Genomic DNA, 52,967 nt, shown 5'->3' with positions numbered 1-52,967 from the left:
GCACTCGCCCGTATCGGTCGGGAGGACGTACGTGCCGTCCTCACGAACGCGGACGGAATACGGCTGCCCACACTCCTCACAGGTGACGAACTCCCAATCCATACGACTCTTGAGGTGTCACTCGATATATGAGTCTTCCCCGCCCGCCTCACGGCAAACACCGACACCGTCGAAAGCTACTTGCACACTCCTGCTATCGGTTCGCACATGAGTGTCAACGTTGGTATTCTGGGTGGAACCGGTGCGGTCGGACAGCGATTCATTCAACTGCTCGACGGGCATCCCGAGTTCGAACTGACGACGATAACCGCGAGCGACGCGAGCGCCGGTAAGGCCTACCGCGAAGCGGCGAAGTGGCGCATCGACTCTCCGATTCCGGAGTACGTCGGTGACATCGAAGTACGCGCGACCGACCCGAGTGACGTACCGGACGATGTAGACCTCCTCTTTTCCTCGCTTCCCTCCGGGGTCGCCGCGGACGTCGAACCGAAGTTCACCGAGGCGGGCTACGTCGTCTCCTCGAACTCCTCGAACAGCCGGATGGCCGACGACGTTCCGCTCGTCATCCCCGAGGTCAACGCGGACCACCTGAACCTCATCGAAGTCCAGCGCGACGAGCGCGGATGGGACGGCGCGCTCGTGAAGAACCCGAACTGCTCGACCATCACCATGGTCCCGACGCTCGCCGCCCTCGACAACTTCGGGTTGGAGCGCGTGCACGTCTCGACCCTGCAGGCCGTCTCCGGCGCGGGCTACGACGGCGTAACGTCGATGGAGATTATCGACAACGTGATACCCCACATCGGCGGCGAGGAAGACAAGATGGTGACCGAACCGAAGAAGCTCCTCGGCTCGTTCGACGGGAGCGAAATCGTCCAACACGACGTGGACGTGGCAGCCTCCTGCAACCGCGTCCCGACGCTCGACGGCCACCTCGAAAACGTGTGGGCCGAAACCGCCGAGGAAATCACGAAGGCGAGCGCCGAAGCGGCCTTCGCGGAGGCGACTACCCTCGACCTACCGAGCGCGCCCGACCCGCTCATCGAGGTGTTCGAGGACCCGGACCGCCCGCAACCCCGCCTCGACCGCACCATCGGCGACGGTATGCAAATTGCCGTCGGCGGCGTGCAGGAGACGCCCGCCGGAATCCAGTACAACTGCCTCGCACACAACACGATTCGCGGGGCCGCCGGTGCCAGCGTGCTGAACGGCGAACTCCTCGTCGAAGACGGCTGGGTATAGAAGGGTATAGAAGCGATCGCGGGTCGTTTTTTCGGCGGTTAGGAGACCAGATAGCGGAGCAAAACGCCGTCGTCCACGCGCTTGACCGAATCGAGGTCGAGGTCCGGGAACGATCTCCGTTCGACGAAGCCGTCGCCGTCTGCGAGGGTCGGCGCGTCGCGGCCGCCGATGACCAGCGACCCGACGTAGAGGCGGAGTTCGTCCACCAGTCCGCCGTCGAACAGCGAGAAGATGAGTTCGCCGCCGCCCTCGACCATCACCCGTTTGGTCCCCCGCGATTCGAGTTCCGAGAAGGCCTGCCCGAGCGCGACGCGGCCGTTTCCGGCGACCACGACGTCCGCCCCCGCCTCCCGGAGCGCCCGGACGTTCCGGTTCGGCGCGCTCTCGGCGACGAAGACGAGCGTGTCCGCCCTGTCGTCCAACACCCGCGCGTCGAGCGGCGTTCGGGCTTTCGAATCCGCGACGACGCGGACCGGATTGGCCCCGTCGTCGGCGGTCAGGGACGGGTCGTCCGCGAGGACGGTGCCGACGCCGACCACGATGGCGTCGCTTTCGACCCGCAGGTCGTCAACCCGGTCGAAGTCGTCCGCGCCACTGATGGCGACCTGCTCGCGCTGGCGAGAGGAGAGTTTTCCGTCGGCGCTCATCGCGGCGTTGACGACCACGTGCATGTTCCGGGGTACGCTTCGGCGGTGAAAACCCCTTTCGGTGTCACGGGAGCGAGGATGTTCGCTTTCTCTGGGAGAATTTGGTTCCTGAACGAAGTGAAGGAGTCGGTTGGGGAGGGTCGTGGCGCAGTGGCGGGGCGGTTGCGGTCTTCATCGTTGCTCGGTAGTTGCAATCACAGTAGCACCAACCACAATTCGCGGTGAACGAGAACATTCGAGCTGGTTATCGCTCGGTGGTGCATACGAAAACGTCGATTCAGTTCACGTCGCTGGTGTGAGTTCCGATCCAATTCCCCGACCCACTCCCGCTCTCACATCTAGCGACGACGAACACTTTTAATCCATCCCGTTCCAACTTCGAGTGATGAACGTAGACGACCATGCCGAGGCGCTCGCCTCCGACCTCGGTGTTGACAAAGAGGAGGTCAAAGCAGACCTGCAGAACCTCATCGAGTACAGCGTCCCGATAGACGAAGCCAAACAGAGCCTTCGCCGGAAGTACGGCGACGGCGATGGTAGCAGTTCTGCTCCCTCCACCGCCGACATCGCCGACGTGACGACCGACATGGGCAACGTCACCATCACCGCGAAGGTGCTCACGGTGGGCAAGCGCTCGATTCGCTATCAGGGCAACGAACAGACCATCTTCGAGGGCGAACTCGCCGACGAGACGGGGAAGATTTCCTACACCGCGTGGAACGACTTCAACCTCGATGCGGGGCAGGTCATCACCGCGGGCAACGCCGGGGTCCGCGAGTGGGAGGGCAAACCGGAACTCAACCTCGGGGACAGCACCAACGTCGCGCGCGAGGAGACCGACCTCGACGTGCCGTACGAGGTCGGCGGCGACGCGACGCTGGCCGAGGTGACGCCGGGGGACCGCGGCGTCGCGCTGGAAGTGACCGTCCTCGAAGTCGAGAACAAGGTCATCGACGGACGGGACGGCGAGACGGAGATAAAAAGCGGCGTGGTCGCCGACGAGTCCGCTCGCTTGCCGTTCACCGACTGGGAGGCGCGCGACGAAGTGACGGAAGGCGCGGCGCTTCGCGTGGACAACGTGTACGTCCGCGAGTTCCGCGGCGTGCCGTCCATCAACTTCTCGGAGTTCACGACGGTCGGACCCCTCGCGCGCGACGTGGACGTGAACGACAGCGCGACGCGCATGTCCGTCCGCGAGGCGGTCGAAACCGGCGGCGCGTTCGACGTGGAAGTCCTCGGTAACATCGTCGCGGTCCGCGACGGGTCGGGACTCATCCAGCGCTGTCCCGAGTGCGGCCGCGTCGTGCAGAAAGGCCAGTGCCGAAGCCACGGCCAAGTCGATGGACAAGACGACTTGCGCGTGAAGGCCATCGTGGACGACGGGACGGGCACCGTCACCGCGATTTTGGACGACGAACTTACCGCCGAGGTGTACGGCGGCGGCCTCGACAAGGCCCGTCAGCAGGCGCGCGACGCGATGGACCAGGAAGTCGTCGCGGACACCATCCGCGAGAAAATCGTCGGCCACGAGTACCGCGTCCGCGGTAACCTGTCGGTGGACGACTACGGTGCGAACCTCGAAGCGAGCGAGTTCGCCGAGACGGACGACGACCCGGTCGACCGTGCCAAGGCCCTCCTCACGGAGGTGGACGCATGAGTTCGCAGGGCGGCGTCGGTCGTCGGGAAGTCGCGTGGCGAATCTTCGCGGCCGAGTACGACGACGCCTCGCTCGAACACTCGGACAGCGACGAGGAGCGCGCCCCGAACTACGTCGTCACGCCGACGGGTGCACGCATCAACCGCCTGTTCGTCGTCGGCGTGCTGACCGAAATCGAGCAGGTCGGCGACGACGTGCTCCGCGCCCGCATCGTGGACCCGACGGGCGGCTTCGTCGTCTACGCCGGGCAGTACCAGCCGGACGCGCTCGCGTTCCTCGAACGCGCCGACCCGCCGATGTTCGTCGCGGTGACGGGCAAGGCGCGGACCTTCCAGCCCGAGGATTCGGACCTCGTGTACACCTCGATTCGCCCCGAGAGCATGAACGCGGTGGACGCCGAAACGCGCGACCGGTGGGTGGTCCAGACCGCGGAACAGACCCTTTCGCGCATCGAAACGGTCGCGGGTGCGCTCGACTCCGGCCAGTACGGCGAGGAGCTTCGACGGGCGCTCGAAGCCGCCGACGTGGACACGGGACTGGCGGCCGGTGTGCCGCTGGCGCTCGACCACTACCGAACGAACACGCCGTACCTCGCGGAACTGCAGGACGTCGCGCTCAACGCCACGCGAGTCGTCGCGGGCGAACGTGACGAAGTTGGGACGCTCGACGCGTCACCGGACGAACCCGGCGACGCGACGCTCAACGTGGACGTCTCGCTCGACACCGCGGCGGTCGAAACCGGGACGAGCGAAATGGAATCCCCGGCCACCGAACCCGAAACGTCGGCCGAGTTCGACGCGGAAGTCGGCTCGGACTCGGGAGCCGAACCGGAGACGGAACCGGCGGCGTTCGAATCGAGCGGCGCGGAACCGACCGACGCCGACCTGACCGACGCCGAACCGACGGAACCGGAATCGGAAGAATCCGAATCGACGTTCGAGACGGAATCCGAACCGGCGGACGAACCGGCCGCGGAAACGACGGTTCCCGACACCGACGCTGAACCGGAGACGCCTCCGGCAGAGGCCCGCGAACCCGCGGAGACCGACGAACCGGTCGAATCGGAACCCGTCGGCGAAACCGGTGTGGAGGAGTTCGACGCGAACTCGTCGGACGAGACCTCCGTGAGCGACTCCGACGAGTCCGCGGACGACCTCGGCGATTTCGACGCCGGACCGTCGGACGAGGAGGACGGTCCCGGCGACTTCGACCAACCGATGGGCGAGGACGTCAGCGGCGAGATGTACGAGTTCGACGAGGGCGAGCGCGAGCAGATAGAAGAGGAGTTCGGTACCGAGTTCACCACCGGCGCGGAGGTCGGCGAACCCGGCGAGGCCGACATCGAGACGCCGGAACCGGCCCAGGAGATGGCGACGGAATCGGAGGCGGACCTCGAATCCGACACCGCCGCCGAACCGGCCGAAGCGACCGGCCCGGACGCCGACGCGGCGCAACCGGAGCAGACGGAAGCCACCGAACCGGAACCGACGCCGAGCGAGGATAGCGCGACAGAATCGGCGGCGGAACCGCAACCCGAATCCGCGGGCGGGGACGACGGCGACAAGCCGGTACCCGAGAACCTCGAAAACACGGTGATGGAAGTTATGCGAGGGATGAACGACGGCGACGGCGTGGAGCGCGAGCGCCTGCTCGCCAGCGTGGTCGATTCCTACGACGTGACGCCCGCGGACGTCGATGACGCGCTCCAAGACGCGCTGATGGCCGGACGGTGTTACGAATCCGGCGAGGAGACCCTGAAGCCCATCTGATGGCGCTGGTCGAACCGGTCCCCGGCGAACCCGCCGCAACCGCGACGCTCGGCGACGAGCGGGCGCTCGTCGTGGCGGACTACCACGCCGGAATCGAGGACGGCCTCCGATACGAGCAGGGCATCAACCTCGACAGCCGAGCGGGAGAGCGTCGGAAGCGGATGGTATCGCTGGTCGAACGCACCGACCCGGACCGGGTGGTCGTTCTCGGCGACCTCATGCACTCCATCGCCGGACCGGGCGGTGCCGAGCGCGGCGAAATCGAGGTGCTCCTCGAATCCATCGACCGCCCGGTGACGCTGGTGAAGGGGAATCACGACGGCGACATCGAATCGTGGATCGACTGCTCGGTGACGCCGGGCGACGGAATCCGCCTCGGCGACGTGGGATTCGTGCACGGGCACACGTGGCCGAGCCAGGACGTGCTTTCCGCGGACGTGGTGTGCGTCGGTCACGAACACCCGTGCGTGCGGTTGGAGGATTCCGTCGGCGGCAGTCGAATCGAGCGCGTCTGGTTGCGCGGCGAGCTGAATCCGAGCGCGTTCGAGGAGCAGTACGGTGACGAAGAAGCGACGGAGGTGGCGAGCGGCGTCGAGCTGATAGTCTTCCCCGCGTTCAACGACCTGACGGGCGGGACGTGGGTCAACGTCGCGGAGCAGGGATTCCTCGCGCCGTTTCTGCCCGGTGGGCTTTCCGACGGGGAGGCGTACCTGCTGGACGGTGCGCGGTTGGGTCGGTACGACGCGATTTGAACGGCCGTGCGTGTTTTCATCCCGCACGGTGTTGGACGGTCCATGGACGTGAGCTTCGACTTCGACGGTGCGGTGGTCCTCGTCACGGGCGCGAGCGGCGCACTCGGAAGTGCGGTCTGTGCCGCGTTCGACGACGCGGGCGCGACCGTCTGTGCGACGGATGTAGTCGAACCGGACGAGGAAGACGCGCTGCTCGACGGCGAACGCGTCAACTTCTATCGGGCGGATTTCACGGACGAGTCCGCCGTCGAGTCTGTCGTGTCCGACGTCGTTGCCGACCACGGCGGCATCGACGCGCTCGCCAACATCGCCGGAACGTGGAAAGGCGGGTCGCATATCGAAGAGACGGACGTGGGAACGTTCGACCTGCTGTTCGACGTGAACCTGAAGACGATGTTTCTGGCGTCGAAACACGCGCTCCCGCACTTACAGGAGCGCGACGGTGCAATCGTGAGCGTCAGCGCGCGCTCCTCGCTCGAAGGCGGCGAGGGAGACGGGCCGTACCGCGCGTCGAAGGCGGGAGTTCGTCTCCTCACGGAGACGATAGCGGAGGAGAACTCCGGCACCGTCCGAGCGAACGCCGTGATGCCGAGTGTCATCGACACGCCCGCGAACCGCGAGATGATGCCGGACGCGGACCACGAAAAATGGGTCGCCCCCGAGGATATCGCGGAAATGATTTGTTTCCTCTGTAGCGACGCCGCGAGCGTGACGAGCGGGGCGGCGGTTCCGGTGTACGGCGAGGCGTAGGTCGCGGGCGCGACGACGGCTGTTTTTATCGCGCTCATCTTTATTGTTCCATTTTTAATGTGGGAAATATACATCGGGTCGTTTATAACACTGAGTTAAAAATGGCAAGCATACACATGGCACAACGTGAGACGTGGACGTCACGAATCGGATTCATCTTCGCCGCGGTCGGTAGCGCGGTCGGACTGGGGAACATCTGGTCGTTCCCGTTCCAGACCGCGACGAACGGCGGTGCGGCGTTCCTCGTGGTCTATCTCCTGGCGGTGGCGCTCATCGGCTTTCCGACGATGCTCATCGAGTTCGTCATCGGTCGGCGGGGGGAACAGAACCCGGTCGAGGCGTTCCGGAAAATCGGACACGGGCAGTGGTCGTTCGTCGGGGGACTCGGCCTGTTCTCCTCGCTCTTGACGCTCGCGTTCTACAGCGTCGTCGGCGGGTGGGTTCTCAGCTACATCGTCGGAAGCGCCACGGGAAGCTACTTCGGCGACCCCGGAACCTATTTCGGTGCGGTGTCCGCCGGACCGACCGCCGTCGCCGCTCACGCCGTTTTCATGGCGATCACCATCGGCATCGTCGCGCTCGGCGTCACGGGCGGCATCGAGCGAGCCACGACGTTCATGATTCCCGCCATTCTCGTCCTCCTCGTCGGACTGGGCGCTTGGGCGACCACGCTCGAGGGTGCCACGGCGGGGTACAACTACTACCTCTCCCCGGACTTCGGCGTCATCGCGAACAACTTCGGTACCATCGTTCCGCCCGCGATGGGACAGGCGTTCTTCACCCTCTCGCTCGGGTTCAGCGTCATGATCGCATACGCCTCCTACCTCGGCGAGGACGACAGTCTCCCAGCCGACGGGGGAGCCATCGTCGTCGTCAACACCCTCGTCGCGCTCCTCGCCGGGTTCGTCGTCTTCCCCATCCTCTTCGCCACGGGCGGGGCGGAAGGCGCGAGCGGCGGTGCCGGAACGGCGTTCGTCGCCCTCGCTGGCGCGTTCGGTAACCTTCCGGCGGGACAGATAATCGGCTTCGTCTTCTTCGTCGTCCTGCTGTTCGCGGCCCTCTCCAGTTCCATCAGTCTCCTCGAAGTGCCGGTGTCCTACATCACCGAGCACTACGGCTACCGACGTTCGACGACCGCGGTCGCGGCCGGCGTCTTCATCTTCCTCGTCGGCGTCCCCGCGACGTTCGGTACGACCTGGCTCGGCTTTTACAACGACTTCGTGTTTAAGTTCCTCCTTCCCATCGCGGTGCTCCTCCTCGCCGTCTTCATCGGGTGGTTCGCCGACACCGACGCGATGGACGAACTCGGGCGAGGGAGTTCGGTGGGCGGGTCGTTCAAGACGATTTGGCTGTGGTGGGTGCGGACCGTCGTCCCCATCGCAGTCGTCGTCACCCTCTACTTGGGTATCAAGGCACTTTACACGGGACTCTCCTCGGGGGCCTACTTCGGCTGACGACGAATCGTAACGTATCGGTTAAATTTCCTTCCGAATCGGAATTGTAAATAGCAAATCAGATGCCCGAAAACCATGATTATCGTACTTTGACGGTTTTCAATCTCGAAAGCCTCATAACCGCTGGGCAAGCGAGTGCATAGCAATGGTACGTGAATCGTGGGCGAGCCGAGTCGGCTTCATCCTCGCGGCGGTGGGGAGCGCGGTCGGCCTCGGCAACGTCTGGCGCTTTCCGTGGATGACGGCCAAGTACGGCGGAAGCGCGTTCCTCGTCGTCTATCTGTGTATCGTATTGCTCGTCGGCGTCCCGGGACTCCTCGCGGAGTTCGTCATCGGCCGCCGGTCGAAACGTAATCCGGCGGGCGCACTCGCTCGACTCGCGCCCGGCACCAAATCGTGGGGCTTCGTCGGTCTGTTCGGCGTCGTCACCGCGCTCGTCTTGCTGTCGTTCTACAGCGTCGTCGGCGGGTGGATCGTTCGATACTTTCTCGCCAGTTTCACCGGGTCGTACTTCGCCGCGCCGGGGGAGTACTTCGGAACTATCAGCTTCGGTTGGGAAGCTGCCGCGTTCCAAGTTGCGTTCCTCGCGCTGACTGCACTGGTCGTCCTCGGCGGGGTTCGCGGCGGCATCGAGAAGGCGACGAAGGTGATGATGCCCCTCATCATCCTCCTGCTCGCGGTGCTGGCGGGGTGGGCCATCACCCAACCCGACGCCGGTTCGGGACTCTCGTTCTTCCTCGATTTCAACCCGGAACCGATTCGAAACGACCCCATCGGACTGTTGCAGGCGGCGGCCGGACAGGCCCTCTTCACCCTCTCGCTCGGCGTCGGGACGATGATAACCTACGCCTCCTACCTCGGCGAGGACAACAGCCTCCCGTTCGACGGGAGCGTCATCGCCGTGTTGAACACGGCCGTCGGCGTCCTCGCCGGACTCGTCGTCTTCCCGCTCCTGTTCGCGTTTCAGGGCGGTCTCACCGACGCCTCCGCGGGCGGCGGCCCCGGCGCGCTGTTCGTCTCCGTCGCGGGCGCGTTCACGCAAGTCCCCTACGGCGAGGTCGTCGCCGTCGGGTTCTTCGCCGCCATCCTCTTCGCCGCCCTGTCGAGCTCCATCAGCATGCTCGAAATCCCCGTCGCGTACCTCGTAGACGAACACGGCGTCTCGCGGCGGACGGCGACGCTCAGCCTCGCGGGGGTCATCCTCGTCACCGGCACGGTCTGTGCGCTCACCCCCGACCTGTTCACCTTCGTAGCGGACACCCTCGTCAACCTGATGCTGACCGCCGGACTCGCGGGATTCCTCGTCTTCGCCGGATGGGTCCTCGGGTCTGACGCGCTCGCCGAGTTCGACTCCGGCGCGGGGGGATTCGCCAGTTCGCTCGGCGTCCCGTGGCTCTGGAGCGTCAGGACCGTTCTCCCGCTGTTTCTACTCGTCACCCTCGCGGTGAACCTCTACTCGCTGTTGTAGGCTGTCGAACTGTCCTCATCGTAGTACGGAAACCTTTTGCGCTCGCTCGTACTGCAAACGCGCAATGATAACGCGTCCGGGTGTTCAGCGATGACGATGGACGAGCGCATCGACGAACTACGCGAAAAGCGCCGCGAGGCGGAGAAAGGCGGCGGAGAGGAGCGAATCGAGAAACAACACGAGCGAGGGAAGATGACGGCGCGCGAGCGCATCGACTACTTCCTCGACGACGGCACCTTCAACGAGTTCGACCAACTTCGAACCCACCGGAGCCACAACTTCGGCATGGAGGAGAAACAGGTGCCCGGCGACGGCGTGGTGACGGGCTACGGCGAGGTCAACGGCCGCAAGGTGTTCGTCTTCGCCCACGACTTCACCGTCTTCGGCGGGTCGCTCGGTGAGGTGTTCGCCCAAAAGGTGACGAAGGTGATGGACCGCGCGATGGAAGTCGGCGCGCCCATCATCGGCCTGAACGATTCGGCGGGTGCACGGATTCAGGAGGGCGTCGAGTCGCTCGCAGGCTACGCCGACATCTTCCACCGCAACCAGCAAGCGTCCGGCGTCATCCCCCAGATTTCGGCCATCATGGGGCCGTGCGCCGGCGGTGCGGTCTACTCGCCCGCCATCACGGATTTCATCTTCATGGTGAAGGACACGAGCCACATGTTCATCACCGGCCCCGACGTCATCGAGACGGTCACGGGCGAAGAAGTCACGTTCGAGGAACTCGGCGGCGCGACGACCCACACCGGAAAGAGTGGCGTCGCCCACTTCGCCGAGAACAGCGAGGAGGAGGCGCTGGACGACATCCGCCGCCTGCTCTCGTACCTCCCCCAGAACAACGTCGAGGACCCGCCGCGCTTCGAACCGTGGGACGACCCCGAGCGCCGCGACGAGGAACTGAAATCCGTCGTCCCCGACGAACCGCGCAAACCGTACGACATCCAGCGCGTCATCGAGGGCGTCGTGGACGAGGATTCGTTCTTCGAAGTGCAGGAGGGCTACGCGAAGAACATCGTCGTCGGCTTCGGCCGCCTCGACGGCCGCTCGGTCGGCATCGTGGCGAACCAACCCCGCGTCAACGCAGGAACCCTCGACATCGAGTCCTCGGAGAAAGGCTCGCGGTTCGTGCGCTTCTGCGATTCGTTCAACATTCCCATCGTGACGTTCGTGGACGTCCCCGGCTTCATGCCCGGCACGGACCAGGAACACGGCGGCATCATCCGCCACGGCGCGAAACTGCTCTACGCCTACTCCGAAGCGACGGTGCCGCTCATGACCGTCATCACCCGCAAAGCGTACGGCGGTGCCTACGACGTGATGGCAAGCAAGCACATCGGCGCGGACGTGAACTACGCGTGGCCCACCTCCGAAATCGCCGTGATGGGACCGCAGGGCGCGGTCAACGTCCTGTACAGTTCGGAGCTCGCCGAGGCCGACGACCCCGATGCGCGCCGCGACGAACTCATCGACGAGTACCGCGAGCAGTTCGCCAACCCGTACACCGCCGCCGACCGCGGCTTCGTGGACGACGTTATCGAACCGCAGGACACCCGTCCGCGGCTCATCGACGACCTCGAAATGCTCTCGACCAAGCGCAAGTCGCAACCGGAAAAGAAACATGGCAACATCCCGCTCTGAGGACGTGAACCTCTCGATTCCGCCGGACGCCACCGAGGAGGAAGCCGCCGCCATCATCGCGGCAATCAACGTCCACCTCCGCGAGCAGGAGGCGGCCGCCGCGGAGGACGAAGAACGACCGGATTGGGAGGGCGACCGCTGGCGCTTCGCCGGGCGGATGGCCGGGTTGCAGAATCGCAACGTTCGCGTCCCGACGAACGCCCCGACGAACGAGTGGAGCGCGGCGGGGCGGACGACGCGGTACTGAGTTCACTTTCGGTTATGAGTTGGAGGCAGTAAACGTGGTCCACTTGTACGCGAAGAGTGAACTGGCCGGGGTCCATTTGTCTCACTCCTGCTTGTTGCACTAACGGTCAGTAGGCCAACCACTACACCCACAGTTAAACTGTATCCTTCGCTTTACTTTTGGCTCCTCCAAGGATCTCATTGTGAAGATCTCGATGATTCTTGGGTCCAATGAAGGCAGACAAAGCCGATGAAAAAGAGCACGATTGAACCAAGAAATCCCCACCGCATGACAAGGTGAGCATGTGGGATTGCCAGAGGGAGCAGAAGAGACAGAGACGCGACAAGAAATGCTATCGCTGCAAGATCCCACCATGTCCGCCATTCCGTGACGTACTGCAGTAACCGGTGCCTCATCGATGTATCACTAGTAAACTGTTGGGATATTTTTCAATTTTGGTGTCCGTACTCTATATCAAGATACTATTATGGCTCCCTGTCAACTTGATGCAGCAGGTACAGGCGAACAGAATTCACTCACGTATATTGGCAGAAATGTACCACATTCGGGACCCCGCTCGCTGGCTCGAAAGCGAGTATCGACAGAGCTCAGATAACAAACCAGTTGAAGATAGCAATTATAACGAGTATCGGTGCGAGTACACCGTATTTTACTAGCCGTCTCGTAAGATAGCGACGAAATTCCTCCGGTTCTTGATCTGTAATCGCTAGCGGTGACGCATCAGTTCCGTAGAGTACTGAAGTTCCGTTCTCGGTACGAACGTTACCGTACACCGTGAGTGTTGTTTCGCTCTCTATCGGTTTCGCCTGGACGTAGTACTGGTGGGAACCCCCGACATCTTTCGACCCGATCAAATCCAGAACTTCTTCAATCGTATGTTCGGTTTCGGTGCTTGTCAGGTGGATGTATGGCGACGACCACATACTGGGCGAGAAACTGATCGTTCTCGGTATTGTTGAGATGGTGGCCTCGGACAATGGAATCGTATTATGGGTACGAATAAGCCACGTCGGATCGATCTTTGCAGTTCCCTCCTTGGTAGTAATCGAGAAATCTCCATATTCGATTCCGGACTCGTACCCCACTTTAGCCCGAGATATTGTTCTATTTTTTAGATCGATAACATACAAGTTATCGCTATGTGATATCCGCCACAGATATGCCCCTACTGTTGGGTTATAAGCCGGAAATAGCTGGGCAGACCCCTCTGGAGGTGAGTCAACGGTTATGTCCCCTCGTAATACGACTGAATCTCCTGTGTCAGCAATCTGTTTCTCTGTGTATGCCTCCGAGCGAATCGGCCGAAATATCTTGAGCGTACTAATTGCGTTGCTAAAATATGGTACCGACAATACTCCCGAAACTAGTGAGATGAAAATATTCAGTTCCATATGTCTCCATCTATACGTAAACGACGTATATTATTTGTTGAATCTGAGTCAAAGGGACTTGACTTGCGGATTGACGGTCGTGAAGGGTTGATTCGGGTTCCAGAATCGAGATCACTGTCATTCGAACCAGGAGATAAGTACCGAGACTGTGAACAGCTGACAAATTGTAGTAAGGCTCCCGGTGAGTGTGTTTGTTTGTCCGTGAAAACACGCCAGACAACAGAGGGAACACGAAATCCAGGGATGGAGACAAATCGTAATCCAACGGATGGAGGAGAATTCGATGATCATCTCTCGATTCGTGCCTGGATAACGCAAAAAGGAACGATATTGGCTACTTCTTTGGTGGGGAGGATTCCTTTATTCCTTATCTGGAAGCGACAGACTGCTCCACTTCCTGTCTCTCGTTACCGACTCCGTTGACGCAAGAAAAGGCCGTCCAAACCTGCTTTTGTTTTGAATTGTGTCACCCGTCATTCGTCCAAGAAGCGGTTGGAGATTCACTCGCCTTTGATTTTGAACTCACACTGCGAGCAAAGACAAGTGACGCACAGTCGTCCGGCGGTGAATAGCGAACAGATTTGTGAAGTAATCCTTCGAGTGATCTATCTGAGAAATACTCGCAGAGATACTCACTGCGATGTGTTGGTGCTTGATTGAACAGAACCCGTCGAGGAGACCAGTTGTTTATCCATACAATAAACTTCGCATCGAGTAACCACAGCACCGAGGGAGGTTCCACTGCCGCTTCTACTGCCCACAGGAAGCCAATCGCCAAAGCCAGACGAATTCAAGAATTGACCTCGTTGCCGTCGCGCGTTCTACTTCGGTAATTGAACGAAGGTAGCCAAACACACCACGGGACGAGCAAACGCCCCAGATTTCACGCCCGACACACCGCCAGCATGTGCTCCGAGAAATCGACCACGGCACGGTCCTCTCGAAGCATCCGGACGACCTCGCGCACGCTCTCGACGGCCTCGTCGCTCGCCTCGGCTAACTCCGGTTTCATGCGATTTGCGACGCCCTCCAGACCGACCAGTTGCTCGACGTCGAAACCGGCGTCCTCCAGTTCCGCTTCGAACTCGTCGGCGCGGAAGAAGTGACACTCCGCCCAACCTTCGCCATCGGCGTGTTCGGCGACGCGTTCGGCGGTGTACTTGCCGTCCTCGGCGATGGGGGCCAGCAGACCGTGGCTGGATTCGAGGCTGAACTTCATGATGTCCCGAAGGGGGGCGAAGCGACTGATGACGGAGACGAAGACGGGCGCACCGGGTGCGGCGACCCGGCGGAGTTCGCGCATGCCGGTGGCGCGCTCGTCGTCGTCCACGACGTGGCTCAAGGGACCACCGAGACAGCACACCGCGTCGAACGCCTCGTTCTCGAATCGCAAGTCTCGGACGTCGCCCTGCTCCGCCGAAATAACGTCTTCGAGGCCGCTTTCGGCGGCGTTCTCGCGGGCGAGTTCGACCTGCGTCTCGCTCACGTCCACGAGCGTCACGTCGTAATTACACTCTGCGAGCCAGAGCGCGTAGCGGCCCGACGCGCCGCCGACGTCGAGGACGCGGCCCGAGTCGGGGAGGTACCGGTCGAGGTAATCGACCGTGTTTGCGAACTCCATGCGGGTAACGGGGTCGCGTTCCAGTCGCTCCCACTCGCGTTCGCCGTACTCATCGTAGTACCGCGCGGGGTCCATGTCGCTCATCGTCGGCCCTCGCTGAATCGTCGAATCGTTTCGCTGGCGATACGTCGTTCCGTCCGTTCGTCGATGTTCATCTGTTGTGTGGGGTGGGTTCGTTCGATGGTGAAAACACGACTCGCCCGGTTTCACCCCGACGCCGCGTCAGCGGCCGAATCGAGACTCCACCCGGCGAAAAGCAGGCGCTGGCCCGTGATTCGGGTGTCCAGCGTGGGGTGGAGTCGGTCGTCGCACGACCTAGATGTCAGCTGACGGGGAGAAAAAGGTTCCGCTCTCGACAGGTGAGCGCGTCACACGAGGACGGGGCGGACGTGAGCTTCCGTCACCCAGTGGGAAAACCACCCGTTGACGCCGTAATGGCCGACCCTGAACCGACAGAATGAGGTGGTCCTCCCGAATAGTTTCCCGCAGGAATGTTCGACAAGGTTCTCGTCGCAAATCGCGGGGAAATCGCGGTCCGCGTGATGCGCGCCTGTGAGGAACTCGGAATCGACACCGTTGCCATCTACAGCGACGCCGACCGAAACTCCGGACACGTGCGCTACGCCGACGAAGCGTACAACGTCGGTCCGGCGCGGGCAGCCGAATCGTACCTCGACCAAGAGGCCATCATCGACGCCGCAAAAAAGGCCGGTGCCGACGCGATACACCCCGGCTACGGGTTCCTCGCGGAGAACGCCGACTTCGCCGCGCTGGTCGAAGCCACCGACGGCGTGACGTGGATCGGCCCGGCCAGCGAATCAATGGAGCAACTCGGCGAGAAGACGAAAGCCCGGAAGACGATGCGGGAGGCTGGCGTGCCCATCGTCCCCGGTACGACCGACCCGGTGGAGGACCCGTCGGAGGTCACGGACTTCGGCGACGAACACGGCTACCCCGTCGCCATCAAGGCGGAGGGGGGCGGTGGCGGCCGCGGGATGAAAGTCGTCCGCGGCCCCGAAGAAGCGGAAGACCAACTCGAATCCGCCCAGCGCGAGGGTGAGGCGTACTTCGACAACGCCAACGTCTACCTCGAACGCTACCTCGAAAACCCGCGTCACATCGAGGTGCAGATCATCGCGGACCACCACGGCAACGTCCGTCACCTCGGCGAGCGCGACTGTTCGCTCCAGCGCCGCCACCAGAAGGTCATCGAGGAAGGCCCGTCGCCCGCGCTCTCGGACGAACTCCGCGAGAAGATAGCGGAATCCGCCCGTGACGGCGCGGACGCCGCCGGATACTACAACGCCGGTACCTTCGAGTTCCTCGTGGAAGAGGACGAGGCGCGCGGCGATGGCGAACTCCTCGGCGTGGACACGAACTTCTACTTCCTCGAAGTGAACACCCGAATTCAGGTCGAACACTGCGTCACGGAGTGGTTGACCGACGTCGATATCGTGAAGTGGCAGATTCGCGTCGCGGCCGACGAACCGCTCGACTTCGAACAGGACGACGTGGACCTCGAAGGGCACGCGATGGAGTTCCGCATCAACGCGGAGAACGCCGCGAACGACTTCGCTCCGGCGACCGGTGGGAAGTTGACGACCTACGACCCGCCGGGCGGAATCGGCGTCCGCTTGGACGACGCGCTCCGACAGGACGACGACCTCGTGACCGACTACGACTCGATGATAGCGAAACTCATCGTCCACGGTGCCGACCGCGAGGAGTGTATCGTACGCTCCCAGCGCGCACTCGCGGAGTACGACATCGAGGGAATCCCGACCATCATCCCGTTCCACCGCCTGATGCTCGAAGACGACGAGTTCGTCGCGGGAACCCACACCACGAAGTACCTCGACCACCACCTCGACCAAGACCGAATCGAGGAGGCACAGGAGAAGTGGGGTTCGGCCGAATCCGCGGGCGAGGACGAGGAAGTCGTCGAGCGCGAGTTCACGGTCGAGGTCAACGGCAAGCGCTTCGAGGTCAACCTCGAAGACCGCGGCGGCGTCGCAGCCGTCCCGTCGAGTTCCAACGGCGGCGGCCAAAAGCCGAAACCGGCAGGCGGCAGCAGCGACGGCGGCAGTCAGGCCGTCGTGGACGCCGAAGGGGAAACCGTGTCCGCCGAGATGCAGGGCACCATCCTCGACGTGAAGGTCGAAGAGGGCGACGAGATTCAGTCGGGCGACGTGGTCTGCGTCCTCGAAGCCATGAAGATGGAAAACGACGTCGTCGCCTCGCGCGGCGGTACCGTCACGCAGATTGCCGTCAGCGAAGGCGATAGCGTCGATATGGGCGACGTGCTCGTCGTCGTGGACTGATCAGCAACCGACGGCGACAGTCGAAACGCGATTTTCGGATTTTTGGGTCGGTCGAGTCACGCCCCTGCTACCGACTCGTGGCAAGGGGTATCGTCCAACGTGCCCGCACAACATACATTACGGTGTCCTGTCTCGTCACGAACGATGGCGTTTCCAAATCTTCCCGGAAAGCAGGCGGCCGACCCGCTGGTCACACCCGCCCAACACTCCGAGTACCGACACGCGGAAAGCGAAACGGGACGGATGAGACTGCCGGAGGCGGTCGTCCTCTGTTACAGTCGCGGATTGATGGACTACCTCACCGAAACCCACGACGGCCAGCACGTGGGGAACTACTACGGCGACCTCTATTCCTTTGCGGACGCCGACTACGCCGTCGGCGTTCTCGGCAACTTCGGGATAGGAGCGCCCACCACAGCGATGTTGATGGACGAACTCGTCGCGGACGGCGTGGAGACGTTCCTCTCCATCGGGTTCGCCGGGTGCCTGGACGACACCATCGAGATGGGTGATTTCATCGTCTGTGACAAGGCCATCCGCGACGAAGGGACGTCCCATCACTACGCCGAGTCCGAGAAGTTCGCTCACGCGAGCGAATCGCTCACCGACGAGACCATCGGACTGCTCCGCGAGCGCGACGAGCGGTTCCATGTCGGGCCGTCGTGGACCATCGACGCGATGTACCGGGAGACGAAACGGGAGGTCGAGCGGTACGCCGACGAGGGCGTCCTCACCGTCGAGATGGAGGCGTCCGCGGTGTTCACCGTCGCCGCCCATCGCGGCGTGGACGCCGCGTCGATGTTCGTCGTCAGCGACTATCTCGGCCCCGCCGACTGGGAGCCGAAGTTCCATCTGACGAGGGAGGACATGCATGACCTCGGCGACACCGCGAAAGCAGTTCTCGAAAACGGCGTGGCGTGAGTACCGACGACGCTCGCGGGATACGCGTGGTCCGAGACTCCGGGTCGAGAGAGGGAACCCTTCATATAACCGCCACGTGTACGGACGGATACTCCGACGACACATGCCAGAACTCGGCGAGCATTACCGACCGGCGGGCGAACCACCCGAATCGAACGTTCATCGCGTCGTGGGGCGGACGGACGGAGTGACGCTGTTGCGAGTCACCGACGCCGACGGGAAACGGGTCAACTCCGGCGAGATACGTCGCTGCTCGTCCGCGACGCTCGATGAGGAGTTCGAACCGGCGAGAAATCCGGACGCCGGATTCAATCCCGTTTTCGCCGTGGGGGACGTGCTCACGTGGCTGTACTGGAGTGTTCGGAAGTTCCTGTAGGCCGCGTCTCGACGGATGCCCCGTCCACGCGTGCTCACGGAAACAGCGACAGGAGGGCGCCAGCGAGCGAGAGTACCGCGCCGAGGACGACGAGCGGCGTGAAACCGTCCGGTTCGAAGTCGTTCAAGCTACCTGTCAGCACGTCGTAGAGGCTCCCGAGGATGAGACCAACCCCGCTGATGGCAAACAGCCACAGGCTGATGCTGGAGTCTCCTGCCGCGAGGTCGGGAATGGAAAGCGTGGCGAACGAGAGCCCGATGATACCCAACGACACGTAGTGGAGGAGGGCGCGGTTCATGATTCTAATTCGTCACAAGCGGGAATAAATATTGTGTGGAAGTCACGCTCGGGCGAACATCGTATCCAGTGTGAACGTTTATTTCCGGGTTTCCCATGGAAGGCGTATGGTCGGTCTGGAGCGCGGCACCGTCGAACTCGAACCGCATCGACCCGAGTGGCGACGGGAGTACGAGACGGAGGTCGAACGGATACGGGGGGTTACCGGCGACGACGGACTCGCTTTCGAGCACGTCGGAAGCACCGCTATCCCGGGCATCGTCGCAAAGCCCATCATCGACGTGCTCGTCGTCGTCGAAGATGCGTCCCACGCCGCGCGACTCGTTCCGGTGCTGGAGGAACACGGCTACGAGTATCGACCGAACGACGGCGTTCCCGACCGTACGTTCCTCGCCAAGGGACCGCGGGCGAACCGGACGCACTATCTTTCGCTGACCGAAACGGGAAGCGACTGCTATCGGGAATCCGTTCTGTTTCGGGATTTCTTGCGCGAGCACCCGTCCGTCGCCGCGGAGTACGACCGCTTAAAGCGGGAGTTGGCGGACGAACACGGAGACGACAGGCCGACGTACACGCGGAAAAAGGAACCGTTCATCCGGCGCGTGCTCGAACGCGCGAGTGACGAACGCAACCCGTGAGTTCGTCACTCGCCCGGTCGCCGAGTCCGCAACCGTCTTCCGCGGTGGCCTCCGCGAGCACCAGTGATGACTATCTTCGGTCCGATGTTCCGAAAATACGCGCCATTTATGGTCGCACCGAAACCGTCGTGCTGGAGCGAATCCACGCCCGGTGATTCTCCGGGTCGTAGAACATCGCCACGGTTCCGTATTCGTCCTCGTATTCGCTGTATTCTATCTCGTTAGGTGCTCGGTCAGTCATTCTCTGTTATCGGTTGGTTCGATGGCTGTTCCACGCGTCTCGGCAGTCGGTCGTACAGAACGGATACAGACGGAACGTTCCCGTCGCGTCGGTGTCGGCGAGAATCGGATGCCACGATTCGATGTCGATGTCGTCGCCGCAGACGACGCAGGCGCACTCGTCGAACGGCGCTTCGGTTTTACCCACGCACTGTTCGCCCATCGTTACTCCGGTGTGGCTTCGACGGTGCCGTTGCTGTGTACGCGTACCTCGAATCCGTCTATCGTGAACTCGACGCGGCCGCCTCTCGTCCGCTGATGAAAGAGCGAGTCGAGCGCATCCGGGTCGATGACGTCGTACAAACACGTCTCGAACTCGGTCGCATCGTCGTACCCCGCCGCGTCCATCACGGCGGACAGGACGTCGAGGCTTACCCGGTCGCCCCCTTGGTCGCGTCGTCGTTTCATATCCGTTCTCATACCCACCGGTAGGGAATACTATGTAAAGGCACTTCCAGCTAGATTGAACGTGATAATTCGAGGAGGGGGGCTATCAATCTAGATGGCGCTCCAAGCTCACGATTCGAGCAGCCTTCGGAGCAGTTTCCGCTCCGCGGCGCGCAAGTGATGTTGGAACGTGGGTTGGGAGATATCGAGCGACCCTCCGACTTCCTCGCCGGTACTCTTCCGGGGCGAATCGAAGAAGCCGCTGTAGTAGGCCGTCTCCAGGACCTCCAGTTGACGGTCGGTCAGGAGTTCCGCGAGTACCGTATCGAGGTCGCCGGACGCGACCGGTCGTTCGCGGTGCCGACGGCTTCGCAGTTCCAACGCCGGGAATCGCGTCTGGAGCACTTCGACGAACGTCCGAACGTCCGCATTCATCGGGAGTCTGACGACCACCGTCCCCGGGAGCGGTCCGACCGTGAACGTCCCGGGAACCGCTCCGTGGTCGAGGAGCGTCCCGACGAAACTCGAACCGGTCAACGTCGCGGCGAACAGCGTCGAATCTTCTCGACTGCTCACCCGTTCGATGTCGATGACTTCCAGCGACCGGGACGCCAGGGCGCGGACGTCCTCCGATGAAGTGTCGTTGACGGTGAAAAACGCCGTCACCGTGCCGTCGTGTTTCGAGACGACACCCATGAACTCGACGTGACAATCCAGCGTTTTGGCGATGTCCACGAACACCACCGTCGAGTCCTCGATGTCGAATTCGAGTTCGACCACCTCGCCACCGGCGAGCGCCTTCTTGCTCTCGACGGCGTTGATGGCGTACGCGATGGTCTGGCTCACGTCTTCGAGCACGGCCCGCTCCAGTTCGTCGAACGTCCGCGGCTGGTCGGAGTAGACCGACAGTACCCCGTAAACGGCGTCGCCGTAGCGAAGCGGGAGGGAACACGACGAGCGATAGCCGCGTTTCAGCGCCTCGCTCTGCCACTGCTCCGAGAGCGGTCCGCGAAGGACGTCCTGCACCACTTGCGCCCGTCCGGTTTTCAGCGCGGTTCCGGCCGGGTCGGTCGTCTCGTCGGTGGTCGTGATGGCTATCGCGTCGAGATAGCCCCGTTCGATTCCTGCCGATTCGTGCGGGACGACCCGTCCCGTCGCCGGGTCGTCCACGCCGATCCACGCGAAGCGGTACGGTCCGCCGCTCGTCAGGCGGCTACAGACGGCGGACTCGATCTCCTCGCGGGTTCGCGCCTCCACGAGCGCCCGGTCGATGCGTCGGATACCCTCGTTCAGTTCGTTGAGCCGTTCGAGCGCCGCGTTCTGCCGACGGAGCGTCGCGTCCTGTTCCTGCAGTCGGCGCTGGCGGACCGCTCGTCCGAGCGCCGATTCGACGGCGGCGGCACAGAGTTCCGCGATGTCGAGGCTCGCGTTCCCGGAGATTTCGGTGATGAACACGCCGTGCGTCCCGAGCGGGAGGGAGACGATTTCGTCGTCGAATGCGGCCTCGTTCTCGATGAACGACTGCCACGCGATGCCGTCGCCGTCCAGCAGTCCGTCCGGCAACGCCTCCGCACCCGTCGTCTCCGCGTTCGTTCGGAGCGCGCCGGTCGATTCGTCGTACAGCGCGATGCGCGTCCTCGGCAGGGATAGCAATCGTTCCGCCGCTTCGACCGTGACGGCACACACCTCGTCCGAGGTTTCCGTCTCCAGCAGTTCCCGCGTGATGTCCGATAACGCGGCGAGCGCTTCCTCGTGGCGTTCGCGTCGGGTCACGTCCACCGAGACGCCGATGACGCGATCGACGTCGCCCGCCGAATCGAACACGGGTTGATACACGACGTCGTAGATAATCCCCCCGAATTCGCTGGTCGTCTGAATCGGCTCCCCCGACAGGGCGCGACGGCAGTTTTCGAGGATATCAGGGTGGTCTTCGTACCGGTCGTCGATGGACTCGCCGACCAGTTCCCCGTCTTCCAACCCGGTCGATTCCAATCCGCTCCCCTCCACGAGTTGGAACGTCCCGTCGGCGTCGATGACGAAGAATATCACCGGGACGTTGCGAACGATCATCTCGTACCGCTCGACTTCTGACTCCGATTCGTGTCGCTCGGTGACGTTCATGTGTGCCACGACGACGTACCGGTTGCCGTCGTCAGTCACGTCCGCAGCGCGCATCACGAACCAGCGCCGTTCGTCCGGCGAATGACACGGGTATTCGAGGCTGAACTCGGTCCGGTCCCCCGACAAAATGGCGCGGATGCCCGTCGCCGCTTCGTCCGCTGTCAGTTCGTCCGCCCCGTCACAAACGTCGAGATAGCTGACCCCTATCGTCGGCTCGGACAGACCGTTTTCTCGGCCGAACCGCTCCCACGCGTCGTTCGTTGCGACGATGACCCCGTTCTCGTCGAGCACCGCGACGTTGACGGGTACGACATCGAGTGCAAGCTGTTCGATATCGGTACGACTCACGATTTCACCCCCCAGTCATCAGGCCCGGTTGGACTCCAGCGGGTAAAACGGTGGCGCTAGACCCGGTACTCCGTCACCAGTTCGTCCAGCGATTCGTGGTGGCGCGTCGTGTGCGGGGCGGTCAACGGCGAGACGCTCACCTTCCCGTTGAACACCGCGTGACGGTCCGTCCCCTCGGCGTCCGGCAGCGTCTCGTCGCCCATCTGTTCCCACGTCCGGTCGTGGAGCGTGATGACGCCGCCCTCGTTGGTCGTGTCCATGTCGTAGACGTGCGAGGGGCGGGTGACCTCCATCGGAGTCGGCCCGTCGCTCGACATCGGCGCGTTGACGTTCAGGTACTCGGCCTGCTCGAACACGCCCGCGTCGAGCGCGTGTTCGGTGAGATAGGTCGTCGCCTTCGCCGCCACGTCGTACTCCTCGACGGTCGTGTCGTAGGGCCAGAGGTGGTTCGGCACGTGCAGCGAGACGGCGATGGCGGGAACGTCGAAGAAAGCGGCCTCGACCGCGGCGCTGACGGTTCCAGAGCGTCCGAGAACGTACGCGCCGAGGTTCGCCCCGTTGTTACACCCGGAGACGACGATATCGGGATAGGGACCGAGTTCGGTCAGTCCGGCGACGACGCAATCGGTGGGAGTGCCCGTGATGGCGTAGCCGAGTTCGTGCTCCTCGACCTCGACCTCGTAGGACATCGCGCGACCGACCGCGCTCTGGTCGGTCGCGGGTGCGACGGTGGTCACGTTGCCGATTTCCTGGAGGCTCTCGTACAGCGCGCGGATACCGGGGCTGTCGATGCCGTCGTCGTTCGTCAGAAGAATTTCCAGCGAATCGCCCATGCAGGGGAGTTGGAACGGGAACGCAAAAGTACTCCGCTCGGTGCGTGCCAGCACTCCCAACGCGAGTCCGACCCGGCCGTGAAAACGACGAGTTGGACAGTTCCAGGGGAATGGAAGAGAGGTGAACGAACGAGATGGTAGACGACCGAAAAGCGCCGCAGCGAGCGGTCTCGAGCGTGTTTCGAGACGGAGCGAGAGGGGCCAAGTGTGTCCAATCGTTGTTATAATGCAGCATTGATAATTAACGAATCACATGGATTTATGCTGTGAGGCTCACACTATCCGAACGGACATGGCGGAGGGAAATGTCACAGACGCTCACACACTCGAACTCAACTACGAATACGCGCAGCGTAACGTAGACATCCTGTCCATCTGGTTCGAGTGTGAGCCAAAGAAGACGGTCGAACTGCTCGCGGAAAACGGGATTCCGCTGTCGCCGAACGATGAGGGGAAGTTCGGTTCGTACTACAACTTCGTCCGGGAGTGCGTCGAGGCGAACTAGCGGCGGTCCACGACCGTCCGTTCGTCCACGACGAGGTTGTACGCTTTTTCGTCCTCGTTCCAGAGCACGAGCACGTCCTCGAACGAGAGGAGCGCACCGTAGGCCGCCTCGCGGAGCGCGCGATTGAGCGACGTTTCCTTCGTCAGGACCGCGAAGTTCCCCACCGCCTCGCTGCCGTCGCTCACCTTGAACACGGGGTTTTCTCCCTCCTCCGACAGCGAGTGGCTGAGTTTCACCGCGACGAGGTTCACGCGTTCGGTGACGTGGCGTTCCATCTCCGCCATCTTCGCGGATTCGGCCCTGCTCGCGGTGAACTCACGCCGACGGGTTCCGTCGGTTCGGAGGACGACGTGTGAGAACTGCACGTCCACGTTGACGAACTCGCCGTCGCCCTCGATATCGTCCAGCGTCACCGTCTCCGATGGTTCGGCCACATCGGTTCCTCGCCCGCTCGCATCCATCCCTCGCCCGTTCGCGTCGAGTCCGTCACCGGAACTGACATCGTGTTCACCGGCACTGGCATCGTACTCGCTTGCATCGAGTCCGTATTCGCTCGCGTCGATGCCCTGCTCGCTCGTTTCCTTGGCACCGTCGTCCGACTCGAACTCGTAGTTGCTGGCGTCGATTCCACGATGCTCGACGTGTTCGGAGGCGTCCTCGGAGCGACCATCAGCGCCGCTCTCGGAATCGTCGCCATCACCCACACCCTCACCGTCACCGCTCTCGCCCGCGTCCAGTCGGCGTTGGAACGGCGGGACCGACAACTCGGGTTTCACGTCGAACGACCAGCAGTCGTCGCTCGGTTCCTCGCCGGGCCAGAGGCGGAGCGTCGGCGAGAACACCGTCGTCCGGTCGGCGACGCTTCGTTCGACCTCCCGGAGGCCGATGCTGGCGTTCTTGTCCGCCGGGGCGATGGCGACCATCGACCCGTCGGGCGCGAGGTAGTCGAGGTACTTCCGAACGACCGCTTCCGGGTCGGACAACTCGCTCAGCACGTTGGCGAACACGATGAGGTCGTACTCCGCCTCGCCGTCTTCGGGTTCGAACGCCTCCGCGGTGTCGCGGTGCACGGTCGGGTAGAAGTTCTCGCCAGTCTCTTCCAGCATCGCGGCGAGAACGTCCGCGGCGTCGCTCGGTTCGACGGCGTGATACTCCACGAACGTCTCCGACGGGAGGAAGTCGTGGAGGCCGAGCGCGGGGCCGCCGACCCCCGCGCCAACGTCCAGCACGCGAAGTTTTCCGGGAAGCAGGCCCCGCCCCGCGAGTTCCGAGAGGACGTACTGGACCACGGCGTAGTAGTCCGGCAGGTGGTAGATGGCGTAGCCGAGCGCGACGCGGTAATCGTACTCGACCGGGTTCTGCGCGAAGTAGTCCTCCTTGAGCCGTCGAATCGTTCGCCGGAGTTCGTCGCCCGACGCGCCGTCCGGCCACCCCGCGCCGAACTCCGCGACGAGCAGGTCCTCCAGTTTTCGACCGTACGTTTCGGGGAACGACTCGACGCCGCGGAATTCGGGGCGAACGGGGTCGTCGGATGCGGGTTCGAAGGTGCCGTCGTCGCGCTCCACGAAGCCGAGCGCCCCTGCCTCCTCGCGTAGCACCTGCCGGACGACCGCGGGATGCGGTTCACCTTCGACGTATTCGGAAATCTCCTCGGGGTCCACGGGCCGCACGTCCTGCAGGTACTTCGCGTTCGACAGCACCTGCTCGCGCTGCTCTGCGTTCATTCGTCCACCTCGCTCTCCGCCGCCTCGCGGTACAACCGCTCGAACTCTGCCGGGTCGGCGTCGGCCAGTCGCTTCGCCGCCTCCGCCACGTCCGTCGCGCCGTCGAAGGTGGCCTGAATGTCGGCGTAGACGCGCGGTTCCCCGTCGGTCACGTGGTCCGCGAGGTCGGCCAACTCCTCGTAGACGGGAGTTCGAAGGCCCTCGGGGACCGGGTTCGCCGCCAGCGCGAAGGCGAGCACCGCCGCGTGCGTCCCGGCCTGCACCGTCGTCATCGCGTCGTCGTGCTCCGCCGCCGTCGTCTCGACCAGCGTGTTCCCGCGCGCTTCGATCGCGTCGAACAGTTCGCTCGTGACCGGTCCCGATTCGTCCGCGACGACGGCCACGTTCCCCGGCGCGGTGTTCGCCCCGAACAACGGATGCAGGCTCACCCGTTCGACGTTCGGCGCGTGTTCGGCCATCGCTTCGACCGGTTCGGCCATCACGCCGCTCACGTCGAGCATCGCCCGGTCGGCCTTCGGCGCGTGTTCAGCGATGGCCGCCGAAATGGCCGGAATCGGCACGGCGAGACAGACCACATCGAATGATTCGTCGGCGTCCAGCGCGACCGCTCGTCCACCGACCGCTCGGGCGGCCTCCGCCGCAACCCCCTGTTCCGCGTCGGCAAACGCGATGTCGCCCGGTATCGCCTCGGCGAACCAGCGACCCATCGCGCCCGCCCCGACGACGAGTACGTTCATTGCCTTCGCGTTGGTGTGGTCCGCCCAAAAGCGGTTCGTTTGCGGGAATTCCTCGGTCGGTACAGTGCTCGTCCTTCCGCGGGTTTATCGCTCATCGAACGACGGCATCACTGGGTGTAGTTCTCAAACCTTAAGAGACAGCGCCGACAACCGCCGGGTATGATTCCACTCGAAGCCGTTCCCGCGAATGAAGCAGGTATCGTCGTTCTCGTCGTCGGACTCGCGTTCACCGTGGCGTGGCTCGCCTACTTCTACAGATAATCGAGGCGGTTCACCGCTAGGCGTTCGTCTCGTCCGGCGCTTCGACTCGCTCGCGCAACCACTCGGCGGCGTTTTGGACGGTGTTCTCGTCCGTCCCCTCGATTTTGACGCGCACGTAGTCGCCCGGATAGCTCCCGACTTTCACGTCGAACCGCTCCCGGAGCGTCTCGAATCGGTCGAGCAGCGCGCTCTCGGGTTCGCCCGCGGGAACCGTCTCGGTGTAGTACGGCTCGCCGTCGAACTCGTCGGCGATTCGTTCAAACATCGAATGCATCTCGCTCGGCACGCCCGGCAGGACGTAGATGTCCTCTATCTCCGCGCCGGGGGCGACGCCGACGTCGTTCGGCAGCATCCGCGACCCTTTCGGCAGGTGGGTCGTCCCCGACGTCAGGTCGGCGTGCGAGTAATCCGAGTGCGCTTCTATCCACTCGACGGCTTCCGTGTGCTCCTCGACGGGAACGCCGACGGCCGCCGCGATGCCCTCCATCGTCAGGTCGTCGTGCGTCGGGCCGAGGCCGCCGGTGACGAGCACGGCGTCGTACTCCGCGCGGGCTTCGTTCACGACGCGGGCGATGTCGCCCACGCGGTCCGGAACGACGAACACCCGCTCCACGGCCACGCCGCGCTCGGTCAGTCGCTCGCCCAACCACGCGGCGTTCGTGTTGACGGTATCCCCGGAGAGAATCTCATCTCCGACTGTTACCAGCGCAACGTTCATACCGAACCGTTGACCGCGATGAAGAAAAGTGCTCTCACATTCCGGGCGGCGGCCCGTCGCCCACATCGTCGTCCGAGATGTCCATGTTTAGGCCCATCTCCTCCCGCTGGCGTTCGAGTTGTCGAATTTGATAGCGGTAGTAGGCCAACCCGACCAAGCCGATGAGCAGCGCCAGCGCGACGATTCCGGCGAATATCCACTTGTCGCGCCCGAGGTAGTAGCGGACCGAGATGCTGTCGGATTTCACCGGAGTCGACCAGATGATGTGTTCACGACCGTTTTCCATCGTCGTCTCGTAGCCGCCGGGACGCACGTCGCTCAACAGGAACGTATCGACCCGCATCCCGCGCGGGATGGTCACCTCGTACGTCTTCTCCTCCAAGTAGGTCGGGACGTAGAACGTCTTGCCCTGTCTCGACGCCGTGTACGCGAGTTGTCCCTGTCCCTGTGGCGGTTTGATGATGGTCGAGGATTTCGTCTTCTTCACCTCGATGTGGTCGGCGTCGACGACGGTGTCGTTAGGGTAGCGGAACTGCACGGCGGAAATCTCGACGGGTGCCTCCTCGCCGAAGGATTCCTCCTGGTGGATTTCGAGGGTCCCCTTCTTGTCGAGTTCGTAGACCGCCTGATATTGGTTGCTCGTGACGTTGTACGTCACGTCCTGTGGGGTGTCCCAGTCGTACGTCGCGTTCCGCGAGAGTTTCTGCTGGCTGATTTCGCCCGGCCCGAACACGGAAGTACAGCCGGCACTGGCCACGAGGAGGAAGAGCAGACCAATCCCGAGGGCGAGCCGTTTTCTCATGGAATTACACAACGGATTTCGGCCGGGATGTAGCCGCCGATGCTGGCGAGTAGTCCCGGTGGGTCGGTGTTTTCGGTACAGACGATGCTCTGTTCTAACACGCCGAGTCGCTCGACGGTCACGATGTCCTGTGCGTGTCCGGCGCGGTTGACCGTCGCCCGGACCTCGCCCCGCGTCGCGCTGTTGACGTTCACGCGGCCGTTCCCGCGCGACCAGTCGAACAGGCGGTCACGCTCGTCGTCCGAGAGGCGCGACGAGCCGTCGTCCGCGTAGACGAACTCCATCGGCATGTGTTGGACGAGTCCGAAGCGTTCGACGACCTGTTCCGGTCTGCCGGGACCGAGGCCGAGTTCGGCCGCCGGAATCCGAACCTCCTGTCCGGCGTCGAGGACGACCCCGTCGTCGTCCCACGATTCGAGCGTGCCGACGTAGGTGTCGCCGTCGCGGAGGTTCGGCGTGACTTCGCCCCACTCCTCGGCGAGGACGTTCCGGGCGACCACTTCGTCCTCTCCTTCGACGGTGACGGAGACGAAATCGTCGTGCCGGACGCCGATGTCGAACTCGACGTCGAGGTCGCCGAGCGCGTTTTCGACGAGGGACTGGAGACCGTCGAGTGCGCGTCGTTTCGCGTCGCCGCTGACGTACACTTTGGTTGCGAGAACGACCATTATGCACCGAGCGTTTCGACGTTGAGTTCGTCTTCGAGGTCGTCGATTCGGTCCTCCATGGACTCGACGAGCATCGAGTTCTCCATGGATTCGAGGGGCGAACCACATTCGGGACATTCGAAGCCGAAGTCCATCGCCTCACCGAACTCGAACCGGAGCGAGCAGATTTCACAGAGATAGAACTCGTGGTTCCGTTCGTACTCTTCACGCTGCTGGAGCGCGTCCAGGAGGCGGTACATCTCTTCCTCCAAGTTCTCCGGTATCTTGTCGTACTCGAACGTCCAGAGGTAGGTGAGCCACCCCGAATCCTCGTCGCGGAGGCGTCGATAGCTCGCCAAGTCGTTCTCGTAGAGGATGAACAGCGCCCGTCGAACGTCGTTGAGTTCGAGGTCGAGTTCCTCCGCGAGTTCCTCGTCGGTCACTTCACCGTCCGGCGGCGCGGCGGCGACCGGCATTCCTTTCGGCCCGACCAATTCGTGAAGATATTTCTGAATCACCGGGTCGCTTAGCAGGTCCTCGAAAGCCATTGATATGTTATATCGGGTCGTTCATCTGTTTAAAACCATCGGGAGCGCGTCGGTGGTATCGTTTCGGGAAGCGACTGGCTCCCCGGAGTGATGTCGGTCGCGTGTCGAATCATCGACGGGACGAGACCATCGAATCGGCCGCCGTTTCCGCCGTCTTCTCGTTTGGTATTCGTTCAAAACCACAAGAAATTTAACCTATCAGTGTTCTGGGTGTGACGATGCAAGTCGGGATAGACCCTCAACAACTCGGACTCCAACTGGGAAGCGGTGCCGTCATCGGCGGCATCATCGGGTTCGCCGCGAAGAAAGTCGCGAAACTCATCGCGGTGATCGTCGGCCTCGAACTCGCCCTGTTCAAGTTCCTCGAATCGCGCGGGATACTAACGGTAGACTGGGAGAAACTCTCGGCTGGACTGTTGAAAACCGGTCAAGCCGCCGGAAACGGGACGCCGCCGTCGTGGCTGACGACGCTGCTCTCGACGCTCTCCGTGAGCGCCGGATTCATCGGCGGATTCATGATCGGCTTCCGAAAGGGATAGCTCACCACTCCTGACTATCCCCCCGGCGGTATCGTTCCCTGAGGCGGTACCCGCTCACGTCACCCGACTCGGAAAGCGAAATCGCATACTGTCCGAGGATGTCTTGGGTGTCAGGTATCGCGCTCCGTTCTACCATTTCGACGACGACCTCCCAGCCGTCGCCGTCGTCCGTTATTTCGATGATTCCGTCGAGCGGGTGCCCGACCAAATCGTCGGCGACGTCCTCGACCGTCTCGCGGACGTCCATCACGTCGAACTCACCGTTACCTGCCGCTTTCTCGTCGTCGGAATCCTCGCTCACGTTTTCGTCTCCCTCCCGGTCGTCTCTCGTCTCGCTCTCGTTTTCAGAGGCGTCCTCGTCGGCGTCGTCTATCGTTTCGTCGTTCGGGCCGTGCTGGTGGCAAAATCCGTCGTCCTGTGCCGGGTGTGCGCACCGCTCGCCGTCCCCGGTGAGCGCCCGACACTGGTCTGCTTCGGACATGGTGTTTTACGCCGTTCTTATGACGTACTGGCCTCGGGGGACGCGACCTCGACCTGCTCGAAGTCGATTTCGTCCTCCGAGGATGCTCGTTCTAACTTCGCCATCTCCTTTGCGTAGTGGAGGAAGGTATCGACCGATGCGACCACGACGCGCGCCTCGACGGTGAGCACCTCGATGCCGACCACGGAGATGCGAGCCCACACGTCGATGACGACTCCTTTGTCGAGGATGCGGTCCAGAACGTCCGCAAGACTCGACGAGTTTGGTTCTGCTTGTACCATAGTTGTTCGGGGGAACCGAATCCCTCTCTTGGGTAGTGTAGGTGGACGATATTTCACCGTTCGGGCCGCCTCTGCAAGTTACTTTTAACGGGAGAAGGAGGAACGCCGCTCGAAAAGGACGAGCGAACGACCGTCACGTTGGCCATCGTCCCGGAAACACGAGGTCCGCTATCCGTGTCCGATGTGTCGTCAGAAATCCCTCTTTCCCCCCTCACGAAAAAACCACAGTTGGTAGCAGTGCCCCACTACCGAGTGTCAAATCAACGATACGGTTCGGGAGTCCGGCGGTTTGCCGGTACCCATCCCTTAGCAGGCCCAGCTGATTCCAGCGGGAGCGCAGTCGTCCCAAAGGTTAAATCCAAGCATTGTTCTCACCTCCGGATAAAATAATTCCTGTAAGTTATTAAAGTTTATTATATATTTCAAGATTACAGAATCGAATATAGAAGTCGAGAGCGACCGAACGACCGTTATCCACGAAATTCGCTCCGAAGACGATCGAGCCGGTTGATGAGCATTCCGTCGGTTCAAACTCGGCGCCGCTTTTGCAGGCAAACGAACTATGGTACTCGGTCACGACTCGCTTCCGGGGAACGATGACCGACTCAACGAACGACTCCGAGACGGACGAGTTCGACGACGTTGTAGACCGGTTGTCCGCGGCGGTCGCGGGGGGAGGAGATGACGGCTCGTCGGGCCAAACCGGGACAGCCGAAACGGTCGATGTGGGCGAGATAATCGATTCCGACGGCGACATCGGCCTCTACGATGCGAGGGACATCGGACGGGCCATCGCCGGGGACCTCATCGGGTCGCCGCTCGACGGAATCGTCGAAGTCGGGGAACAGGACGACGACGGCTGGCGGGTCGTCGCCGAGGTTGTCGAGCGGACCGCGGTGCCGGATACGCAGGACATCCTCGGGCGATACGTCATCAGCCTCGAACTGGACGGGACCGTCCACGGCTACGGCCGTGCGGGGCGGTACCGCCGCGGAAGCGTCGAAACGCAGAGCGAGATATTCTCCACGGAGGACCGCTGAATGGGGGACGACATGACCGAAGATGAAACAGGAACGGTACGAAAGCTGGTCGAACAGAACGTGGGTGAGGAGCTGACCGTCGAAGAGTTAGTGGACGAACTCACCGAACTGGAAGCCGAAAACGGGGGAACCGTCGGTCGTGACCTCGGGCGTCTCGTCGGGTGCGGCCTCGGGATGGTGGTCGGGCGAACGGTCGGCGCGTCGCTCGGAAATCGCCTGGAAGCCCGTTTCGAGGGGAACGGCGAAGCCGAATCGGAGGGTGAAGAGACGGACGGGGAAGAAGAGGCACGCGAACGACTGGTCCGAGAGCGCGTGCAGGACGCCTTCGAAGTGAGCAAGGAGGAGGCGACGGAGATAATCGCCACCGCGAGCGGCATCGGCGGGAGCGAAAGCGAGGACGACGAACGGACGGCGAGCGAAGGCGGAGACGAGGAGTCGGTGGCCGAGGACGAACGGTCCAGCGATGAAAACGGGGCATCGACGGACCAAGAGGAAACGGAAGAAAAACAGGCGTCGGAGGAGGAATCCGAAAATCGGCAGGGAAAGAGCGATGCCGAGGACGCCGACGAGGAGACCGATTCCGAGGACGGAATCGAACTCGACCAACTCTCGAACGAGGACCTCGAAGCGCTGGCCAACGACCTGATGGACGAACTCGACCAGCGAAAAGCCGCCCAGTGACGACCGCGGCCCCGTTTCGAATAGCGGTCGGGCCGCAAGCAACCCGCCGAAACGGGGCAAAAGCGGCGCATGCTTGCATTTTCCGCCACACGACTTATTAACGCACGTCACGTCGGTTGCCAGTCGTAGGAGCACCGTCTCCATGAAACGATGAGTTCGAACCGATACGTCTACGGGGTCGTCGAGAAGAACGATTTCGAGTTCGACACTGAAACCGTCGGTGACGCCGACCGGGTGTACACGGTAACGTACCGGTCGCTCTCCGCCGTCGTCTCGGACATCGACACGACCGACCCCGAGCGAACCGACGAGGATAGCAAGACGCACGACGAGGTACTTCGGGACGTCCTCGAACGTGACGATGTGGACGCCGTGGTGCCGATGCAGTTCGGCATGGCGTTCAAGGACAACCGAACCCTGAAGAGCGTCCTCAGAGGCGCACGCCGCGCGTTCAGGAAGGCGCTCAACGAGGTCGATGGACACGTCGAACTCGGCGTCAAACTCGTGGCCGGGGAGGACGACGAGTTGCCGCGCGACGAGATTCGGGAGGACGTGAGCGAACGACTCGCGGCCGTCGCCGAGAGCGAGACGGAGGACGACCTGTTCAGCGACCGCCTCGTCCTCAACCGGTCGTACCTCGTGGCGACCGAGGACCGCGAGGCGTTCGCGGCGAAAGTTGGGGAGATACGCGACGAGTACGACGAGTTGACCGTCCAGTTTACGGGACCGTGGGCACCGTACAACTTCGTGGACATCCACGTCGGAGCCCAGCGATGATCATCGTCGATGACCTGCTGTTCAAACCGCTGGTGTCGATGGTGGACGTGCTTCACTCGCTGGCGGTGGACGAGATGTACGACGTCGCGGGCATTCAGGACGAACTCAAGGAGACGCACCTGCTGTACGAACTCGGCGAGTTGTCGGACGAGGAGTACGAAGAGCGGAAAGCGACCCTCGAAACACGACTCGACGTCGCGGAGACGGCCCACGAACGGCTGCGAAACGGGAAAGTCGAGGTGAAACGATAATGGGACTCATCGAACGGCTGGTCAGACTGGCCAACGAACTCTCGGACGACGACACGACACGCGCACACACTGGCGGCCGCGACACGCCACGGGGGAGAATCAACTACGGAATCTCCATCGGCTCAATCGAATCGGGTGCCCCTCGAAAGCAACGGAGCCAGTCCCGACGGCAGCAACAGAGATACCTGACGAACACTCGGGAGGAGGACGGCGAACTCGTCGTCACAATCGACCTCCCCGGCGTTTCGAAGGACGACCTCGGGGTCACGTTCGACGCCGAGACGGGTACCGTGGAGGTCCGCGAGGGCGAACGGCCGATAAAACGACTCGCCCTCGACTGGGAAGCCGCGCGAGTCACGAACGCATCGTACAACAACTACATCCTCGAACTGCGCATCGGTCGGGGGGTGCCCGATGGATAGCGACCGAATCGACGCGTTCACCGAGGACGTGCGGTCGGGACTCGACGGGCTGACGGCGGCGTTCGAGGCGGCCGACTCGTTCGAGGACGTCTCGCGCGAAGCGCAAAAACTCTGGGACGTGCTGGACGAGGGCGAGGACGTACTCGACGAACTCGACCTCACCGACGTTCCCGAGGTCGTCGAACTGTCCGAACTCCCGGACGTCATCGAGTTGGAGGACACCCCGGACGCCGTTGACGAGGGCGACCCGGGGGAACTCATCGACGTTCGAAGCCTGATACGCGCCGTCGAGTTCCGCGAACTGTGGTCGTCCACCGACGTCCGAAGTCTGTGGAACGAGAGCGACGAGTTCACCGACGCGCTCGAAGACGTCGGGGTCGGCGATTCGGACGGGGACGGCGACGGAGACGGCATGATGGACGGCGACCTCAAAAGCGAGGTGCAGTCCGAACTGTACGAATCGAAACTACGGAACCAGTTGCAAGAGAGCGTGGACGAGTTCCGCGAGCAACTCATGGACACCCGAAACGACCTGCAGGAGGTCAAAGAGGAGAACGAGTCGATGGGCGGCGCGGGACAGCCGTCGTCCGATAACCCGTCCGCGTACTCCACGATGGCGGGGTCTCGGTCGGACATGGGCGGCGTCGCGCGCTACTCGACGGTACCGAAGAGCGGGTGGCACTCGTCCGGCGGCGGGTCGAAACGAATCTACGGCGACCGATTCGAGGAGGAAGACGATGGGTGAAACCGGTCCCACCCGAAGCCAGTCCGACCTCGCGGAGATGTTGGAACTCCTCCTCGACAAGGGTGTCGTCATCAACGCCGATATCGTGGTGACGGTGGGCGAGACGGAACTGCTCGGCGTGAAACTCCGGGCCGCCATCGCGTCGTTCGAGACGGCCGCACAGTACGGCCTCGAATTCCCGGAGGGCACCGACATGCAGCGCGTCGAGGAGGCCGCGAACGTCGAGGAACTGCCAGAGTCGGAAACAGTGACCGTCGGCGTCGACCCCGACGACGAGTACGAGGAGTCGGAAGCAGACGCCGAGTCGAACGAGAGAAGCGAGGAGGAGGCGGAAGCGGACGAGAGAAGCGAAGAGCAGACGGAATCGAAGATGGGAGAAGACACCGACGAAGAGACCCAGACGGCGGAGGCGGAGCATGACGGCGATTGAAGTGGACGGCGACGACGCCGGAAAGGGACTGGTCGCGCTCGTCATCACCGTCGTCGAATTGCTCGTCGAAGCCATGGAGCGCGAGGCGGTCCGGCGGATGGAACAGGACGACCTCTCGCCGGAAGAAATCGAACGACTCGGGGCGCAGTTGGCGGCCATCGAGGACGAACTGGAGCGATTGAAAGAATCAGAAGGCATCGAAGAAGGGGTCGACAACCTCCGCGGCGATTTGGACGACCTGATTTCGGACGCGCTGGTCGATATGGCGAACCGCGAACCGGGTCTGGAGGGATTCGGTGGCTGAACCGACTTTCGAGGAGGGTCGGTACCTCTACTGCGTCGTCGAGAGCGCCGACGGGGGGGCCGATGACGACATCGAGTTTTCGGAAGTCGGAATCGAGGGCGACTCCGTTTCCGTCGTCGAACACGGCGATTTGGGGGCGGTCGTCCAGCCCTGTGATTCGCCGTTCGACTCGGACGACCTCGGGACGGTTCGGGAGTGGCTGCTGACCCACCAATCGGTCGTGGACGCCGCCGGAGAGGCGTTTGGCACCCCGCTCCCGTTCCGCTTCGACACGATTCTCAAGGGCGACGACGACGCTGTGTCGGCGTGGCTCGCGGACCAGTCCGAGACGCTCGCGTCCCATCTGGACGAGTTGGCGGGCCATTGGGAGTACCGCGTCGGCGTCGCGTGGGACGACGACCGAGTTCGAGACGAACTCGAATCGAACGACGCGGAGTTGACCGACTTGCGCGAGCGAATCGACGACGCGACCGAGGGAACGGCGTTCCTGCTCGAAAAGCAGTACGACAACCGCCTCCGCGACCTCCGACAGGCGCGAAAGGATGACCTGACGAACCGACTTCGGGACGACCTCGACCCGCTCGTCTCGGCGTTCGAGACGATGGATTCGACGGGGGACGTGCTCGGGTCGGAGACGAACGAGGAAGTCGTGCAGGTCGCCTTCTTGGCTCACGAGGAGAACGAGGACGAAATCGGGCGCGTGCTGGACGACGTGGCGGCGGAACCGGGCGTCGAAATCAGATTCACGGGGCCGTGGCCGCCCTACTCGTTCGCACCGGAGTTGGACGCATGAAGCCGACGAAGGACGACCACGCCGTCGTGGACCTGCTCGACGTGATACTCAGAGACGGCGTTATTTTGCAAGCGGACGTCATCATCACGGTCGCCGACATTCCGCTCGTCGGCCTGAGTCTCCGGGCCGCCCTCGCGGGCATGTCCACGATGACCGACTACGGCTACTTCGAGGAGTGGGACGCCGCCCAGCGACAACTCGCTCGCGCGCCGGACGAGCATCCGTTGCTCCCCGACGACGGCTGATTCTCATAAGCCCCCTGCGTGGGCAACCACGATTGGTACCAGCAAAAGCGACGAGTGTACGAACGCGATGGTAACAGAGATAACCGACGACGACGAGGGGAAGAAAGTCGTGGACGAATCGGGCGATGAAGTCGGTATCGTCGCCGACGTACAGCACGGCACCGCCCATGTCGACCCGAACCCGGGTGTCACCGACAAGGTGAAATCGAAACTCGGGTGGGGCGACCGGGACGAGGACACCTACCCGCTGCAGGAAGAGATGGTGTCGTCCGTCACCGACGACGAGATTCGAGTGAACGCGTAGTTCGCTCCTCGACGAGGTTACTTTTCTTCCGGCGGATTCGACCCGATGGAGAGCGACGAGGACGGCGTGATTCGCCGCCCGTGCACCAAGTCGCCGAACACGATGTCGGCGAACTGCACGACGAACACCAACACTAGCGGCCCGAGGAAGATGCCGTACCAGCCGAAGAGGACGCCGCCGAGGATGTACGCGAACATCACCAGTCCCGTGTGGGTCGTCCGACCCGAGATGTAGGGCCGGACGACCGTCTGTGGCAGGAGGTCCAACAGCAGCAACGAGACGACGAAGAAGACCGCCGGAAACCAGAGGAGACGGGTGTTCACCCGAAGCGCCTGCCAGACGAAGTAGAGCGTGAGCGGGACGTACACCAGCTTTCCGACGACGATGGGGACGAACGTCGCCACCCCCGTCAACAGGGCGAACACGGTGGGGATGGGAAACGACACCGCACCGGGAGCGATGGCGGCGAACCCGTTGTAGAGGACCGTCGCCGCCACGCCGACGAGCAGGACGGTGAGGACGTTCCCGAAGTACACGATGGCGAGGTCCTCGTCCACCGCCGTGAGATAGGCGACGACGGCGCTGTCCTCGCCCATCTCGCCGCGGAACCACGCCGCCAGTCGGTCGTCGTCGCGGAGCGCGAAGAAGGCGAACGAGATGGAGAGAAACAGCGTGAGCAGGCTTCGAGAGATGATGCCGACCGATTTCGCCGCGGTCGTGAAATCGCTCCAAGCGGTTCCGAGGTCGGACCCGACGAGTCGTTGCGGATGTGAGAGCACCCCCGGAACGTCGGTCGAACCGGGAATCAGCCGCGAGTAGTAGGTTTCGATGCCCGTCCCGGTGAACGCGCTGAGTTCCCGGACGCCGACGGCGACCGTGTAGCCGACGAGGAACAGCGCCGGGAGGGAGAGCAGAAACAGCGTGGCCGCCGCCGCGAGCGTTTCGGATTCGAGTCGCGTCGTTACCCGCCGGTAGACCGGGCGCGACCCGTAGTAGACGAACAACCCGAGGACGAGCGTGCCGACGAAGGCGTAGGCGACGAACGCGAGCGCCAGCGCCAACGCGATTGCGAGCAGCCACCAGCCCAGCCGCGACCGCCGTTCTGGAACCTCCATCGTCCCGAATACACGACGACTCCGCAAAAGACTGTGTTCGCCGAGTCGCCCGCGCTATCGAAAAACGAAACCGGTCGTGGCGGAGCGAGTTACCGCGTCTGAAGGTCGTCTTCGTCCTTGACGATGCGCGTTTCCGCCTCGCCGCTCGTGTGTTCGTTCACGAGGTCGTAGAACTCGTTTTGCATCCCGGCGGGGAACGTCATCACGCCGACCCACGACCCGTCGTTCTGCCACTCCTCGCGCTCCAAATCGCCGAACTGTCGGATTCGGGCCTGTGCGCTCCCGGCGTAGTTCGCGGGCACCTGCACCGCGATGGTCACCTCGTCGAACCGAATCGGGATGACCGGACGGAGCGCGTCGAGCGCGTCGTCCACCTGCTGGTCGACGGGTTCCATCGGGTCCACCGAGAAGCCGGCCTGCTCCAGCGCGTTCTCGATGCGCTCCGGCGGGTGGGGCGCGTTGTCCATCTGCGGGTTGACCGCGTTGCGCGTGATGCGGTTGACCAGTTGTTTGTGCTTCTGTTCCTGCATCTCCCTGCGCTGCTCGGCCGTGATCTGAATCTCACCGCGTTCGACCACTTCGGGGATGATTTCGAGCGGGTCCGTCGTCTCGAAGACGGTCTCCAAATCCTCCTCGGCCGGTCGGTCCCCTCGGCTCGCGTTCTCGAACACGTCCTCGGCGGCGATGACGTCCTCGATGTCGCCGTCGAAGTCGCCGCGTTTCATGGCGAGCGCCGCATCCGGGTCTACGAGCACTTCGAAGCGAGCACCGTGCGATTCCAGACGCGCCGTCACCGCCTCGTCGAGTGATATCATACCCGAAGGTAAACGCGCCCACCTAAAAGATGTTTCCCGAGAAAAACGTCGAAATTACTCTTCCGGCTCGTCTTCGTCCTCGGATTCGAGGAGGTCGAGTTCGTCGAGGTAGCTCTCGACTTCCTCGTCGTCGAGCATTCGGAAGCGTTCGCTTTCGACATCGACGGTGGCGAGGCCGACGCCATCCGCCGAGAGTTGGTCGTCGTTGACCGTTCCGAGGCCGCTCAGGGCGAGGTCGATACCGCCGTCGAGGTCCATTCCCTCGCTGTAGTTCGATTCGAGGTAGTCCTGAATCTCGCCGCGGTCCGCGCCGACCGCGAGCGCTTTCCATTCGTACGGCGTCCCGGACGGGTCGGTCTCGTAGAGGCGCGGTTCGCCGTTCTCGATGCCGCCGATGATGAGCGCGACGCCGAACGGTCGCGCGCCGCCGACCTGCGTGTACTGCTGGATGTGGTCGGTGACTTCCTTCGTCAGCGTCTCGACGCCGATGGGTTCGCCGTAGCGCAGTCGGTTGATCTGGGACTGGCGACGCGCGAAGTCGATGAGCTGGCGGGCGTCGGCGACGTGGCCCGCGCTGGCGATACCGATGTGGTCGTCCGCCTTGTGGAGCTTTTCGACGCTGGTCTGCTCCATGAGCGGCGACCGCGTGTGTTTGTCCACCGCGAGGACGACGCCGCCCTCGGTTCGGACACCGATGCTGGCGCTCCCTCGTTTGACGGCCTCCCGTGCATATTCGACTTGGTAGAGACGGCCGTCCGGGGAGAAGATCGTAATCCCGCGGTCGTACGCCTGCTGTTGGGCTTGTCCCTGCATAGTATCACTCGAAATCGAGTTCCGTCGCGCCTACGAACGAGTCATCGACCTGAATGTCGAGCGCGCCATCACGTGTGATGGCGGGTCGGGTTTCGTCCGCGAACACGACGCTTCTCTCGCCCGAAACTTCCCTTTGGCGACCTAAATACTTTTCTTCACAACCTCGGACCGTCCCGCTTATACCGCGGACGAACACGCCGACGGAATCGCCGTGCACGTCGTCGATGCAGGCCAGCACCGCCCGAGCCTCGTCCGTGTGCCCCCGACGAACCCGAACCAGCGCCTCACCGTCTCCGTCCTCGAAATCGAAGGAGAACACCGTCAGGTCCGCGTCCGCGCTTCCGGCGTCGCCGAGGAGGTTCTGCGCGGCGAACCAGATGCTCCGCTGGAACGACCGGCGGTCGATGTCCGCGTCGGGCCACGCTTCGAGTCCGACCGCGAGATACCGCCAGTGGGGCCGGATGTGCTTCGGGAGGTGTTTCATTCGAGGTTCTGACGGACGTTGGGCGGCGGTGGATTTGAATGGCCTGCTCTCGCGTCGGGTAGTAAGAATCGAGTCCGGTTCCGGAGACCTCAGGTGCGTTCGGCGACCAGCACGCCGACCTGTTCGTGCACCCGCTCGACGGCGGTCAGGGAGAATCCGTTGTCGGTCAGCACGTCGGCCAGATGTCCGACGGTCGAGGGGTCGTCCACTTCGGGGCTGTAGAACGGTTCCTCGGGGTCGGGGAGGCCGAAGAACATCACGTCGCCGAGGACGAACTTTCTCGGGCCGAGTTCCGCGATGGCCTCGATTGCTTCGCGCTTCTCCTCGTCGGAGAGGTGGTGCATGGCGAAGTTGGAGACGACGATATCGACCTCGCCGTCCACGTTCGGGTCCCGGAACCGTCCCTCGCCGAACTCGACGTTCTCGATGCCGTTTTCCTCGGCCTTCGTTCGCGCTTCGTCCAACATCCCCTCGCTGATGTCGCGGCCGATAACGCGCTCTGCGCCGGGAGCGAGGGCGAGGGCGATTGCGCCCGTTCCGGTCCCCAAATCGAGGACGGTATCGTTCGCTCCGGGGTCCGCGTGGTCCACGACGAGCGAGACGCAGGCGCGGTACTCCTCGCTGTCCTGTGAATCGTCGTAGTCGCCCGCGATGTCGGAAAATCGGTTCGCGTGTTCCTCAATCGTCTTCTTCATACCGGCCACGTTTCACGCCGGGGGCAATGAAATCGTCGGAGCGAATCGTCCGATTTCGCTCGGCGAGGCGACCCCATTCCCGGAGCCCGTCCTCGATTTGCTCGGGGGAGAAGCCAACCACTTCCCCGACGGCTTTCAGTTCGCGGGGACCGCGGAGGTGGAGGTGCGAGGTGGGGTCGCCGCTGACGACGAACGGCGCGCCGTATTTGACGACCAGTTCGCGCAGTTTGCGGAGGTCCTGTATCGCCTGCACCCGCGGCCCGCCGTCGGCGCGGAGGATGCGCGACAGGTTGAACTCCACCCGGACGCCGTGTTCGGCGGCGGCCTTCGCCAGCACGTGGTTAAAATCGCCGCGGCCGCGCATCGGGTGAGCCAGCACGTCGATGCGCTCCTCCTCGACGGCGAAGCGGTTGAGTTTGTTCGTCCCACCGTGGAGCAGGAGTATCGTCGTCTTCGGGCGGAAGTTGCCGACGTGACCGCTGGCCTGCGACGGGTTGTCGGCGCGGATTTCGAGGCCGTCAACGACGTCCACGTCGTAGGCGTCGCTGACCCGCTCGGCGTCGAATTCGGCTCGGGAGTCGCCGTGGTTGCGGACGACGATGCCGTCGAACCCGTAGTCGGCGGCCGTGGCGGCGAAGCGTGCGACGGTACCCTCCCCATCCGGGACGGCGTGGACGCCCTCGTACATTCTCGTGTTCGGGTCCGCGGCGGCGAGACTTGGCGCTTGCGACTCGGACCGCGAACGCGGACCGCTCGGTCTGAGTCGGAACTGATTAGCCGTTCCAGTGACACCGGAGAGGTAAGCCCAAGGGGTTTTAGCGTCTCAACCCGAAAGGCCGGAAGGTTCAGTAACAGAATGGACAGCCACCCACCGACCTCCGCGACCGCCGACACGCCCTCCGAGGCAGACCTTGAGTGGTGCCACCAGGCCGTTCAAGGCGTCTCCCGGACGTTTGCCATCACCATCGACCTCCTCGATGCGCCGATGGCCGATGCCATCTGTGTCGGATATCTCCTCTGTCGTGTCGCCGATACCATCGAGGACGCGGGCCACATTCCGCCCGCCGAGCAGACGCGTCTGCTCTACCAGTACGACGCCGTCCTCGACCCGACCGATTCGACGACGATAGACGAGTTCCGCGAGGACGTGGACGAGTGGATACCGGACGACGACGGCGACGACGCCGACTGGTCGGTGGTCGCACACGCGCCGCGAATCGTGGCGACGTTCGACGCGTGTTCCCCGTCCGTCCGGAACGCTGTTCGACCGCCCGTTCGGGAACTCGTCGGCGGGATGGCGATGTTCGTCGAACGCCACGCCGACGAGGGCGGCCTTCGAATCGGGACGCGCGCGGAACTGGAGGAGTACTGCTACTACGTCGCCGGAACCGTCGGCGAACTCATCACGAACCTCGTCTGCCGGGACGCGGATTCAGCACAAGCGAACCGCCTCCGCGAAACGTCGGAGTCGTTCGCCCTCCTCCTGCAACTCGTCAACGTCACCAAGGACGTGTACGTCGATTACCACGACGAGAACAACGTCTACCTGCCGGAGACGTGGCTCGAAGACGCCGACGTTCCGCAGGACGACCTCTGTGACCCCGAACACAGCGACGACGTTGCCGCCGTCGTCGAACGAACCGCCGACCACGCTCACAGTTTCACCGACGACGCTCAGACGTATTTGGAGAGCATGCCGCGCGAACGGGGCAACCGTCTCGTCGCGTGGACGATTCCGTACCTCCTCGCAGTCGGCACGCTCCGCGAAGTGCGAAAGCGCCCGGAGGACGCGCTTCGCCGGGCGGGAATCAAGGTCTCGCGCGAGGAAGTGCACGCTCTCATCTCCTCGCTCGCCGGTGGCGTCGAACGCGACGCTCTCGGCGACTTGCGCCGAACGATTTCCGAGCGGCCGTTCCACCTGTCCTGATTTTCGGCCGTCCATCGGTATCAGTTCGCCCCCGGTACGAGGTAATCTCAAGACGGGAACTCCTTTCAGAAGAGCTACATCTTCGGACAGGCTTATCTGGTTTTGTGCTGTATATTTTGTTCTTGCAATAAATGACAGAACGCCGCCCTCTCCGAACCGAACGAATCGACTCCCAAACGACTTCCGCGCGGTCGAAATCGAACCGATCGGCAGGTGAACGCTGATGCGGTCCCGGATTCCCGTCCTCCTCACGGTTTGTCTCGTGCTCGCCGCCATCAGCGGGTGTGTCGGCCAAGCGCCGAGCAACGGTGCCGGTTCGGGGTCGCCGACGAAGACGACCGAAACGACCCAAACCGGGTCGTTCAGCGACGCCAAGGCCCACGAGGTCGTGGACGACATCCGCGCGAAACAGCGGAACATCAGCACGTACCACGCCGTCGAAGTGGAGAAGCGCACGTATCACCTTTCGAACGGAAGCACGTACTCCCGGACGCGCAAGATAGACACCACGAAGAAGTACGTCGATGGGGCGATGCTCCAGCGACGGGAGTACTTCTCGCCGCGTTCGAGAACGGTCATCGAGAACGAGACGAGTTTCATCACCTACGATAGAGCCAACGACACGTACCGCGTGGGTAACCGACGTAGCGGCGGCCCGAAGCACTACTTCATCAGCGGTATCTACGAGGCGCGAAACGAGTTCGAGGCTGCCTTCGAGGACGACTCGCTTTCGTACCGCGGTACGACGACCGTCCTCGGTCACGAAGTGTACGTCATCGAGTTCGACAATCCCAAAGACCCGAAGAACGCCTCGTGGTACACGTCGCAGTTCTGGATAGACACCGAATCGGGCGCGCTCGTCAAGAGCAAGACCGACTACCCGGTACCGTTCGAGAGGACGCTCGCCGAACTCAAAAACGGGCGACCGACGAAGGGAACCACGTCGGACGACGGGGCGGTCATCAAAAACGCGACGGTCGTCTTCACCTACGAGAACCTCTCCGTGAACGAGGTCCTGCCAGAAGGAACGTTTGAACCGCCGGAGAACGCCACCAGAAACGGTCGGTAGGGTTCCAGGCCCACATTTTCCGTCGCCGTTCAGTTTTCGTCGCCGTTCAGTACTCGTAGAAGCCCTTCCCCGTCTTCTTGCCGAGGTCGCCCGCGTCCACTTTGCGCTTCAGCAGGTAGGCGGGTTTGTATCGGTCGCCGAGTTCCTCGAACAGGGTCTGGCTGGCGTCGAGACAGATGTCGAGTCCGATGTGGTCGGCGAGCGTGAGCGGACCCATCGGGACGTTCGTTCCGAGCGTCATTCCCTTGTCGATGTCCTCCTTGTCGGCGACGCCCTCGTCGTAGGCGCGGATGCCCTCGTTGATCCACGGCATGAGGATGCGGTTGGTGACGAAGCCGGGTTTGTCGTCGGACTCCCACGTCTCCTTGCCGAGTTCCTCCGCAAGGTCGTGGGCGAGCGTCACCACGTCGTCGTCCGTCTTCTCGCCGACGACGAGTTCGACGCCCTTCATGATGGGAACGGGGTTCATGAAGTGCAGACCGACGATTTGCTCCTCGCGGTCGGTCACGCTGGCGATGGTCGTGATGGAGAGCGTGCTGGTGTTCGTGGCGAGCACGACCTCTTCGGGGAGCGCCTCGTCCAACTCCGCGAAGATGTCCTGTTTGATGTCCATGTTCTCGACGGCGGCCTCGACGACGAAATCGCAGTCCGCGAGGTCGTCGAGTTCGGTCGTGCCCGTGATTCGGTCGAGTACCTCGTCGGCCTCCTCCTGACTCATCTTCTCCTTTCCGACGAATCTGTCGAGACTCCCTTCGATGGTGTCGAACCCGTTTTCCACGAACTCCGCTTTGATGTCGCGCATAACCACGTCGAACCCGTTCGCGGCGGCGACTTGCGCGATGCCGCTGCCCATGGTACCTGCGCCAACTACGCCGATGCTGTCGATATCGGAAAGCGTCCGCATGGTGGCGAGTGCTCCGGGAACGGTTGTAAGGATAGCGGAACGAAAGCGAAGGGAGAAATATGTTGACACAGTAACGATTCGAACAGGTCGGGTGGCGAAACATTCAAGATGAGCGAGTGGGAGAAAGAAATGAATCGGTGAGGGCCGTGACGGAAAACGAGACACGCAAAACGGACGTGACCGAAACGACGGACGTGAAATTCGTCGGACCAGCGACGGCGGCGGTTATCGACGACGCGTCGTTCGGCGTCGAAGCCATCCAAAACCGAACCGTCTCCTACGAGATGCTCCGCGAAGCGGGCGTCAATCCCGGCGTCGCCGGTCGTCTGCGGCGCGAACACTCCCTGTCGTGGTCCTTCGAATCCGGCAACGACCTGACCGACAGGTCCACGCAAGTTCGTGGCCTCCAGGACGAAGAGCGGGCGTGGATCGCCGCCAGTTCCGGCGACTGGGAGCGTGAGACGCCCGAAACCGCCACGACGGACGGGAGCGGCGAGGCTGAAGCGGAGGAGGCGGCGTGGCGCGACCGAAGTAGCCCCGACCCCGTAACCGACGTGCCGGAAATCGACGACCGCCTCGCGGACGAACTCGCGGAAGCGGGCATCACCTCGGTTCGAAGCCTCGCCATCGCCAACCCGGAGCGCGTCGCCGACTCGCTTTCGTTCGACCGGAATCGAGTTACTAAATGGCGCGACTCGGCCCACGAATTGCTGTGAATTTACTACTATTGTAGTCTTCAATATACTCGATAGGACTCCCGAGATGGCCGAAAACGGGCATTCCGCTCTGCGCGCGACCAGTACACTCATATACGTCGTGGGCGCAGTTCGGGACGATGATTCCGCTGACTGACTCGCAAGTCACGCGAGACGGCAAAGCACTCATTCTCGCAATGGACCACGGACTGGAGCACGGACCCTCCGCCGACTTCGGTTCCGTCCCGGACACGCTTAACCCCGAGAAGATCTTCGAAACCGCGACGCACGATGCGGTGACCTGTCTCGCGGTCCAGAAAGGTATCGCCGAGACCTACTACCCCTCCTACGACGACGACGTGAACCTGCTCGCCAAGCTCAACGGGACGAGCAACCTCTGGACGGGCGAACCGTACTCGCCGCAGAACTGGACGGTCGATTACGCCGCCGAACTCGGCGCGGACGCCGTCGGCTACACCGTCTACTCCGGTTCGAACCACGAGTGCGACATGTACGAGGACTTCCGCGACATACAGGAGCGGGCACACCGCGAATACGACATGCCCGTCGTCATGTGGTCGTACCCCCGCGGACAGGGACTCAAGAACGACACCAAAGAGAGCGTCATCGCCTACGCGACCCGAATCGCGCTCGAAATCGGCGCGGACATGGCGAAGGTCAAGTACCCCGGAACGCGCGAGTCGATGGAATGGGCCGTCAAATCCGCCGCCGACATGCCCGTCGTCATGAGCGGTGGGTCGAAGACCAGCGACTACGAGTTCCTCTCCAGCGTCGAAGCCGTAATGGACGCTGGCGGTTCCGGACTCGCCGTCGGACGGAACGTCTGGCAGCGTGACGACCCCGAGCGCATCCTCGACGCGCTCGAAAAGGTCATCTTCGAGGGCGCAACGGCCGACGAAGCGCTCTAACGATGGAGACGGTTGATACAATCCTCGCGACCGTCGCGGCCGCCGCGCCGGAAATCCGTGGCGGTCTCACCGGTCGCCGTCGGAAGGCCGACGAGGAGAACCCCAGCGGGGAAATCCAGATGGCCGCGGACGTGTGGGCCGACGAGCACCTCGAAGCCGAGTTGACCGCCATCGAGGGCGTCGGCGAGTTCGCCAGCGAGGAGCGCGAGCACGTCGTCGATTGCGGCGAGGGACTGTCGGTCGCCATCGACCCCCTCGACGGGTCGTCCAACCTCAAATCGAACAACTCGATGGGGACCATCGTCGGAATCTACGATGCGCCGCTCCCGGCGAAGGGAACGGACCTCGTCGCGTCGGCGTTCGTCCTCTTCGGACCCATCACGACGATGATGGTCGCCCGCGACGGGTCCGTGACGGAGTTCGTCATAGAGGACGGCGAACAACGAGTCGTTACCGAGGACGTCACGCTCCCGGACGACCCCACGGTATACGGCTTCGGCGGCCGCGTCCCGGACTGGCCCGAGGCGTTCACGGCCTACGCCCGCGACGTCGAGGACGAACTCAAACTGCGCTACGGCGGCGCGATGATCGGCGACGTGAACCAAGTGCTGACCTACGGCGGCGTGTTCGCCTACCCCGGCCTCGAATCGCGCCCCGAGGGAAAACTCCGCCTCCAGTTCGAGGGGAACCCGATGGCGTACATCATCGAGTCCGCCGGTGGCCGCTCCTCCGACGGCGAGCAATCGATTCTCGACGTGACGCCGGAGGAACTCCACCAGCGAGTGCCGCTGCACATCGGTAACGCGGAACTCATCGACCGCCTCGAATCGGCGCTGTAACGCTCCGCTCCGTTTTTCCCGTCCCACTCGTGCGACGACGAGTTACGTCCCGGCCGTCGTATTCGTCACTGGCCTCGTCGTTACTGGCGTTGCTGGCGTCGTTTGTGGACCCGTCGTCGCAACCGTGGTCGGACCGGCGGTCGCAGTCGGTCCGCTGACGGTCGTCTGTGGCACCGTCGTTTGCGGAACTCCGCCGACCTGCCGGATGCACGCCTGCACGTCGTCCTGCTGTGCCGTCGCGACCTGCTGGCCGTTCGAATCGAAGACCGTCGCGTTGACGAAGACGTACCCGGAGACGTTGAGGTCGGCCGTCGTGTTCGTCCACGTGGTGGTTCCGTTCGGCGCTCGCTCGAAGTCCGCCGCCGAGACGTTCCGCGTCACCAGCACGGCGGACTGCGGGTTCGAGGCGTTCACCAACACCGCCTCGACTCGGTAGTCCGCGGGTTGGGTCGCGTTCGCCGTGATTCTCGTACACGTCAGGTTCACCGTGAGCGGTGGGGTCGGCGGTGCGGTGGTCGTAGTTGTCGTGGTCGTCGTGGCGTTCGGTGTGGTGGTCGTAGTCGGCGCAGCGGTCGTAGTAGTCGCCGGGGTCGGCGGAGTCGTGGTGACGTTCGTGGTGGGTGTGGTCGTCGTGACAGTTGGTGTCGTGGTGGTGACGTTCGTGGTCGTCGGTGTCGAAGTGGTCGTGGTGGTCGCCGAAGTCGTCGTCGGGGTTGCCGCCGGAGTCGTCGTAGTCGCACCCGACGTCGTGGTCGGTTGCGTCGGCGTCGGTTCCCCGCTCGCCTCGCTTCGGGCGGTTTCACGGAGGGTCTCCGGCGGGACGTTTTCCTCCGTCTGGAGGCGGGTTTCGGCCTGTGAAATCCCGGAGCGTGCGGTCTGTTGTATCTGACCCGCGTCGTTCACGTTCCGCTGTTTGGCAGCCTGCGTCGCACCCGCGGCCGCGCCGAACGACGCCGCTTGCACCTGCCGGACGCTCGCTCGCTGGATTTGCGTGACTCCGCCGGTCGCCGCTCCGCGTGACGCGGCCTGAATCTGCGTCACGGTCGCCTGCTGGCTCTGGGAAATCGCGCCGACCGCCGCGCCGCTCGTCGCCGCTTGCACCTGCTGGACGGAGACTTGCTGGCGTTGGCTCGCCGTGACGCCGCCCGCACACGCCCCTCGCGCCGCGGCCTGCACTTGGGTGATGCTCACCCGCTGATTCTGCGTGATGGCACCCGACGCCGCGCCGAGGCAGGCCGACTGAATCTGCGTGATTCGAACGGTCTGCACCTGCGTGATGCCTCCCTGTGCCGCCCCTTTCGCGGCGGCCTGTATCTGCTGGACGTTCACGACCTGCTTCTGGACGGCACCCTGCACCGCGCCTTGTGCCGACCCCTGTGCGACGATCTGTATCTGGACGATGCTGACGACCTGTATCTGCGTGACGCTCAACGCGCCGACCGCCGCGCCGCGACACGCCGCCTGTATCTGCTCGACCGACGCCTGCTGGACCTGCTTGAGTCCGCCGCTCACGGCACCCTGCGCCGCGACCTGAATCTGCGTCACGGTCACCTGCTGAACTTGCGAGACGGCACCCGCCGCCGCCCCGCGAGTCGCCGCCTGTATCTGTTCGACGCTCACCTGCTGGCGCTGCGTGACGCCGCCCCGAGCCGCGCCCATCGCGGCGACTTGCACCTGCTTCGCGTTCGCGCGTTGGGCTTGGACCGCCCCGCTCGCAGCTCCGCGGGTCGCCGCCTGTATCTGTTCGACCGAGGCGCTCTGTCGCTGGTCGAGCGCGCCGAACGCGGCCCCCTGCCCGGCCTCCTGAATCTGGGAGACGCTGGCCTTTTGATTCCCGGTTGCGCCGGTCGCCGCTCCCTGTGCAGCGCCGCGGGCGGCGGCCTGCACCTGCGAGACGGTCGCCCGCTGGCTTCCTGCGGCCGCGCCGTGACCCGCGCCGAACGCGGCGGCCTGCACTTGGGAGACGTTGGCCTGCTGTACCTGCGTGGTCGCACCGGTCGTCGCGCCGCGCGTCACCGACTGAATCTGGGTCACGTTCACCCGCTGACTCTGAAGCAGGACACCGTGTGCGGCACCGCGGGCGGCGGCCTGCACTTGGGCGACGGACGCCTGCTGATTCTGGGAGACCGCCTGTGCCGCGCCTTCGATGGCGGCCTGTCGTTGCTGTTGCGTGATGGTGACGCCCTGTCGCTGTGCCAGCGCCGCCCCCTGAACGGCCCCGCGGGTCGCGGCCTGCTCACTGTCTGACTGGTTCGCTCCTGTCTGCTGGAGGAGCCTCTCCGAACTCCCGCTCGCCGATAACAGCGGGAGCGTTCGTGTGGATTCCGACGATTGGTCGCGGGGCGCATCGGACTGTTTCGAAATCGAAACGACCCCGAGACTCGCGGTGCTGACGAGGATAAGGAGGGTGAGGCCAACCGCGAGGCCGGTGCGTGTACGTCGAGTCATGAGATACGACCTGCACGCCGGAAATCCATGTTAACAGACGGCATTGTTAATTCCGTTCTTCGAACCATCGACCTCGGTTGAGGATTCCCGAAGGGTTGCAGTCGCCAATACCAAAAGTAGTCACAGCGAACTATCGCGGTAATCTCGATTTCGAAGCATCGAATCCCGTCACCGCACCACCCCGAATCTATTCGGTGTCTAATTCATTAGAAATAAAACTCTTGGGGCCGGTGATTTCATTTTCGCTGCCAGTTTTCTAGGTGTCTAGATTCACCATTCTTTATCTATGCTGGTCAACTGCTCTTGAGCGTCGCATGAGCAACGAGTCACCCTACCGTGACGACTCGGGGAACCGTCCGTCGAGTCATCCATCCCACGTACTTCGCGCTGAGCCAGCAGTGAGCAGACCGTCGTTCGATGACATCTTCGAACTGCTGTCGGATAAGCGACGACGATACGCCATCCACTATCTCTCGACGACAGCGGACGGCGTAGCGACGCTTTCCGATCTCGTCGAACAGGTCGTTACGTGGGAGACCGAAACATCGGCCAACGACGTCCCTGACGACTACCGTCGCCGCGTCGAGGCATCGCTTCACCACACACACCTCCCGAAACTCGCTGACGCGAACATCATCGACTACGATGCACGGAGTGAATCGCTTCGGTACTGGGGTCAACCCGTACTCGAAGAGTACGCGGAGCACGTCGCGGCCATGGAACTGCCCGACCAGTAACTGCCTTCGATTTCACTCCGCGCTACCCCTACCCTCGCAGACGCTTCTAGCTCTCCCCATCGTTTTTCCTCGGGACGGATGCGAAAATGTTGCCGCGATAGAAAGGGAAAACGGTTTGAAATCGCCTCACGGATTCACATTCATGAAAGTTCGTATCGGTAAGGAGGCGACCGACGAGGAAGCCTCGGCAATCGCCAGCGCGCTCGCCAAGCACGTCGGCAGCGAGGTGGAAGTGTTCGTCGGCGACGCGGACGAACCGACCGCCACGTGGAGCGACCCCGGTGAGCCGCCGGAGGACGACCTCGGGCCGACGGAGCGCGAGGAACTCCTCTGGGAAGAGATCGAGGACATCGAGTCGGGCGGGAAAGAGAAGTACAAAGAACGCCTCTCGGAGAAGGGCAAACTGTTCGTCCGCGACCGACTCGACCTCTGGTTCGGGGACGATGGTCTGAAGTTCGAAGATGGTCGATTCGCCGAGTTCGACGCGGACGACCGACTGCCCGCCGACGGTCTCATCACCGGTGCGGCGGAGTTCGAGAACCGCGACCTCCACTTCATGGCGAACGACTTCACGGTCAAAGCCGGAAGCATGGCAGCGAAGGGGGTCGAGAAGTTCCTCCGCATGCAACAGCGGGCGCTTCAGAACGGCAAACCCGTTCTCTACCTGATGGACTCCTCCGGCGGCCGAATCGACCAGCAGTCCGGGTTCTTCGCCAACCGCGAGGGTATCGGCAAGTACTACTACAACCACTCGATGCTCTCCGGTCGCGTGCCACAGATCTGTGTCCTCTACGGGCCGTGTATCGCGGGGGCGGCCTACACCCCGGTTTTCGCGGACTTCACCATCATGGTCGAGGAGATGTCGGCGATGGCCATCGCCTCCCCGCGGATGGTGCAGATGGTGACGGGCGAGGACATCAGCATGCAGGACCTCGGCGGCGCGAACATGCACGCCGAACACTCCGGGAGCGCCGACCTCGTGGCGCGCGACGAGGAACACGCCCGCGAACTCGTTTCCGACCTCATCACGTACCTGCCCGACAAGGCTCACGAGAAACCGCCGCGGAGCGAGCCGAAAGCCCCCGAACTGTCTCCCGAGGGAATCGACGGGGTAATCCCCGACAGCCCGAACCGCGCCTACGACATGACCGACCTGATAGACCGCGTGGTGGACGCGGACTCCTACTTCGAACTCAGGCCGGACTTCGGCGGCGAAATTATCACCGCATTCGCGCGAATCGACGGCCGACCGGTCGGCATCGTCGCCAATCAACCGGCACAGCGCTCCGGGGCCATCTTCCCCGACGCCGCCGAGAAGGCCGCCGAGTTCATCTGGAAGTGCGACGCGTTCGAGATTCCGCTCCTCTACCTCTGTGACACGCCGGGCTTCATGGCGGGGTCGCAGGTGGAAAAGGACGCGATTCTGGAAAAAGGGAAGAAGATGATTTACGCCACCTCTTCCTCCACCGTTCCGAAACTCTCCGTCGTCGTTCGGAAGGCCTACGGTGCGGGTATCTACGCCATGTCCGGCCCGGCCTACGACCCGCAGAGCGTCATCGCGCTCCCGTCGGGTGAAATCGGCATCATGGGACCGGAAGCCGCCATCAACGCCGTCTACGCGAACAAACTGAACGCAATCGACGACGAAGACGAACGCGCCCAGCGCGAGCAGGAACTCCGCGAGGAGTACCGCGAGGACATCGACGTCCACCGTATGGCGAGCGAGATGGTCATCGACGACATCGTTCCGCCGAGCACCCTCCGCGAGGAACTCGTCCAGCGCTACGACTTCTACGCGGGCTTGGAGAAGGACCTGCCGGACAAGAAACACGGTACGATTTTGTAAGCCGAACGGCTTCGAGGGTTTAGCCCCTCTCTAAGCCGGATAAGCCGGTTCATAATAAAGCACCGTTCCGCCGTGCGTGTGGATGACGTGGAATTCCCGCGCCATCATCCATGAGCCATCAGCAGTTCTCCTACCGGTATCAGCGCACGGACTGGTTCGATTTCGGCGGCATCGAGCGATTGCTCTGGGCCGTCGTCATCCTCGCACTCGTCGGGGATTTACTCACGACGTACGCCGGGTTGCAGGCGGGGCTCACCGAATCGAACCCGGTCGCACGCCACGCGCTCGGCCAGTTCGGCTTCCTCTCGCTCGTCGGGTTGAAGGCGTTCGCGCTCGGCGTGGGGTTCGTCGGGCGGACGTTGATTCCGCGGGAGTACGTGGCGCTCGTCCCGGCGGGCCTCGCCCTCCCGTGGCTGTTCGCCGTGGTCGTGAACCTCTCACTGTTCTTCCACTAGGGTTTCTTGAGCGAGAGCACCGTCCGCTCGAACTCGCAAACCAGCGTTTCGTCGTCTCCATCGACTTTGAAGACCTCGACCTTCATGGTGACGACGCCGCGCTCGCCGTCGCTCGTCTCGCGCTTGTCCGTGACGGTGGACTGGGCGCGAATGGTGTCCCCGTGGAACACCGGCTCGGGGTGTGAGACGTTATCGTACGAGAGGTTGGCGACGATGGTGCCGTCGGTCGTGTCCGGAATCGAAACGCCCACCGCCACGCTCATCGTGTACAGTCCGTTGACCAACCGTTCGCCGAACTGGGTGTCCGCCGCGAAGTCGGCGTCCAAGTGGAGCGGCTGTTGGTTCATAGTCATATCACAGAACCGCTGATTGTCGCTCTCGCTGATAGTTCTCCGTTTCTCGTGTTCGATGGTTTGGCCCACTTCGAACTCCTCGTAGTACAGTCCCGTCATGCGAACTCCTGCGATGAGTGGGGGAAAAATCCTGTCGGTCTGGAGGCGATTGTCACGACCGTTTCGACTGTTGCACGCCCGATGGTCGGGCGTAATCGGTTCATAACAAAGTAGATAGTATTCGAATGGAGTGATAATCAGTCCAACGTCAGGTCAGAGATAAAATATGAATGGTGAGGACACGCGACGGGCGACGGAGGGGAATCGTGACGGAAAACAGACTGAAACGCCGTCGGAGTTCGGGGGGACGGGACGACGTGACGCGTTCGATAGAAACGCGACCGGCGAGTTTCAGATCGACCAGGTGGTTCGACGCGGCGATACCACGATTTCGCGGAGCGTCGAATGG

The 52,967-nt window shown here is 63.0% G+C and carries 62 protein-coding genes (2 of these 62 running past the window's edge); 35 read left to right on the top strand and 27 right to left on the bottom strand.

What is annotated here, in order from left to right; all coding sequences use genetic code 11:
• Window positions 1–102, bottom strand: the 5' portion of a protein-coding gene (locus OPC11_RS00610) for a hypothetical protein (protein WP_007982612.1). 57 nt of this gene lie to the left of the window's left edge; the window shows 102 of its 159 coding nt (coding positions 1–102); it begins with the start codon at window positions 100–102; its stop codon lies beyond the left edge, outside the window.
• Between the two features lie 105 nt (window positions 103–207).
• Between OPC11_RS00610 and asd the strand changes: the two genes are divergently transcribed.
• Window positions 208–1,242, top strand: a complete 1,035-nt coding sequence (asd, locus tag OPC11_RS00605) for an aspartate-semialdehyde dehydrogenase (RefSeq protein ID WP_007982613.1) — start codon at window positions 208–210, stop codon at window positions 1,240–1,242.
• Window positions 1,243–1,280: 38 nt separating this feature from the next.
• On the opposite strand, the gene OPC11_RS00600 is transcribed toward asd, so the two are convergent.
• Window positions 1,281–1,913 (bottom strand): 2,5-diamino-6-(ribosylamino)-4(3H)-pyrimidinone 5'-phosphate reductase, encoded by a 633-nt coding sequence (locus OPC11_RS00600; RefSeq protein WP_264780703.1) that lies wholly within the window; start codon window positions 1,911–1,913, stop codon window positions 1,281–1,283.
• A gap of 361 nt (window positions 1,914–2,274) precedes the next feature.
• Between OPC11_RS00600 and OPC11_RS00595 the strand changes: the two genes are divergently transcribed.
• The 8 genes from OPC11_RS00595 (at window position 2,275) to OPC11_RS00560 (ending at window position 11,627) form a co-directional block, all read left to right on the top strand.
• Entirely contained in the window at window positions 2,275–3,546 is a 1,272-nt protein-coding gene (locus OPC11_RS00595; RefSeq protein WP_264780702.1) for a Single-stranded DNA binding protein, read from the top strand.
• Window positions 3,543–5,315: a hypothetical protein gene (locus OPC11_RS00590; protein ID WP_264780701.1), complete on the top strand. Its 1,773-nt coding sequence runs from the start codon at window positions 3,543–3,545 to the stop codon at window positions 5,313–5,315. The genes OPC11_RS00595 and OPC11_RS00590 overlap by 4 nt, the downstream gene beginning before the upstream one ends.
• Window positions 5,315–6,067 carry a metallophosphoesterase gene (locus OPC11_RS00585; protein WP_264780700.1) on the top strand — a complete coding sequence of 251 codons (753 nt, stop codon included), beginning with the start codon at window positions 5,315–5,317 and terminating at the stop codon, window positions 6,065–6,067. The genes OPC11_RS00590 and OPC11_RS00585 overlap by 1 nt, the downstream gene beginning before the upstream one ends.
• Window positions 6,068–6,109: 42 nt before the next feature.
• Entirely contained in the window at window positions 6,110–6,817 is a 708-nt protein-coding gene (locus OPC11_RS00580) for an SDR family oxidoreductase (RefSeq protein WP_007982618.1), read from the top strand.
• Window positions 6,818–6,933: 116 nt separating this feature from the next.
• Window positions 6,934–8,271 (top strand): sodium-dependent transporter, encoded by a 1,338-nt coding sequence (locus OPC11_RS00575; RefSeq protein ID WP_007982619.1) that lies wholly within the window; start codon window positions 6,934–6,936, stop codon window positions 8,269–8,271.
• 145 nt (window positions 8,272–8,416) lie between these two features.
• The gene (locus tag OPC11_RS00570; RefSeq protein ID WP_264780699.1) at window positions 8,417–9,739 is read left to right on the top strand and encodes a sodium-dependent transporter; all 1,323 of its coding nucleotides are present in this window, start codon (window positions 8,417–8,419) and stop codon (window positions 9,737–9,739) included.
• Window positions 9,740–9,829: 90 nt separating this feature from the next.
• Window positions 9,830–11,380, top strand: a complete 1,551-nt coding sequence (locus OPC11_RS00565; protein ID WP_264780698.1) for an acyl-CoA carboxylase subunit beta — start codon at window positions 9,830–9,832, stop codon at window positions 11,378–11,380.
• Window positions 11,361–11,627, top strand: coding sequence for an acc operon protein (locus OPC11_RS00560; RefSeq protein ID WP_264780697.1), 267 nt, complete (start codon window positions 11,361–11,363; stop codon window positions 11,625–11,627). The genes OPC11_RS00565 and OPC11_RS00560 overlap by 20 nt, the downstream gene beginning before the upstream one ends.
• A 587-nt stretch (window positions 11,628–12,214) precedes the next feature.
• Here the strand turns inward: OPC11_RS00560 and OPC11_RS00555 are convergent.
• Window positions 12,215–13,018, bottom strand: a complete 804-nt coding sequence (locus OPC11_RS00555; protein ID WP_264780696.1) for a hypothetical protein — start codon at window positions 13,016–13,018, stop codon at window positions 12,215–12,217.
• A gap of 883 nt (window positions 13,019–13,901) precedes the next feature.
• Window positions 13,902–14,723: a class I SAM-dependent methyltransferase gene (locus tag OPC11_RS00550; RefSeq protein ID WP_264780695.1), complete on the bottom strand. Its 822-nt coding sequence runs from the start codon at window positions 14,721–14,723 to the stop codon at window positions 13,902–13,904.
• 407 nt (window positions 14,724–15,130) lie between these two features.
• Between OPC11_RS00550 and OPC11_RS00545 the strand changes: the two genes are divergently transcribed.
• From OPC11_RS00545 to OPC11_RS00535, 3 genes are all read left to right on the top strand, one after another.
• Entirely contained in the window at window positions 15,131–16,960 is a 1,830-nt protein-coding gene (locus OPC11_RS00545; RefSeq protein WP_264780694.1) for an acetyl-CoA carboxylase biotin carboxylase subunit, read from the top strand.
• Between the two features lie 144 nt (window positions 16,961–17,104).
• Window positions 17,105–17,881 (top strand): nucleoside phosphorylase, encoded by a 777-nt coding sequence (locus OPC11_RS00540; RefSeq protein ID WP_264780693.1) that lies wholly within the window; start codon window positions 17,105–17,107, stop codon window positions 17,879–17,881.
• 103 nt (window positions 17,882–17,984) lie between these two features.
• Window positions 17,985–18,257: a hypothetical protein gene (locus tag OPC11_RS00535; RefSeq protein WP_264780692.1), complete on the top strand. Its 273-nt coding sequence runs from the start codon at window positions 17,985–17,987 to the stop codon at window positions 18,255–18,257.
• 34 nt (window positions 18,258–18,291) lie between these two features.
• On the opposite strand, the gene OPC11_RS00530 is transcribed toward OPC11_RS00535, so the two are convergent.
• Window positions 18,292–18,555: a hypothetical protein gene (locus OPC11_RS00530; protein WP_264780691.1), complete on the bottom strand. Its 264-nt coding sequence runs from the start codon at window positions 18,553–18,555 to the stop codon at window positions 18,292–18,294.
• Window positions 18,556–18,661: 106 nt separating this feature from the next.
• On the opposite strand from OPC11_RS00530, the gene OPC11_RS00525 reads away from it, so the two are divergent.
• Window positions 18,662–19,192: a GrpB family protein gene (locus OPC11_RS00525; RefSeq protein WP_264780690.1), complete on the top strand. Its 531-nt coding sequence runs from the start codon at window positions 18,662–18,664 to the stop codon at window positions 19,190–19,192.
• Window positions 19,193–19,298: 106 nt separating this feature from the next.
• On the opposite strand, the gene OPC11_RS00520 is transcribed toward OPC11_RS00525, so the two are convergent.
• From OPC11_RS00520 to surE, 5 genes are all read right to left on the bottom strand, one after another.
• The gene (locus tag OPC11_RS00520; RefSeq protein ID WP_264780689.1) at window positions 19,299–19,433 is read right to left on the bottom strand and encodes a hypothetical protein; all 135 of its coding nucleotides are present in this window, start codon (window positions 19,431–19,433) and stop codon (window positions 19,299–19,301) included.
• Between the two features lie 6 nt (window positions 19,434–19,439).
• Entirely contained in the window at window positions 19,440–19,634 is a 195-nt protein-coding gene (locus tag OPC11_RS00515; RefSeq protein WP_007982641.1) for a hypothetical protein, read from the bottom strand.
• Window positions 19,635–19,636: 2 nt separating this feature from the next.
• The gene (locus OPC11_RS00510) at window positions 19,637–19,879 is read right to left on the bottom strand and encodes a HalOD1 output domain-containing protein (RefSeq protein WP_007982644.1); all 243 of its coding nucleotides are present in this window, start codon (window positions 19,877–19,879) and stop codon (window positions 19,637–19,639) included.
• A gap of 108 nt (window positions 19,880–19,987) precedes the next feature.
• Complete coding sequence (locus OPC11_RS00505; RefSeq protein ID WP_264780688.1) at window positions 19,988–22,327, bottom strand: bacterio-opsin activator domain-containing protein; 2,340 nt, start codon at window positions 22,325–22,327, stop codon at window positions 19,988–19,990.
• A 56-nt stretch (window positions 22,328–22,383) separates the two neighbouring features.
• Complete coding sequence (gene surE, locus OPC11_RS00500) at window positions 22,384–23,160, bottom strand: 5'/3'-nucleotidase SurE (protein WP_069451057.1); 777 nt, start codon at window positions 23,158–23,160, stop codon at window positions 22,384–22,386.
• Window positions 23,161–23,452: 292 nt separating this feature from the next.
• On the opposite strand from surE, the gene OPC11_RS00495 reads away from it, so the two are divergent.
• Window positions 23,453–23,665 (top strand): hypothetical protein, encoded by a 213-nt coding sequence (locus OPC11_RS00495; RefSeq protein WP_007982650.1) that lies wholly within the window; start codon window positions 23,453–23,455, stop codon window positions 23,663–23,665.
• Here the strand turns inward: OPC11_RS00495 and OPC11_RS00490 are convergent.
• From OPC11_RS00490 to tfe, 6 genes are all read right to left on the bottom strand, one after another.
• The gene (locus OPC11_RS00490; RefSeq protein WP_264780687.1) at window positions 23,662–25,389 is read right to left on the bottom strand and encodes a class I SAM-dependent methyltransferase; all 1,728 of its coding nucleotides are present in this window, start codon (window positions 25,387–25,389) and stop codon (window positions 23,662–23,664) included. The two genes, OPC11_RS00495 and OPC11_RS00490, sit on opposite strands and share 4 nt — an antisense overlap.
• On the bottom strand, window positions 25,386–26,126 hold the full coding sequence (locus OPC11_RS00485) for a prephenate dehydrogenase/arogenate dehydrogenase family protein (protein ID WP_007982654.1): 741 nt from the start codon (window positions 26,124–26,126) through the stop codon (window positions 25,386–25,388). Before OPC11_RS00485 ends, OPC11_RS00490 begins: the two co-directional genes overlap by 4 nt.
• A 277-nt stretch (window positions 26,127–26,403) precedes the next feature.
• Entirely contained in the window at window positions 26,404–27,105 is a 702-nt protein-coding gene (locus OPC11_RS00480; RefSeq protein WP_007982658.1) for a molybdopterin-binding protein, read from the bottom strand.
• A 34-nt stretch (window positions 27,106–27,139) separates the two neighbouring features.
• Complete coding sequence (locus OPC11_RS00475; protein ID WP_264780686.1) at window positions 27,140–27,907, bottom strand: DUF5803 family protein; 768 nt, start codon at window positions 27,905–27,907, stop codon at window positions 27,140–27,142.
• On the bottom strand, window positions 27,904–28,575 hold the full coding sequence (locus OPC11_RS00470; RefSeq protein WP_007982662.1) for a DUF2110 family protein: 672 nt from the start codon (window positions 28,573–28,575) through the stop codon (window positions 27,904–27,906). Before OPC11_RS00470 ends, OPC11_RS00475 begins: the two co-directional genes overlap by 4 nt.
• Window positions 28,575–29,102, bottom strand: a complete 528-nt coding sequence (gene tfe, locus OPC11_RS00465) for a transcription factor E (RefSeq protein ID WP_007982664.1) — start codon at window positions 29,100–29,102, stop codon at window positions 28,575–28,577. Before tfe ends, OPC11_RS00470 begins: the two co-directional genes overlap by 1 nt.
• Before the next feature lie 218 nt (window positions 29,103–29,320).
• On the opposite strand from tfe, the gene OPC11_RS00460 reads away from it, so the two are divergent.
• Window positions 29,321–29,641, top strand: a complete 321-nt coding sequence (locus tag OPC11_RS00460) for an FUN14 domain-containing protein (RefSeq protein WP_264780685.1) — start codon at window positions 29,321–29,323, stop codon at window positions 29,639–29,641.
• Between the two features lies 1 nt (window position 29,642).
• On the opposite strand, the gene gvpO is transcribed toward OPC11_RS00460, so the two are convergent.
• A complete protein-coding gene (gene gvpO / locus OPC11_RS00455) occupies window positions 29,643–30,122 on the bottom strand; it encodes a gas vesicle protein GvpO, halophile-type (RefSeq protein WP_264780684.1) in 480 nt (159 codons plus the stop codon).
• A 17-nt stretch (window positions 30,123–30,139) separates the two neighbouring features.
• On the bottom strand, window positions 30,140–30,403 hold the full coding sequence (gene gvpJ, locus OPC11_RS00450; RefSeq protein ID WP_007982669.1) for a gas vesicle protein GvpJ: 264 nt from the start codon (window positions 30,401–30,403) through the stop codon (window positions 30,140–30,142).
• 596 nt (window positions 30,404–30,999) lie between these two features.
• Here gvpJ (OPC11_RS00450) and OPC11_RS00445 point away from each other — a divergent pair.
• The 11 genes from OPC11_RS00445 to OPC11_RS00395 all read left to right on the top strand — a co-directional run bounded on the left by OPC11_RS00445 (window position 31,000) and on the right by OPC11_RS00395 (window position 36,395).
• Window positions 31,000–31,443 carry a gas vesicle protein gene (locus tag OPC11_RS00445; protein WP_264780683.1) on the top strand — a complete coding sequence of 148 codons (444 nt, stop codon included), beginning with the start codon at window positions 31,000–31,002 and terminating at the stop codon, window positions 31,441–31,443.
• Complete coding sequence (locus OPC11_RS00440) at window positions 31,444–32,124, top strand: hypothetical protein (protein ID WP_264780682.1); 681 nt, start codon at window positions 31,444–31,446, stop codon at window positions 32,122–32,124. It abuts the gene before it with no gap.
• A 150-nt stretch (window positions 32,125–32,274) separates the two neighbouring features.
• Complete coding sequence (locus OPC11_RS00435) at window positions 32,275–32,901, top strand: GvpL/GvpF family gas vesicle protein (RefSeq protein ID WP_264780681.1); 627 nt, start codon at window positions 32,275–32,277, stop codon at window positions 32,899–32,901.
• On the top strand, window positions 32,898–33,152 hold the full coding sequence (gene gvpG, locus OPC11_RS00430; protein ID WP_069451067.1) for a gas vesicle protein GvpG: 255 nt from the start codon (window positions 32,898–32,900) through the stop codon (window positions 33,150–33,152). The genes OPC11_RS00435 and gvpG overlap by 4 nt, the downstream gene beginning before the upstream one ends.
• On the top strand, window positions 33,152–33,574 hold the full coding sequence (gvpH, locus tag OPC11_RS00425) for a gas vesicle protein GvpH (RefSeq protein WP_264780680.1): 423 nt from the start codon (window positions 33,152–33,154) through the stop codon (window positions 33,572–33,574). Before gvpG ends, gvpH begins: the two co-directional genes overlap by 1 nt.
• Window positions 33,567–34,319, top strand: a complete 753-nt coding sequence (locus OPC11_RS00420) for a hypothetical protein (RefSeq protein WP_264780679.1) — start codon at window positions 33,567–33,569, stop codon at window positions 34,317–34,319. Before gvpH ends, OPC11_RS00420 begins: the two co-directional genes overlap by 8 nt.
• Window positions 34,312–34,749 carry a gas vesicle protein GvpJ gene (gvpJ, locus tag OPC11_RS00415; RefSeq protein WP_264780678.1) on the top strand — a complete coding sequence of 146 codons (438 nt, stop codon included), beginning with the start codon at window positions 34,312–34,314 and terminating at the stop codon, window positions 34,747–34,749. Before OPC11_RS00420 ends, gvpJ (OPC11_RS00415) begins: the two co-directional genes overlap by 8 nt.
• Window positions 34,736–35,053 (top strand): gas vesicle protein K, encoded by a 318-nt coding sequence (locus OPC11_RS00410; RefSeq protein ID WP_007982681.1) that lies wholly within the window; start codon window positions 34,736–34,738, stop codon window positions 35,051–35,053. Before gvpJ (OPC11_RS00415) ends, OPC11_RS00410 begins: the two co-directional genes overlap by 14 nt.
• Entirely contained in the window at window positions 35,046–35,846 is an 801-nt protein-coding gene (gene gvpL, locus OPC11_RS00405) for a gas vesicle protein GvpL (RefSeq protein ID WP_264780677.1), read from the top strand. Before OPC11_RS00410 ends, gvpL begins: the two co-directional genes overlap by 8 nt.
• Window positions 35,843–36,091 (top strand): gas vesicle protein, encoded by a 249-nt coding sequence (locus OPC11_RS00400; RefSeq protein ID WP_264780676.1) that lies wholly within the window; start codon window positions 35,843–35,845, stop codon window positions 36,089–36,091. Before gvpL ends, OPC11_RS00400 begins: the two co-directional genes overlap by 4 nt.
• A 67-nt stretch (window positions 36,092–36,158) precedes the next feature.
• A complete protein-coding gene (locus tag OPC11_RS00395) occupies window positions 36,159–36,395 on the top strand; it encodes a hypothetical protein (RefSeq protein ID WP_007982686.1) in 237 nt (78 codons plus the stop codon).
• Window positions 36,396–36,412: 17 nt separating this feature from the next.
• Here OPC11_RS00395 and OPC11_RS00390 read toward each other — a convergent pair whose 3' ends face one another.
• From OPC11_RS00390 to OPC11_RS00365, 6 genes are all read right to left on the bottom strand, one after another.
• A complete protein-coding gene (locus OPC11_RS00390) occupies window positions 36,413–37,510 on the bottom strand; it encodes an AI-2E family transporter (protein WP_264780675.1) in 1,098 nt (365 codons plus the stop codon).
• Window positions 37,511–37,599: 89 nt separating this feature from the next.
• Window positions 37,600–38,325: a ribosome assembly factor SBDS gene (locus tag OPC11_RS00385; protein WP_007982691.1), complete on the bottom strand. Its 726-nt coding sequence runs from the start codon at window positions 38,323–38,325 to the stop codon at window positions 37,600–37,602.
• A 54-nt stretch (window positions 38,326–38,379) separates the two neighbouring features.
• A complete protein-coding gene (gene psmA / locus OPC11_RS00380; RefSeq protein ID WP_007982693.1) occupies window positions 38,380–39,138 on the bottom strand; it encodes an archaeal proteasome endopeptidase complex subunit alpha in 759 nt (252 codons plus the stop codon).
• A gap of 4 nt (window positions 39,139–39,142) precedes the next feature.
• Window positions 39,143–39,622 (bottom strand): Rpp14/Pop5 family protein, encoded by a 480-nt coding sequence (locus OPC11_RS00375; RefSeq protein ID WP_264780674.1) that lies wholly within the window; start codon window positions 39,620–39,622, stop codon window positions 39,143–39,145.
• A gap of 89 nt (window positions 39,623–39,711) precedes the next feature.
• Window positions 39,712–40,317, bottom strand: coding sequence for a class I SAM-dependent methyltransferase (locus tag OPC11_RS00370; RefSeq protein ID WP_264780673.1), 606 nt, complete (start codon window positions 40,315–40,317; stop codon window positions 39,712–39,714).
• Window positions 40,301–41,005: an RNase P subunit p30 family protein gene (locus OPC11_RS00365; RefSeq protein ID WP_007982700.1), complete on the bottom strand. Its 705-nt coding sequence runs from the start codon at window positions 41,003–41,005 to the stop codon at window positions 40,301–40,303. Before OPC11_RS00365 ends, OPC11_RS00370 begins: the two co-directional genes overlap by 17 nt.
• 168 nt (window positions 41,006–41,173) lie before the next feature.
• Between OPC11_RS00365 and OPC11_RS00360 the strand changes: the two genes are divergently transcribed.
• On the top strand, window positions 41,174–42,244 hold the full coding sequence (locus OPC11_RS00360; protein ID WP_264780672.1) for a phytoene/squalene synthase family protein: 1,071 nt from the start codon (window positions 41,174–41,176) through the stop codon (window positions 42,242–42,244).
• 223 nt (window positions 42,245–42,467) lie between these two features.
• Window positions 42,468–43,313, top strand: coding sequence for a hypothetical protein (locus OPC11_RS00355; RefSeq protein ID WP_264780671.1), 846 nt, complete (start codon window positions 42,468–42,470; stop codon window positions 43,311–43,313).
• Window positions 43,314–43,359: 46 nt separating this feature from the next.
• Here the strand turns inward: OPC11_RS00355 and OPC11_RS00350 are convergent, their stop codons facing one another.
• Window positions 43,360–44,217 carry a 3-hydroxyacyl-CoA dehydrogenase NAD-binding domain-containing protein gene (locus OPC11_RS00350; protein ID WP_264780670.1) on the bottom strand — a complete coding sequence of 286 codons (858 nt, stop codon included), beginning with the start codon at window positions 44,215–44,217 and terminating at the stop codon, window positions 43,360–43,362.
• 137 nt (window positions 44,218–44,354) lie between these two features.
• Between OPC11_RS00350 and OPC11_RS00345 the strand changes: the two genes are divergently transcribed.
• The 3 genes from OPC11_RS00345 to OPC11_RS00335 all read left to right on the top strand — a co-directional run bounded on the left by OPC11_RS00345 (window position 44,355) and on the right by OPC11_RS00335 (window position 46,680).
• Window positions 44,355–44,933, top strand: coding sequence for a helix-hairpin-helix domain-containing protein (locus OPC11_RS00345; protein ID WP_264780669.1), 579 nt, complete (start codon window positions 44,355–44,357; stop codon window positions 44,931–44,933).
• A gap of 119 nt (window positions 44,934–45,052) precedes the next feature.
• On the top strand, window positions 45,053–45,841 hold the full coding sequence (locus tag OPC11_RS00340; RefSeq protein WP_007982709.1) for a class I fructose-bisphosphate aldolase: 789 nt from the start codon (window positions 45,053–45,055) through the stop codon (window positions 45,839–45,841).
• 2 nt (window positions 45,842–45,843) lie between these two features.
• Window positions 45,844–46,680 (top strand): class 1 fructose-bisphosphatase, encoded by an 837-nt coding sequence (locus OPC11_RS00335; protein ID WP_264780668.1) that lies wholly within the window; start codon window positions 45,844–45,846, stop codon window positions 46,678–46,680.
• 42 nt (window positions 46,681–46,722) lie between these two features.
• Here the strand turns inward: OPC11_RS00335 and OPC11_RS00330 are convergent, their stop codons facing one another.
• Window positions 46,723–49,128: a hypothetical protein gene (locus OPC11_RS00330; protein ID WP_264780667.1), complete on the bottom strand. Its 2,406-nt coding sequence runs from the start codon at window positions 49,126–49,128 to the stop codon at window positions 46,723–46,725.
• 314 nt (window positions 49,129–49,442) lie between these two features.
• Between OPC11_RS00330 and OPC11_RS00325 the strand changes: the two genes are divergently transcribed.
• From OPC11_RS00325 to OPC11_RS00315, 3 genes are all read left to right on the top strand, one after another.
• Window positions 49,443–49,865 carry a hypothetical protein gene (locus OPC11_RS00325; RefSeq protein WP_232423712.1) on the top strand — a complete coding sequence of 141 codons (423 nt, stop codon included), beginning with the start codon at window positions 49,443–49,445 and terminating at the stop codon, window positions 49,863–49,865.
• Between the two features lie 142 nt (window positions 49,866–50,007).
• Window positions 50,008–51,711 carry an acyl-CoA carboxylase subunit beta gene (locus OPC11_RS00320; protein WP_264780666.1) on the top strand — a complete coding sequence of 568 codons (1,704 nt, stop codon included), beginning with the start codon at window positions 50,008–50,010 and terminating at the stop codon, window positions 51,709–51,711.
• A 110-nt stretch (window positions 51,712–51,821) separates the two neighbouring features.
• A complete protein-coding gene (locus OPC11_RS00315) occupies window positions 51,822–52,166 on the top strand; it encodes a DUF5658 family protein (RefSeq protein ID WP_007982720.1) in 345 nt (114 codons plus the stop codon).
• Here OPC11_RS00315 and OPC11_RS00310 read toward each other — a convergent pair.
• Window positions 52,163–52,618: a MaoC family dehydratase gene (locus OPC11_RS00310; protein WP_007982722.1), complete on the bottom strand. Its 456-nt coding sequence runs from the start codon at window positions 52,616–52,618 to the stop codon at window positions 52,163–52,165. The two genes, OPC11_RS00315 and OPC11_RS00310, sit on opposite strands and share 4 nt — an antisense overlap.
• Window positions 52,619–52,784: 166 nt before the next feature.
• Here OPC11_RS00310 and OPC11_RS00305 point away from each other — a divergent pair, with 166 nt between their 5' ends.
• Window positions 52,785–52,967, top strand: the 5' end (the start) of a protein-coding gene (locus OPC11_RS00305; RefSeq protein ID WP_264780665.1) for a PQQ-binding-like beta-propeller repeat protein. 1,167 nt of this gene lie beyond the right edge of the window; 183 of the gene's 1,350 nt are visible here — the first part of the coding sequence; the start codon lies at window positions 52,785–52,787; its stop codon lies off the right edge, out of view.

The organism is Haladaptatus sp. T7, from assembly GCF_026008575.1.
GTDB classification, from domain to species: Archaea; Halobacteriota; Halobacteria; order Halobacteriales; family Haladaptataceae; genus Haladaptatus; species Haladaptatus paucihalophilus.
This window is presented reverse-complemented; position numbering and strand designations above follow the sequence as displayed.

Excerpts from the sequence above, each read along its gene's own strand:
- OPC11_RS00315 (WP_007982720.1), top strand. The coding sequence starts at position 51,822 with ATGAGCCATCAGCAGTTCTCCTACCGGTATCAGCGCACGGACTGGTTC.
- OPC11_RS00485 (WP_007982654.1), bottom strand. The coding sequence starts at position 26,126 with ATGAACGTACTCGTCGTCGGGGCGGGCGCGATGGGTCGCTGGTTCGCC.
- OPC11_RS00600 (WP_264780703.1), bottom strand. The coding sequence starts at position 1,913 with ATGCACGTGGTCGTCAACGCCGCGATGAGCGCCGACGGAAAACTCTCC.
- OPC11_RS00490 (WP_264780687.1), bottom strand. The coding sequence starts at position 25,389 with ATGAACGCAGAGCAGCGCGAGCAGGTGCTGTCGAACGCGAAGTACCTG.
- OPC11_RS00510 (WP_007982644.1), bottom strand. The coding sequence starts at position 19,879 with ATGAAACGACGACGCGACCAAGGGGGCGACCGGGTAAGCCTCGACGTC.
- surE (WP_069451057.1), bottom strand. The coding sequence starts at position 23,160 with ATGGGCGATTCGCTGGAAATTCTTCTGACGAACGACGACGGCATCGAC.
- OPC11_RS00310 (WP_007982722.1), bottom strand. The coding sequence starts at position 52,618 with ATGACGGGACTGTACTACGAGGAGTTCGAAGTGGGCCAAACCATCGAA.
- asd (WP_007982613.1), top strand. The coding sequence starts at position 208 with ATGAGTGTCAACGTTGGTATTCTGGGTGGAACCGGTGCGGTCGGACAG.
- OPC11_RS00565 (WP_264780698.1), top strand. The coding sequence starts at position 9,830 with ATGACGATGGACGAGCGCATCGACGAACTACGCGAAAAGCGCCGCGAG.
- OPC11_RS00460 (WP_264780685.1), top strand. The coding sequence starts at position 29,321 with ATGCAAGTCGGGATAGACCCTCAACAACTCGGACTCCAACTGGGAAGC.
- OPC11_RS00540 (WP_264780693.1), top strand. The coding sequence starts at position 17,105 with ATGGCGTTTCCAAATCTTCCCGGAAAGCAGGCGGCCGACCCGCTGGTC.
- OPC11_RS00535 (WP_264780692.1), top strand. The coding sequence starts at position 17,985 with ATGCCAGAACTCGGCGAGCATTACCGACCGGCGGGCGAACCACCCGAA.
- gvpJ (WP_007982669.1), bottom strand. The coding sequence starts at position 30,403 with ATGGTACAAGCAGAACCAAACTCGTCGAGTCTTGCGGACGTTCTGGAC.
- OPC11_RS00570 (WP_264780699.1), top strand. The coding sequence starts at position 8,417 with ATGGTACGTGAATCGTGGGCGAGCCGAGTCGGCTTCATCCTCGCGGCG.
- OPC11_RS00385 (WP_007982691.1), bottom strand. The coding sequence starts at position 38,325 with ATGATATCACTCGACGAGGCGGTGACGGCGCGTCTGGAATCGCACGGT.
- OPC11_RS00475 (WP_264780686.1), bottom strand. The coding sequence starts at position 27,907 with ATGAGAAAACGGCTCGCCCTCGGGATTGGTCTGCTCTTCCTCCTCGTG.
- OPC11_RS00400 (WP_264780676.1), top strand. The coding sequence starts at position 35,843 with ATGAAGCCGACGAAGGACGACCACGCCGTCGTGGACCTGCTCGACGTG.
- OPC11_RS00580 (WP_007982618.1), top strand. The coding sequence starts at position 6,110 with ATGGACGTGAGCTTCGACTTCGACGGTGCGGTGGTCCTCGTCACGGGC.
- OPC11_RS00420 (WP_264780679.1), top strand. The coding sequence starts at position 33,567 with ATGGATAGCGACCGAATCGACGCGTTCACCGAGGACGTGCGGTCGGGA.
- OPC11_RS00335 (WP_264780668.1), top strand. The coding sequence starts at position 45,844 with ATGGAGACGGTTGATACAATCCTCGCGACCGTCGCGGCCGCCGCGCCG.
- OPC11_RS00480 (WP_007982658.1), bottom strand. The coding sequence starts at position 27,105 with ATGAACGTTGCGCTGGTAACAGTCGGAGATGAGATTCTCTCCGGGGAT.
- OPC11_RS00360 (WP_264780672.1), top strand. The coding sequence starts at position 41,174 with ATGGACAGCCACCCACCGACCTCCGCGACCGCCGACACGCCCTCCGAG.
- OPC11_RS00520 (WP_264780689.1), bottom strand. The coding sequence starts at position 19,433 with ATGACTGACCGAGCACCTAACGAGATAGAATACAGCGAATACGAGGAC.
- OPC11_RS00530 (WP_264780691.1), bottom strand. The coding sequence starts at position 18,555 with ATGAACCGCGCCCTCCTCCACTACGTGTCGTTGGGTATCATCGGGCTC.
- OPC11_RS00595 (WP_264780702.1), top strand. The coding sequence starts at position 2,275 with ATGAACGTAGACGACCATGCCGAGGCGCTCGCCTCCGACCTCGGTGTT.
- OPC11_RS00375 (WP_264780674.1), bottom strand. The coding sequence starts at position 39,622 with ATGAAACACCTCCCGAAGCACATCCGGCCCCACTGGCGGTATCTCGCG.
- gvpO (WP_264780684.1), bottom strand. The coding sequence starts at position 30,122 with ATGTCCGAAGCAGACCAGTGTCGGGCGCTCACCGGGGACGGCGAGCGG.
- OPC11_RS00410 (WP_007982681.1), top strand. The coding sequence starts at position 34,736 with ATGACGGCGATTGAAGTGGACGGCGACGACGCCGGAAAGGGACTGGTC.
- OPC11_RS00560 (WP_264780697.1), top strand. The coding sequence starts at position 11,361 with ATGGCAACATCCCGCTCTGAGGACGTGAACCTCTCGATTCCGCCGGAC.
- OPC11_RS00325 (WP_232423712.1), top strand. The coding sequence starts at position 49,443 with ATGAGCAACGAGTCACCCTACCGTGACGACTCGGGGAACCGTCCGTCG.
- OPC11_RS00545 (WP_264780694.1), top strand. The coding sequence starts at position 15,131 with ATGTTCGACAAGGTTCTCGTCGCAAATCGCGGGGAAATCGCGGTCCGC.
- OPC11_RS00525 (WP_264780690.1), top strand. The coding sequence starts at position 18,662 with ATGGTCGGTCTGGAGCGCGGCACCGTCGAACTCGAACCGCATCGACCC.
- psmA (WP_007982693.1), bottom strand. The coding sequence starts at position 39,138 with ATGCAGGGACAAGCCCAACAGCAGGCGTACGACCGCGGGATTACGATC.
- OPC11_RS00320 (WP_264780666.1), top strand. The coding sequence starts at position 50,008 with ATGAAAGTTCGTATCGGTAAGGAGGCGACCGACGAGGAAGCCTCGGCA.
- OPC11_RS00390 (WP_264780675.1), bottom strand. The coding sequence starts at position 37,510 with ATGGAGGTTCCAGAACGGCGGTCGCGGCTGGGCTGGTGGCTGCTCGCA.
- OPC11_RS00590 (WP_264780701.1), top strand. The coding sequence starts at position 3,543 with ATGAGTTCGCAGGGCGGCGTCGGTCGTCGGGAAGTCGCGTGGCGAATC.
- OPC11_RS00355 (WP_264780671.1), top strand. The coding sequence starts at position 42,468 with ATGCGGTCCCGGATTCCCGTCCTCCTCACGGTTTGTCTCGTGCTCGCC.
- OPC11_RS00470 (WP_007982662.1), bottom strand. The coding sequence starts at position 28,575 with ATGGTCGTTCTCGCAACCAAAGTGTACGTCAGCGGCGACGCGAAACGA.
- OPC11_RS00575 (WP_007982619.1), top strand. The coding sequence starts at position 6,934 with ATGGCACAACGTGAGACGTGGACGTCACGAATCGGATTCATCTTCGCC.
- gvpJ (WP_264780678.1), top strand. The coding sequence starts at position 34,312 with ATGGGTGAAACCGGTCCCACCCGAAGCCAGTCCGACCTCGCGGAGATG.
- gvpG (WP_069451067.1), top strand. The coding sequence starts at position 32,898 with ATGATCATCGTCGATGACCTGCTGTTCAAACCGCTGGTGTCGATGGTG.
- OPC11_RS00555 (WP_264780696.1), bottom strand. The coding sequence starts at position 13,018 with ATGGAACTGAATATTTTCATCTCACTAGTTTCGGGAGTATTGTCGGTA.
- OPC11_RS00515 (WP_007982641.1), bottom strand. The coding sequence starts at position 19,634 with ATGGGCGAACAGTGCGTGGGTAAAACCGAAGCGCCGTTCGACGAGTGC.
- OPC11_RS00365 (WP_007982700.1), bottom strand. The coding sequence starts at position 41,005 with ATGTACGAGGGCGTCCACGCCGTCCCGGATGGGGAGGGTACCGTCGCA.
- OPC11_RS00350 (WP_264780670.1), bottom strand. The coding sequence starts at position 44,217 with ATGCGGACGCTTTCCGATATCGACAGCATCGGCGTAGTTGGCGCAGGT.
- OPC11_RS00550 (WP_264780695.1), bottom strand. The coding sequence starts at position 14,723 with ATGAGCGACATGGACCCCGCGCGGTACTACGATGAGTACGGCGAACGC.
- OPC11_RS00330 (WP_264780667.1), bottom strand. The coding sequence starts at position 49,128 with ATGACTCGACGTACACGCACCGGCCTCGCGGTTGGCCTCACCCTCCTT.
- OPC11_RS00395 (WP_007982686.1), top strand. The coding sequence starts at position 36,159 with ATGGTAACAGAGATAACCGACGACGACGAGGGGAAGAAAGTCGTGGAC.
- OPC11_RS00495 (WP_007982650.1), top strand. The coding sequence starts at position 23,453 with ATGGCGGAGGGAAATGTCACAGACGCTCACACACTCGAACTCAACTAC.
- gvpH (WP_264780680.1), top strand. The coding sequence starts at position 33,152 with ATGGGACTCATCGAACGGCTGGTCAGACTGGCCAACGAACTCTCGGAC.
- OPC11_RS00370 (WP_264780673.1), bottom strand. The coding sequence starts at position 40,317 with ATGAAGAAGACGATTGAGGAACACGCGAACCGATTTTCCGACATCGCG.
- OPC11_RS00340 (WP_007982709.1), top strand. The coding sequence starts at position 45,053 with ATGATTCCGCTGACTGACTCGCAAGTCACGCGAGACGGCAAAGCACTC.
- OPC11_RS00440 (WP_264780682.1), top strand. The coding sequence starts at position 31,444 with ATGGGGGACGACATGACCGAAGATGAAACAGGAACGGTACGAAAGCTG.
- OPC11_RS00585 (WP_264780700.1), top strand. The coding sequence starts at position 5,315 with ATGGCGCTGGTCGAACCGGTCCCCGGCGAACCCGCCGCAACCGCGACG.
- OPC11_RS00435 (WP_264780681.1), top strand. The coding sequence starts at position 32,275 with ATGAGTTCGAACCGATACGTCTACGGGGTCGTCGAGAAGAACGATTTC.
- tfe (WP_007982664.1), bottom strand. The coding sequence starts at position 29,102 with ATGGCTTTCGAGGACCTGCTAAGCGACCCGGTGATTCAGAAATATCTT.
- OPC11_RS00445 (WP_264780683.1), top strand. The coding sequence starts at position 31,000 with ATGACCGACTCAACGAACGACTCCGAGACGGACGAGTTCGACGACGTT.